The following is a 57,671-nucleotide window of genomic DNA, read 5'->3' as shown; positions in this document are numbered from 1 at the left end:
TGCAACAGCCCTACCTTCCGTTTGAGCAGTATACTTCCATTTACTAAGGATCGCTGGCATAAGAAAAGACTTTTTAACAGCCACTTCAATTTGATGATCTAAAAGATAATTCGTATACGTTGCGCTACCTGTAACTCCCTGCGGGAGTAGGCCAGCGGCTTTTGCCAGCTTTGTCTCCACAAGTCCATTTACCTGATACGCTGGAAGTGTAATGGCTGTCCCACCACTCCCATTTAACAAGCCAAATAAATCGCTCACATTGTCCTGGATTAACCGCCAGTACAAACTATCCCTTTCCTGCGGATTAAAGCTTCCTGTCTTCACATCTTTGTGGCTGTTATTCCATGTAAATGCAAGCTTTTCTGCCGCTGATCGTGCTAGCTGCTGTATGTAAACGTGCTGGTACGCATACATACCAACAAACAACAACGTCACCGTACATATCAGAATTGTAGGAAATACGAGAGAAGCTTCTAAGGTAAAGGTACCCTGCTCATTTCTAGTGAACCGATGGAGCGGATTAAGGCGCACAGCTTGTAGTTGGGCTAGGTGCACAGGGTGCTACCGCACTGTTATCCTTCAGATCAGAATTCGCTTCTCCGATCAACTTTTGAAACCACGACACGATCCATTTTCGGAATATGATCGCTATCGCTACGAGCACCGCAACAATCAATAATATTTCTAACGTTCCCAGTCCTTCTTCCTCTTTCCATACACGTTTAAAGCATTCAAATATGGCTTTCATTTCAACATCCCTCTCCTATTGATTCATCATAAGTAACGCAGGTGCAGCTACAATCACCATCACCACAACAAAAATGAGCACCATGGGGAAAACTAACTTGGAAGATGCTTCCTCTCCTAAAGTTCGAGATACACTCTTCCTCCGCTGCCAGAGCTCCAACGAAAGTGAATGCAATGCGACGACAAAGTCATTGCCTCCCCTTTTATAATTCAGCCCGAGCGTCGACGTAAATAAAGACACTTCATGTAACGCACATCGTTTACTGAAATCCTCTAACACCTTCGTGAACGAAATATTCATCTCCAGCTCATGCACAGCAACAAGTAACTCTTTGAAAAGCGGAGAATCCGACATATTCGGCTTAGCTTGAACACAACGTATCCAGGCACGGTTAACCGTCTCTCCCGCATTCACCAAGAGCACAATGGTGCTCAAAAATTCAGGAAGCTCAAGGATCATCCTTTGCTGCTTTTTGCGAATTTTGATATCTAAATCACGGACCATCATCAGGGGAGTACCAAGCGTAGTTACCAGACCAAATGCAAATAATGAGCTGTCCCCACCAGCAAGAATGGCAAGGAGTGTTACGGCGAATAAGCACAAGGTGCCGGCAGAAATGAGCTCAGCCATAAACCACTTGCTTCCCTGCGAAGACAAGCTCCTACCGTACAAAGTCATACATTTATGATGGATTTTCGACGTGAAATCAGGAAACCTCTCCAACAATCGGAGCTTGTCGATCAAGTAGTTACTGAACGGAAAGAGCATCCGCAGCCTAAACGGATAGTCTTGTGATTGAAGCTGTGCCCCATATGTCCTCCACCCGATCACTTGTAAAGTCATTACTACAACAATTTGTGCCATACCCAATAACCACATCCACATGTTACACCTTGATATTCATTATTTTTTGAGTGAGTACGTAACAAGCTCCAAGCAATAATAGGCAGACTGTCATGATAAGGATTCCGCTACCCTTGTAAAGTGGAACCATATAATCTGGCGATGAGAAGGCAAGCACAGCTACAATCGCAATAGGTGCAACAACAAGCACTCTCGATTCAAAACGTTTCTGAGCGATCATGACCGAAATGTCTTGTGTTATTTCTAGCTTTTCAGCGATAACCGTTGCTGTTCGCTTCATCACGTCAACTAAATTACCTCCCGTTCGCTTACAAGTCAGGAAGACGTCGGTGAAACTCTGAATATCTTCTAAATGACTTCGATCTGCAAAATGTTTAAGCGCTACCTCAATGGGTTCGCCATTTTCAACTTTTCGGCAAATCATGCCGAACTCAACGACGATAAGACAGGCAGGATCAGGATACAACAGCTTCAAATCCTCCCAAGCTTCTCGAAACGCCGATTCAATCGATTTCCCCACAGTCATGGAGGAGGATAGACAGCTGAGTGCTTGCTTAAATTGGACGTACAGCATGTTTTTGCGTTTTTGGATTAATTGCTGCCGACGAACTCGTGGAAACAAAAAACCTGTGGATGCTAAAGCTACAGCGAGGATGATATTTTGATAAAAAATATAACCGATCATGAATGCCGGTGAAGCTAGCATGAGAATAGCCGCTATTCGCTCTTTGGAGGTTAATTGGTACTGGTCGTAATCGATGAAAGGAAAAATGGATGATTTCTGTTTTGGGGAGTTTACTTTGTGTTTGTTAGGAGATTTTCGGCGTTCAAGATATACAAGTAATAACCAACTTCCACCGCTTATCAAGATTAGCAGCAACCACACCATTATACGGCCTCACACCCAACCGAATGACGTATAAACCAACCAGGAAGCTTTTTACCCGCCATGCTAATTTTGTGTTGGTTGGCAAGTGTCTGACCCGTAAATCTGAGCGCTCCAATGATCTTACCATCAGGAGTTTCCCCGCTCTCTTCAAAGAGAAACAACGGCTGCAGTTGGACTTCCCCATCTTTCAAACCAACGACCTGATGAATCTCTGTTACCTTCCGTGATCGATCACGCATACGGGAAATATGTACAATCACGTCTAGAGCTGACGCTATCTGTTTACGAATCACTTCAATGGGAAGCGGCGCTGCACTCAACACCATCGTCTCCAGCCTGCTCAGCATATCCAGTGAAGTGTTTGCATGACCCGTGCTTAAGCTTCCATCATGTCCGGTATTCATCGCAGCTAGCATATCCAACGCTTCTGCTCCTCGCACCTCGCCTACAATAATGCGATTGGGACGCATCCGTAGTGAAGAGCGAATCAGCTCTCGCATCGTGATAGCTCCCTTCCCTTCGGTATTCGCATTTCTCGTTTCCATTCGGACTAGATTCGGTACAGATTGAATCTGAAGCTCCGCTGAATCTTCGATTGTGATGACCCGTTCATGTTCAGGAATCCAAGCACTCAGCGCATTTAGAAATGTCGTCTTCCCTGACCCCGTGCCACCACCTACAAATAGATTAAATCCAGACTCAACCATGATTTTCAGCATCTCAGCAGCTTCTTCCGAAATACTTCCCATGTGTATCAAATCACGCATCTCCATTGGCTTGGCAGGAAATTTACGGATGGTTAAGGTAGGACCGCTTAACGAAGCTGGGGGAAGCACGATATTCACGCGTGATCCATCTTTCAATCTAGCATCAACAATTGGTGTGGCTTGATTCACGATCCGATTCACTTTGGCGACAATCATTTGAATGAGATCCTCTAGCTTTTCTGCACTTTCCAATTCATACGGATAGCGTTCAACCGAGCCAAGACGTTCAAAGAAAATACACGTGTGACCATTCACCATGATCTCTGTCACTGTCGGGTCATCAATCAGTGGTTGGAGAATATCCAATCCTCGAAAACTATCAAAAATCCGTTTAACCCCCGCATGCATTTCGGTCGAAGTCCATCCATATTCGTTCGCAACGCGAAAGATCGTTTCTTCAACATTCCCGAGTAACTGAGCGTCACTAACCTCATGAGAAAGGTCGAGATTTTCTTTAATCTCTCTTTTTAATTCATTAAACAACTCTTGATTCAAAGTGAGAAGCAGCTCCTTCCTTTAGAGTAACAGCGTTCTTATTTAAGACAGCTCTCAGCATGCCATACACTTGTTCGGAAAAGATATCCGATTGCCAGACTTGTTCTGCCGAACTCATCACTTTCCATTCAGGAATATAAGGGAGCTTGTACGTCATAGTTTTATCAAGAAAATCGAATGTATTGGTTTGATTTCCCCTAAAGCTCGTCATGACAAAGTGAATATGAGGAAATGCGTTCAATTGTTTATAAAGCGACTTTGTTTTGAACGCATCATGCCAATCATCTCGGACCAGCCAAATGATCGAGTCGCTCATTTCTAAGCTTTTGACGACTCTCGGATGAACCGACGCTTCAAGGTCAATGATGAGCGTATCGTAGACCGACAAGCCCACAATAGCCGTTATCAGTCGTTTGACATGATCACCGCTCATCTCTTGCATCTCTCTCATTTGCTCATGAGGTGTCAAATAATCGAATCGGCGAGTGGCATCATGTGATTTTAATAGCTCCAGCTTCTGCCCTATTGACTCAGGTGTGCCTTTTAAGTAATACAGGAGCTGAGATAGTCGACCGGATTCTCCTTGCAACCAAAGAGAAGCTGCACTCACCGTCTCCAAGCTCAAATACAAGACACGCTCTCCTCGAAATGCTAGCTGCTTTGCCATATGAACAGCCGTAATAGATTTACCCGTATTGCCACTGCTGCTATAGACGGACATTATGCGTGTTTGATTGGCATTGGAAGGACGAGGATTACATGAAACGCCTTCCGTATATAACGCTTGAATACGAGAGAGCAACTGGTGAAGCGGTTGAAAGCGGAATAAGAATGGAAGTACGTTTTCTGCCCCATTGGAATTCGTGATATTTTCACTCAAAAACATCATGTATAACGAAGTGTGTTGTGACTGCAATAACGGATAGTAGGCTTCAGATAACAATAAGACACCTTTGATGTGTGGATCCTCCAACACCTGCAGCAGGAGATCCACTTGCGAAAAAAGCTTAACTTGCACGCAGTCAGCGTACTCTGTCGCTCGGATGTATAATACTAATCGCTCGGCATAGGCCATGTCGTCATCTAAGACATACAGTTGAAGTTTTCTCATTTCATCTTCTCCTCCTCTTTACCTGGAACTAACCAGCAAACTTCACATAAACACCACTGCCAATGAGCACACAACTCATAACAGCGAGTACAATCGCCACGCGAGTGATCGTTTCAGCTCTCATACTTCCCCTCCTGCCTGTTTCGGAACAACAAAAAAGCACGCGCCGACGATAGAGTATGATCTCTACAATCAGCGGTGCTTCCGCTTGTCCGATTTTCAATTAACCAAATTGTACCACATTTCCCTGATAAATCAATCCCTTTATTCCCACGGGTATTTCATCGTAAAAAAGCTAGCCAGCTTCTTACTTTCCACACGGCGGATTCGTCTCATCTCAGCACGATGCGGAGCGGATTCGTGAAGCTTTTTCTCCTCTTCTGTTTCCGGTATAACATCCGGCACTTCGACCGGCACTTTATTTTCATCCAGGGCAACAAAAGTAAGGAAAGAGGTCGCTGCAATTTTTCTTGCACCTGACTTCAGATCCTCGGTTACGACCTTGACGAAAACCTCCATCGAGCTTTTGCCTGTCCAAGTTACGAAAGACTCTAAACATACGGAATCTGACGTGTGAATCGGTGATAAAAAGTCAACCGAATCCGTAGATGCCGTCACGACCGACCTCCGACAATGTTTATGCGCCGCTATGGAAGCAATGTCATCAATATAAGACATCAACTTACCACCAAATAACGTATTATGATTGTTCACGTCGGTTGGAAAAATACGCGATGTTTTGAAACATCTGGATTCTCTTGAATATCGTTGCTCCATGCCTGTTTCCCCCTCATTCTTCTCTTACAAAATATGACTCATCATACCACACTTTTGGCTAGTTTTGGTTATAACTTATCCCACGTGTGTAATATAGTAATACAAGCTACACTTACTAATAGGAGGTGATTCGATGTGTTTACGTTCATCATCGTGTTCTTAATCACTTATGCCCTTTTCACTATTTCCGGCGTATTATTCCCTACAGATCTCTCCTTTTACGCCACATTGAAAAAACCAAGTTGGTACCCGCCAGCTAAACTATTCGCAGTCGCTTGGGCGATCTTATATGTTTTTATTTCAGCATCAGCCGCCATTGTGTATACGAAAACCGATGGATTTCAAGAAGCATCTTCAAGTTATGTTTTGATTTTATTGGTTAATTATGTTGCCAATCAAGCATTCACCTTTTTCGAATTCAAATTAAAAAACTTACGATTAGCCTTCCTAGACACCGCGATTGTGGCAATAACAACGTTTTTGTTAATTTATGCAACAATTCCATATTCCAAGCTAGCTGCTTGGCTATTGGTTCCGTATTTATTATGGTCTTGTTTCGCTACCCTTCTAGCATGGACGATTTATCAACTAAATAAAAGCACTAACCGTGCTTACTGAACCAGGAAAATAGCGATTTCCTTGATTTCCGACCAAGTTGACTAAGGTTCATGTTGGGGAGAATTTCGCGGAGGATCGGTTTCATGGCTTCGTACAAAACGTTCGAATATTGGGGCTGATCCTGGATGCAATCCCCCTTCCAAACGGCTTGCATCACGTCTGACCTAGGAATTTCTGGTATCGAGCACAGCGGTAAAGATGGAAGTGAATCCTGCCATTCCCTTCTAAAATGTTCGGATAACACTCCATTCGCAATGTAATGCACCTTTTTACCACGCTGCTGATAGGATTCGTATTGCTGGATAAGCTTGCGCGAGCTGGGGCGACTGCACTTTCCAGGCGAGCTATCTACAATCACGATGATCTCATCCGCACTATGACAAAGCTCCTGTACAGAAGGATGCTCCCACTGAGTCGATATGTCCCAAAGGACAATCGGCTTTTTGATCATGTGTAGAAGCTTAAAAGCATGTGAAGCCTGCCATATGCCGTCAAATCCATCAGGATGAATGGGTACCCAAGTGGTAAAACCGTTGTTCCATGGTGTTGAGTTTGTGAAAGATGAGTCACGAATGTGCTCGGAAGGGAAGTTGTACGGGCTGGGGGCATGTCGATCACCGAAAAGTAACATATACAAATCGGGTTCAATCGTCGGTTGCTCAACAAGCGCATTGGGGATTTGCAGGGCGTGTAAGATTCTGGCTAAGGTTACTGCAGTGAATGTCGCACCTACGCCGGCAAACAACCCACCAATCACAATTAATTTGTCGTTCACGGTAGATGCGAGAGGTGTTCGTTGTCGTTTTAAATCTGTTGAGAATGCTGATGCTTCGGGGTAAATGGAACGAAGTCGCAGCTTCACTTCCATTGCAGTTTGACATCGGTTCTGAGGCTGATCTTGTAGAAGAAAATGAACCGTTGTGCGTAAGGATTCCGGTATCCCTTCTTTAAGCAGTTCCAATGGCTTGGGCTTGCTATACGCATAATGACCACCGGATAATATGTAATACAGCATTGCTCCAAGAGTGTAGAGGTCCGTACGGGCATCCGTTTGTAGACCTAGATATTGTTCAGGAGCAGCAAAACCAATCGTCCCCATTTGCATCGTATCAGAGGCTTGACCTTGTTTGAATTGTCTGGCGACACCAAAATCAATTAATCGGACTTGATTGTGTTCGTTGAGCATGACATTGGAGGGCTTCAGATCGCGGTAAATGATCGGTCGAGGCTGAAACGTGTGTAAGTAATGGAAAATATCAAGCAGTTGAAAAGTAATTTGAACAATTTGGGATATCGGCAAATCGTGATGTTTCTTTTCGAATAACTCCTGAAGTGTAGGACCTTCGATATAATCCATAACCAAGTAGCCTTTTCCATCCGCTGTAATAAAATAATCCACTAACTGGGGCAGTTGGGCGTGCCCCAGCTTGGCAAGTATTTCTGCTTCTTCCATGAAGGTCGCCGCATCGAAATCCGTAGACAAACACTCCTTAACTGCCCAGCGCTTCCCCTTTAGCTTCTGATCTTCCGCGAGATACACCCGACTCATACCGCCTTGTCCGAGCAAAGATACGAGTTGGTATCTCCCTCCTACTATTGAACCTTGCCACTGTGGTGTTTGCATCACGATAACATAAAAACCCCCTCTTATTCGCAAGATAACTTGCTCTTGATTATAAGGGAGGGTTATTGGAAAATCTAGCTATTTTTCCACATTTTATATTTTCTGCAAGTAGAGAGTGAGTTCTTCCCGATTGTGAAACAACTGCTTTGCTTTCAAAAGGAACAGTGAATCTTCAAACATGCGCAGGATATCACGAACCGTTTGAAAGGGTTTTTTATGCATGAGTTTCACCGTGATAATGGCTGTCCCCCCACTTTGCAAAGAGAACAGTAAATCCGCCACGAGGCGTCCCATTTGCCGAGGATCCCAGCTCATGTCACAAACCAATAAATCAAACTCATTTTCGCGCAGCTTCACATCACCTGCATTTTTCTTCAGGAATGTCAGCAGAGGATTGCCAAGAAGACGAGGGTTCATCGCAGCGGGGTCAATCGCTGTTACTTTCAGACCGCGTTCTAGCAGCAAAGACGTCCATCCGCCAGGTGCAGCCCCAATATCAATCGCTTTGCGAGCGACACTGAAATCAATGCCGAAACGCTGCTCTGCTTCCAAAAGCTTAAATTTCGCCCGTGAAATTTGATCCTCTTCCTTCATGAAGCGGATCGCACCGCCAGACCAGTCCGACAGGTTCTCTTGTGGCTTCGATATACCGATGTATAGCTTTTTGGCGCTAATGTACACCGAAATAATGTGGTCCGCGTAACGGACAACGGGTTCGCCTCCGCATTCCGATACGAGGATTTCATCGAATGCAGCCTTAATGGCAAAAGGAGCGTAGGGGACATCTGCCCGCTCTTCTTTACGAATTTGCGTTGCAATTTTCTCACCGAAACCAAATAAACCAGCCGCATAGGCTTCTCGAAGCCATGCCGTCAAATGCGCAATATCAGCATCCGTGCGGCTAAGCTCCCATTCTTGATGAACAGGTTGAACATGTCGAAGAAAAATCGGTTCATTCTCTTGCAATGTCGGAATGACATCTGCGGTATCATCAGGAACCTGAAAATAGAACACTTCGGTTGGTACCAATAATGTAAATTTCGTGAGTGGAAATAACTTGCGTAGTTCATCTTGAGCATATTGCGCGAACCCATGATTCGAGGTTCCAATATAGGTCGTTAATTGTGTCATAGCCGCATCCTTTAAGTAATCTACATTCATTTTAGCTGGCTCGCTTATTAAGCTTACTTGTCTTCAATAACCTTGATCCACGGACGATCTTGAAACCATTCCAGTGACACATGAATGCCAAAAGCCTGATGAATATGCTCTGGTGTTAATACATCTTCCTTACGTCCAGAGGCAATCAATTCACCTTGTTCGATAATTGCAACATGCGTAAATAAAGGCATAATTTCTTCGATATGGTGGGTCACATAAACAACCGTTACATCTTGTTTGCTTAGATCATTTACATCAGATAAAAACCGTTCTCTCTCAAATAAATCCAGACCAGCCGCAGGCTCATCCATGATCAAGATGGATGGGTTCATCATCAAGGATCTGGCAAGCATGACTTTTTTACGTTCACCTTGTGATAGGCTCCCTAGTGGTTGATCTGCGAGATGTGGAATGCGAACGCGTTCCAGCATCACGAGTGCACGATCTTTCACTTCCTGCGGAATTTCTTGATAAAATCGAAGATACGCGTATTCGCCCGTTGCCACAACCTCGAGGACAGAGTCATTCAAGTTCAATTTTTCAAAAAGCGATTGGGATATATAGCCGATTTTTTTACGCACTTCCCTAACATCACACTGACCGTACCGATTTCCAAGTACATCAACCGTACCACGGCTCGGAAATTCATAGCCATTCATCATTTCCAGCAGCGTCGTTTTACCTGAGCCATTACGGCCCAGCAATACCCAGTGTTCACCGGATTCGATATGTACATTCACATCGTTTACAATATGGCGTTCTCCCCGTATAAAGTGTATACCGGATAAATGAATCATAAGTTCGTTTCCTTTCGCATTACGTTTTACTTGGATATGTACCTTGTGCAACTCCCAACAGGACTTCGTCAGGCATCCGATGCGCATATAAACCCATACCATCGGGCTTGACAGCATACAGCATCTGATACATCTGCGTGCAAGCAGATGGACTTGATGTATGAATATAAATTGTTCTTGGAAATTTACGCTGCCCAATCAACCAAATGACAACATCCATGCCTGTTTGCTTCGACATCCAACCCAGATCATGATCCAAGGATAAAATGTCTACCTCACATTCTTTGAGCAACGTGATACATTCTTTCGCATCATTAGCTAAGACAAATCCTTGGGGACAAGGACGCGAATCATCTAAGTATACATGAATCATCCTCACATTTCCTTTCCAGCAACGATTTTACGAGCGCAATCTCATCCCGATGCGTGCCGTCAGGTCCAGCACCTGTCTCAAGAACAATCGGAATGTCCTGTAAAAAGGGTGATTCTAATAGACTTTGGAAATTCGCAGTTCCGATATGACCCGCACCAATATTGGCATGTCGATCCCGACGTGATCCCAAGGGATACACCGAATCATTCAGATGAACAGCCTTCAAATGTGGCAAATAATCTAACTGATCTCCCTTCGATTCCAGCTCCAACCAATCTGAACCTTGCCAAAGACGGCTTGCATAGGCATGACAAGTGTCCAAACAGAAGCCAATCTTCTCCGGATTATCACAAAGCTTGCGAACCTGTACCATTTCTTCCATCGTTAGTCCGAGTTGTGATCCTTCCCCTGCTTGATTTTCAAGCAAAATAAGGGAAGCTCCCGTGTAACCCATTGTGGCACTATTCAAACATTGTATTATATTTTTGTAGCCTTGTAACGGGTCTTTTCCTGCATATTTACCAAAATGCACCACAAGTCCAAGAGAACCACAGGCATTTGTTATGTCCAAGCCATTTTTCAGGAGATTAACCATTAGTTCACGCTCTGGCTCATCTACAGCAGGATTCAAGGCATAGGGTGCATGGCCAATCGAAAGAATACCTTCTTCTTTACACAATTGTGCGCAAGCACTCGTATCTTTGTGGTTGAGAGCTTTCGTCGCAAGACTACGCGGATTCATCGGAAAATACTGAAAGGTATTTGCACCAATAGAAAGGGCGGTTTTGGCTGCATTCATATAACCGCCTCGCGTACGTACATGAGCGCCAATAAACATGTTCCATCCGACCTTTCACTTTTGACAATTGGCACAATAAAAGCATTTACGACTTGAGACTTCCGTTTGAATAATAGGGTCACCACAGCGAAAACAAGGCTCGCCATTTCGATCGTAAACACGACATCTCGGATTATATTGACCTGTTAATCGATCACCAACGAATAAGGGATCTTCCATATAGCCACCGACTTGAATCGCTTCGCGAAGCAGCGCTTGCATGGCTGTATAGAGCTGCGATTGCTCATTTTCGGTAAGGGAAGTCACTTTACGTAGAGGGAGGATTCCCGCTTCAAAGCACATTTCATCCGAATAACAATTCCCGATGCCAGAAAGAACGGCTTGATCCACAAGCGTCACCTTGAGAATTCCTCTCTTTGATCTTAGGACGTTCCGAAATTGGACTAAGCTTAATCCTAGTGGCTCGGGCCCTAATTTATGCAAGAGGGCATCGATCTCCATCGGCGTATGGCAATGTAAATAACCTAATCGCAATCCAATAAAAGATAGACTTTTTACACCAAAATGGATTTCTACCTGTACTGTTCGGTCAGGCTTTTCCTCTTGTGTTCCGACGAACATCCAACCGCCTAGCATGAGGTGCAACAGTAGAACTTCTTCTCCAATGGCCAAATGAAACAGTAAGTGTTTTGCCCTGCGTTCTATCCGCACAATCCGGTTACCGATAAGCACTTTAGCGAAATCGTCTGGGTCTATATTCAAGGATTTGGGACGTGTCACAACGACTTCCGTAATCGGTAATCCTATTATCAATCTCGTCAATTGCTGACGATACGTTTCCATTTCCGGAAGCTCAGGCACGATAATCGCTCCTTGCCATTTTTATACCTTGTATAACCAAATGACGGATCGCGTAAACACTTAGCTGAAGGTTAAATGGTTAGAATGAAACAGCGAATTAAATTAAGCCTTCACTCACGTAAGTGGGCTTTGGTGCCTTTTTGTTCCGTTTCACACGGGGCGCTTTGTCCATGCTTACGGAATACGAAACACCTCTGATACTCAAACTCGTCTCTTTTTTTCGCATTTTCTGCTTCAGACGTGCAATCCGTTTCTCCCATGCTTCCTCTATCTCATTAATCTTACGATCACCACGATGAAGTGCACGACGCCGCCAGAGCCTTGCCCACGCTTCTTCTGCATAAAAGACCGCTTGATTCAAGTCCTTCTCACGGTGCTCGTAGTACATCGCAAGTTCCAAATACGGCTCCAGCTGCAAAGAAATACTTGCAGGCTTGAGTACAATGGCCTGTTTCCATAGTTCGATCGCACGAGCATATAGACCACACTTCTTATAATAGCCTGCTAATTGAAGTAGAGCAGTTTCTTGCTCAGCAGGGATTGTGACGGCTGTATAGCTTAATAGCTTCACGTATAAAACATTAAAATATCGTTCCGCTTTGGCAGGTCGCGCCATTTTGTCAAGCCATAAACCCGTGCGGAATAGTTCTTCTGGGTCGAGGTTGGGAATGGGAAACTGAGCAAGATCAGGAGCAAGATCAAGAGCAAGAACTAGATCGTTATCATAGACAATGTCTAGGTCTTGCTCAGTTAAGTGATCTATATCTGGACTTAGCAACTTGCCAAAATGGATCGTCAGAGCAGCCAATGTCACGATATCGTGCTCATTGTGAATGAAAACTCCTTGGAGGACAGAAGGATCCTTCTCCGCCAAGTATTGAAAGTACAGCGCAGGCGCCATAGACCCTGGCACATCATCCACACGTTCAAAGCTAAGGCGACTTTCTTCTACCTTGCTCAACCGACAGGAAGGCAGCGTGTTCCGCCACAGACTTCGCGAAGGGTAAAGAAGATCCAACTGAAGAAGATCGGAGTCGTCCAAGGTTAGGCGATTCAGGACGAAGCGATTTTTGAGAATCGGCCAATCGAACGTTCGGCCGTTATAGGAGACGATATGCGTATATCGTCCTAGCAGTTCTTGTAAGTACACCAGCATTGCATGTTCCTCTGCTGGGTTGCGAATCATGAGCTGTTCAACGGTGAACAGCTCCCCTGTGTAGTAGCCGATGCCGACCATGAACGGCACATTGCCTGCACCGACGCCGAGTCCGGTAGTCTCGGTGTCGAAGAAGAGCAGTTCTTCGAGCCGGACGACGGCGTCCTGCTCGTGAAAGCAGGACAGCTGCGCAGCAACATCGGCAAGCTCACGCAGCCGATACTTGCCGTGCACGCTGTCCGCGCCGTACTCGCGGCGCCGCATCACGAACGAGCCCGCGGGGCTCGTCGCAATATGGGCGCCGAGCTGCGCCCACTCGCCCCCTGCCTCCGGCGGGGGCGGTGGTGTTACTCCAGCCGCCGCGGGTCCCCGCAGGCGGCCGAGCCTTTCGCGGAGCCCGCTCATCGGGCACCGCCTTCGAGCTCTGCGAGCAGCTCGAGCGCGAGCTTCTTGCCGAGTAGGCCGACCTCTTCGATCGGCCCAACACAGGCTGGGCAGCCGCTGATGCAGCCGCAGCTCTTAATCAGGCTGCGCGCCTGATCCATCAGCTGTCCGTGGACCTCGTACAGCCGATCACTAAGTCCGACACCGCCTGGGTAGCGGTCGTAGAAAAATACTGTCGGCAGCTTGTTATGCACGGCCTTCACCTGGGGAACGACCCGAATATCCATCGGGTCGCACATCAAATACAGCGGCGCGAGATGCGCCAGGACGTTGGCAATTGCAAGCAGCGCATGCTGCATGTCATTCGCTGAACGTCCGGCTGCCATCGCCTCGTCGAAAGTGAACCAATACGAGCTCGTATGCAGCTCCTCTTCCGGCAAACGTATAGGCCCTGAGCCGATATTCTCATGCGTGCGCAATCGGATTTTCTTGAAAATCGTTGGCTGCGCATTCACAGTGACCTCACCTAGTTGACGAAGTAGACCGCCCACTCGTCCCTCCCGATTCACATGCAGTACCTTAAGCTGAACAGCCAGGCTGGCATCGGTAAAGTAATCCACATTTACTTGTCTTACGAATGCTTTCTTCTCTTCATAATCCAACTTTTCTACTTGGAATTGAATGCCTTCATGGATATAAATCGCCTCTTCATGAATCAGTGTCGGCGCACTAAAACGATCACATTCCCCAATAACACGATGTCCATTAGTCATATCGATAATGATGAAATTCTCTTGCGCCGCTGAGCGCAACGAGATGTTATGAGCCGGGAACGATTGCTCCATCCAATACCAACGATCATTGACTTGATGCAGCACCTGCTCCTCTGTTAAATACTCAAGTACATCGGTGAGCGACTCCTCACCGAACTTCTCATTCGCTTCAAAAGGCAGCTCATACGCCGCACATTTCACATGATCAACGAGGATGATCAGGTTGTCTGGATGAATACGCGCCTGCTCTGGCGGACGCTCAAAGAAATACCGTGGATTCTGGATCAAATACTGATCCAGTGGATTACTGCTCGCGACGAGTATCGTCAGCGAAGTCTCCTGCCGACGTCCGGCACGCCCGGACTGCTGCCAAGTGCTGGCTATCGTGCCTGGATAGCCATTGAGCACGCAAGCTTGCAGCTGGCCAATATCGATGCCCAGCTCCAGCGCGTTCGTGCTCACGACGCCGCGGATTTCCCCGCTGCGTAATCCTCTTTCGATCTCCCTGCGCAGCTTCGGGAGATACCCTCCGCGGTAGCCGCGAATCGATTTGCTGCCCAGCTCGTGACTCACGAGCTCCTGTAGATACGTAAGCAAAATCTCCACGCGCACGCGGCTCCGAGCAAACACAATCGTCTGGATCCCGCTCCGCAGCAGCGTCCCCGCAAGCTTGCGCGTCTCCAAGACCGAGCTCTTACGAATTCCCAATTGTTGATTAACAACCGGTGGGTTATAGAACACAAAGTGCTTCTCCCCTGCCGGCGCACCATTTTTATCAATCAGCGTCACGGATTCACCGATCAGATGCTCTGCATGCTCCTTCGGATTATCAATTGTGGCCGAAGCACAAATAAACTGCGGATTCGAACCGTAGAACCGGCAAATTCGCTTCAACCTTCGAATCACATTGGCAACATGACTACCAAATACACCCCGATAAGAATGCACTTCATCGATAACGATATAGTTCAAATTCTCAAACAACTTTACCCATTTCGTATGGTGTGGAAGGATAGCCGAATGGAGCATATCTGGGTTGGTAACGACAATGTGTCCCGCATTTCGAATCGCCTGCCGCACTGTAGGAGGCGTATCGCCGTCATACGTATGCGTCTTTATATCCACATCCATAAACTCAACCATTTCCTGCAATTCAGCCACCTGATCCTGTGCCAAGGCTTTGGTTGGGAACAAATACAGCGCTCGCGAAGCATCGTTTTCCAATATCTTCTGTAACACCGGAAGGTTGTAACATAAGGTCTTTCCTGAAGCCGTGGGTGTTACAGTAACAACGTGGTTCCCTGCCGTCACTTGACGAAATGATTCGGCTTGGTGTGTATATAATTGCCCGATGTGTTTATGTTGAAGTGCAGCACAAATACCCTCATGCAATCCTTCTGGAAAATCAGCCAGCTTCGGATCACGCGGGGGTATGGTGTGCCAGTATGTGACTTGCTCCATGATTTCAGGCGATTTACGCAGCCCATCAATCATCTCTATCATTGAAGAAACCTTACCTGTGAAAGGATTCATAAATCGAATCTCCTTACCCATTTCGTTTCTTCCATTTTACAGAATATACGTTCGTATGTCTACATTAAATCGGCTGAATCATCATAATCGTATCGAATGCCATCATGATCTGCGGGAGCAATCTGAGAATTGACAATGAGAACTTGTTTGCACTTTCTTGCATTTTAGCAAAATCTCCTGATAATCTCTTGAACTCTGCTCTTTCCTATCATACTTCATCAGAGTCAAATAAGGATGAATTCATAGTGACAGGTTCTTTACCGACTTAAATCGCATCCAATCGCCAACCAGAATCAACCAGAACAAGAAATCAACCCACAATTCCTAACTCGTTGGTCACCCCGCGCATTTACTGATCAAGAAGTGTTAGAAGATTTACTTCTTAGCCTTTTTTTTAAAAAGCTGGGACTAGACTGAACTTAACGAAGAACTTATTACTCCATTTTTTCTTCATCGCAAGCCCTTTTCTTTGACTCGGATGACCGTAGATCATAGACGCATTAGCTCTCATATCTTTGGCTTCATCGCTTCAACAGCTTAGCCCAAAGTTCACGATCAAAAAGATACCTAAGACAAGTCGAAGCAAAACCTATAGTAGGCAACGGATCGGACCATGACATAATATCATCCATAACCCCTTTTGACTTTCCAGCCCATAAAGGTGGATCCATAGACCAGCGATTCGGATTAGTAGTAAAATGAAGTAATTCCCCTGGAAGCAAGTTACGGCATTTTTCTCCGATTTTATAGTTAAAACAATCTTCTATTTTATTGCCTATTGCAACCTGATATAGCAACCACGGAAAATCAACACCCGATTGGATTGCAAGCTGAAGCGAGTTCCAAAAACGAGGATTGATCTCCATAAATTTCGGAATTCCATCTCGTGGATCCGTCATAAATTCTACTTCAGCCACACCATACCATGGTAGCATACTCATTACAGTTTTCGCTCTTTCCACCAAATCTGGCATCCAAATACTTTCAACTAATGAACTGGGTCCTATTGGAAAGGGAAAATGATGAACCTTCTCTTCAGCATAAGTTACTCTTAATTTACCGTCTCTATCATACAATAAACCTACACCGTACCGCCGTCCGAGTGGTATATATTCCTGCAAAATAGGAAAAGGAAATACCATATGAATTTCTTCATATACCGTAATAAGTTCCTTTTCATTTTGAACAATTCGTATCCCCCTTGAACCAGAACTGACACGAGGTTTTATTACCACTGGATACATTAATTTACGAGCTAGAATTGGAACTTCATCTAAATTGCTAGGAAATTCTGTTTTGGGAGCATCCACTCCTGCCTTTAGCGCTATACTAGCTGAGAGTCCCTTATCTCTGGCGGTAAAATAACTCTCTATAGGAGGAAGTGGTAAATGACAGAATTGACTCAATTCTTCGCGTCTTTCCATTATCATAGTCAAAATGACTTCCTCCATAGGAAATAACACTTTATATTTCTTTAATTGAATATGTTTAACTAATGAATCAAAGAAAAGATCAGGACTGGTTACAGGGTCAGAATAAACCCAAGTGTCGTCGCAAAATTTTGAAAATGCGGAAGGTGTGAACCTCGTTTTCTCCCCTACACCTACGCTTACACCTTTGCTACCAACCGACCTTGTTGCCGCTAAGGACATACGGAGTATTCCGTCAGTTATTAAAAGTGACATTTCTAATACACTCCTTCCTAAAATCCTCACATGTACATTTTAATTTTGCCACTATTGTTTCAATCTCTTTTCATTTTCAATTAATTTCCCAGAGTAATACTCATAAATGTTTTCCTATGATCGTATGTTATTCCACACATTTATTATAAAAGGAGTAATTGTAACAGTTACTATTGCTAAAATGATGCCTCCAATGACATCCACACCATAATGAATTCGTAAATATATCGTAGAAAATATAATACATATCATAAATGGGATATAAACCCATGAAAAAACTTTGTAATAACGCCATACTTGAATTAACATTACGACAGAGGTAGCGGTATGTAGACTTGGAAATACATCTGCTGCAGGTTGAAATACACTTCGATCCATCATCCATGCAGTTAACCCACCTAACTTAGTATTATATGTATAAGTAAAGATAGGCCCAAATCCAGGGACAATCATATAAAAAATATATCCAATATAAAAGGTCATAAGTGTAACAGTCGCATATTCTATCACAGCTTTCTTTCCTTTTGGTATCATAAGAAGTATTGTTCCATAAAGAAAAATAAACCATGATAAATAGGCTCCACTAAATATCCAAGTTAATACGGGAGAACTCCAAGATTCCAACCAAACTGAAGGTTGTTTACCAAAAAAAATGATACTATCCCAATGCTGCAATTCGGTATCATACAATGTAAGTCCTCTAATATTAATAAAATGTGTGATAGATTCAAAAGAAATTGCCATGATTAAGAAGGATGACATGACTCGGAATATTAACTTTGCGAGTTTTTTTAGATTTCCTTTAGGTAAAAAATAGTTGATAACTATCATTATTATTAAGAATAAGGTTATCGCAGTAGTGAAAAATCCTGCATTTATCGAGATATTTATTAATTCGTCAAAGAAGTTTTCTTCTGCAAGTCCTAATTCATATAATAAGAATAACATTATTAAGACAGTTAAACTCATAATCTCGTGTAATTCAAATAGAAAAAATATTTTATTAATTTTAGTTAACGATTTAGACAAATTATTTAATCTCCCTCGAATTTACTTGAGTATAGATCATTTCAGCTTAGTTTCAGTCAGCTTTACCTAGAAATAGGGAGGCACTAAGTAGTTACGATTTAGCAAATAACTAGGCTATTTAAAACAAGAAACACTCCTGCAATAGCTTCTAACTTAACGTATGCGCCAAAAAATGGTCGCAATGACGATAGATATTAGGGCTTAAATACCAAGCACTTCAGGAGTGGTATTGTTGACCGGTTTTAGCCGTACAACCCGAATTCCGCTTCCGTACACCGACCCTTTTACACAAATCGTTCCTGCACAATCGCGATCATCAGCTTCTATGCTCATGCTTCTCTTATCGCTCGATTTAATCTCGCAACCATAATGGATAAGGTCACTTTCATCATATAGTATATGCTTTTATATGAATAAATGGACGAGCTCCCGCCCTCTCTTGCTCTCATCACGACAGGCACCTCTTTTATTTTTAGCCCTAAACGATGAGCAATAACAATCGACTCCGGTTCTGGATAATCGTTGGGATAATGCTTGGCAAAGTATTGAATTGCTCGCTTACCAAAAGCTCTAAAACCCGATGTGGGATCCGTAACTTGCATACCACTTATTGCACGAATCAGATGCTGAATATACAATATGCCTATTCTTCTCATTTTGGTAGATTGAAAACCTTCGTAATCGATGAATCGAGAACCTATCACAAAATCGTAGCCATCGTGAATGATAGGAGTTATGACTTTCCAGATAAAAGTAGGATCATGCTGACCATCCCCATCAATTTGAATAGCGATGTCGTAATTGTGCCGGTACGCATACATATATCCCGTCTGCATAGCCCCGCCAATTCCCAGATTACAGGCAAGGTCAATGACTTTAATGTTCTTTTGCATTTTCGCCATCAGCAAAGTTTGATCGAGCGATCTATCATTAATAACAAGAATATCAAAGTCGCCAGCATTTTTAATGCTATTGATTGTTTTCACAATATTCTCTTCCTCATTAAATGCAGGAACAATAATGAGAATCCTCATCACTCATAAACCTCCTAGTTTGTTATCCTCCGATAGACTGGTCATTTATGCCAGTTGGTCTATAATCAACGCTTTCGTTTAAGCTCCATGTAACGTCAATCTGGTTTTGTGAATTAAATAGATAGGTAGATACTGTCGTAAAACGAAACTCTCTCAAAAGCTTATCGAGTTTTTTTTCACAACTACTAATTTGATAATAATGAATAAAATAATCCCTGATTGACAGCGTCTCTAACTTAGGCTGGTGGGGATCAATTTCTCTCGGATGCAAATAGAAGATGACAGGCTGACCCGATTTGTTCAGACTTCGAAACATGCGTCGGATCAGTGTGTAGGGAAAAAAGCGGAAATAGAAGCCTCCCGAGAAAGGCAAATTCCTAGTACCCAAACGAACGGTTGAGGTTGGAAATTCCAGTATACTCCCTTCATTAAAATTCAGTTGGAAAGGTAATCTGGGCGCGTCAGGGATGCCATAGAGAAAGGTTTTAACTGGAAAAATGCTGGCATCATACTCAATTCCATTGCGTTTTAGAACGGAAAACACCCATGGTGTCTCATGGTTCACGGACCAAGAAGGCGCACGATAGCCCTTTGGTTTCTGACCGATCGCCTTTTCTATGAACGAGATTGATTTTTGTAGATCTTCTTCGAATTGTTGTTCACTTTGCTTATAAATCAATTGATGCCCATATCCATGGGATGCGATCTCATGCCCTTTTTCATGAATGAGGCGAATAAGACTAGGATATTTCTCGGCTATCATACCTAAAGTAAAGAATGTCGCTTTTACTTGATAACGGTCAAACATGTCGAGAATCTTTTTTGTATTTCCGATAACACGTTCCTCGTATTCTCGTCCGGGTTCGAATGAGTTATCCTCATAATTCGCGTGATACCATTCTTCCAGGTCGATTGTTAAAACATTCTCCATGATAAACACCTCCTGCTTAGCGGTGGATTATGAATCTCACGATTGTTTTGGGATCCATACAATAACGAAATGCAGATTGGAAAAAGTGCTACTCCTAATAAGGCTAGATTCTGATTTCAAACAACACATTTCGACAAAATTAATACAAAAAAAAGCTGTGTTAGCAAATTTATAGTAATACTGGCTCATAAACACCTTTCACATATTGAAAAGGTGCTCCATAAAGCAGGAAACCATGACTTTTAGCTTTTTGTTTGGCAGTCTCCCAATTAACATCATCCTGAGACGACTCCTTTTCGAGCAGCAGCATGATTTTGACGCCTTTCTTGTTTGAAATTTGTTCCAGTTGAGCAACAATATGTTCAGTCCATTCTCTTGCCGAAGGTTCAGTGAAATAGGGATTTTCCCAGCAGATACCGTCAATCCAGTCAGCTGTTTGCAGACACAGATCATTAAGACCGTTATTTTGTACAATGACGCACTCAGGATGGAAGGATCGAAGAGCTTTGACCATTTTGACTGCTTCTTCGAGCTGACGCACTCTTTGAAAAGCAGGTAGTGCCGGCGTCTCCACATTCCCGATGGTATCCAAGAATAGCCCTTGGTAGCCGCCTACATTTAATAATCGCCCTATCTGATGAAACAATAGCCCTTGCCATCGTTTAGAGCTTAAATCCAACAAGAAAGTACCAAATACTTCGTTCCTGATCTTCCTTCCTTGCTCATCCTTTAGGAAATCCTCTTCACTTAAATAACGAAAATGAGGATCATAATCGGCAATTTCCATGAAGCTCATGTAAGCAAGAATAACGGTGTTTGAAGCCTGTATAACCGCTATATTCGACGCTGATTGTCCAGCTGATTCCACAACAGCTACATCAAATCTACATAATGCTTCGACTTCACCGCAGCCATAGAATAGAGCATAATTACTAGCTTGCCTGAATTGCTCCCTAGTCTTCATTTTCAACTACTTCACCACCGATCTCGTTACAAATTCGCTATGGACAAAGCAGGTTGCACACGATTTTCCGTGCGAGCCGCAAAGATTTCCTTCAATTTCCCAGCATTTAACGCGGCTTCCTGCTTTACTGGATATAAATACGGGGCAGTGCTCGCAGATGACTGAAGGTGTGCAACACATATCCCAGCAATTTCCAAGGGAATGCTCAGCAAATTTAGGATCCACCCTTTTTCTTTGATACCAACGAACCAACGCATCAACAACCTGTTTGTCCAATTGAGTTCCTGATGCAGAAACTAGCATTTGTAAAGCTTTATCAAAAGAGAGCGGGTCTCTTTGCTTCCGTCCATTAATTTTGGCCAAAAATGTTTGTACGACTGCTAAAATACGCGCACCAACAGGAATCTCCGACCCTCTTAGACCTGCGGGATACCCGGCGCCATCCATTCGCTCATGATGGGACAAAATGTATGAAGCCACTCTTTTATTTCCTGTGGTTACACTTATGATGGAAGCTCCAACTTCGGAATGCAGCTTCATCATTTCATACTCAGCTTCCGTATACTTTCCTTCTTTTTGAAAGAGGTCAGTAGATAAGCCAAGGATACCTATATTACTTAAGTATGCAGCCAATGCAATATCACGGATTTCATCATCCGGGAGACCCAATTCTTTTGCTATGATGATAGCGTAGCGGCTCATTTGATCTGAATAGCCAATCGTGTATGGATTTAAGTTATCCATCATACGAGCCAGTTTTTTTAGAATTCGAATATAAACTTTGGATAAATGCTGGATAGGAGCCTGTGAATCAATGATATCCAACAGGTCTGTAGCGATCATTGCAAAGGGATCTGTTTCTAGTGCGATCCTTTTTTGAAACAGAAAAACAAGAAGCCCTCGATTACCAACTTGAGCAATTGCTATCGCCTGGGTTCCCTGAGCGGCAAGTAATATTGGAAGTTCATAAAATGCGGTTTCGCCTTGTCCAATAACTACGCTCTCTTTACCTTCTACTTGTGAGCAAATAAATCCGAAAAATGTTTCATCTTGTTCCAATTCGATCTGGACGTCCACCTCTAAACCAATCGCAGAAGAAATTTTCCAATAAGATGGTAATCTTTCCAAGTAAAGAGCACCAAAGGCTCCTACAGCTTTTAGACTAGCCTTTATCATTAGATTCAAAGTAATTTTAGGGTCAATGGCTACATCGCTTATATTTTGAAGCGCTTTACCAGAAGCAACAACAACGTCAACTTGATTACGCATGCTTTCCGATAGAATTAATTCAGGTAGCACGTATTGTAACTGCATTGCTAACTCGTCAAGTGATTGTTGAGATTTACGGCTGACTTTACGCACCGGACCAATCCTAAAGGCTCCTATTCCTCCAATCGGCACGAAAAAAAGAGGAACTTCTCCCTCGTTGACCATTTCTGACCTACTTGGAATGGAGGATGTATTTAATGAAATTGGAGGCATATATGCTTCTTTTTTATATGCTGCTAATCCGCTGTAGGAAGGCCTGACTTTACCGAAATCAGATTCGCTATGCCTGACACCTTTTAATATATATTGTTTGTTCTTAGTATCGAATAAATAGAAAGCATAGACTGAAGCATCAAGTAATGTTCCAATTCGCTCCAGCAGATAATCTATGTTTGTCTCAAGTCCTTTCGCGGCTCTGACATTTTCCAATAGAAGGTTAGCTCGATTCAACCTTTCCCTCACCATCCGCGATCGGCGAATCTGCCAAACACAAACTAGCAATGTCATAAGAAACAAGATCCCTAGTCCGACCGCTTCATATATTGCGTATTTTACGATGACAGCGTAAATGTCAGACATTGTTTTCATGATGGTCCTCCTTTTCGTCCTCAATTTTTTGCAGAGCCATGTGCTGAGCTAGTTGCTTTATTTTTTCATTCAATACCGAGATTTGAATCGATTGATGGAGTACAATAACCAATAAAATGAGTGCAGAGAATAAGAAAAGTAGCGCTGGTGGATAGTCAACGCCAATTTTTCTTGCTGTCCAGTTTAGCAGTGACGGGAAAGCTGAGATTATCAAAATTCCAACCGCTCCCGACAACCAAAGCAACGTATTTCTCTCATTTATTTTTTTTTTAGCCAATAAGTACATGACAATGCTGGCAAAACTGCCGCCAACAATCAAGTATACAATTCTTAATAGGTTGATACTGCCCACATTAACGCCCCTTCCAGCCGAAATTCCTTATCAGATTAAATTTCCGCAAAGCGGCATAATAGATCGCTGCGTAAACTCCGAAAACAGATGTCAATAACATGATGCGGATGGCTAAACCATTATTACTTGCTAGATGATTCCATAACTGGGAAAAGAGAAAAAGCACTAAGCAAGGGAGCACATTTGCCATCAGCAATTTTCCTAGCATCTTTATTACCGACAGGAAAGAAAATTGCAGCGCATCGAAAATAAGAATTGTGAACATGAGAGCACTTACCATTGCTCCAATAGCAGCGCCATAGCCAAGTCCTGCAGCTCCGAAAGTATCTTTAAACAAATAATCTGCAGCAATGTTTACACAAGAAGCAAAGATCGTGACCATCAGTGGTAAAAGCATTTTCCCGACAGCTAGAAAATATCGCAAGTATACAGCTGAAAACGATAACCCAATGATTGAAAGAGCATAGCCTTTTAAAATCTCTGAAGTAATATGGACTGAATTATCATCGAAGGCGCCACGTTGGAACAGGATGGATACAATTGGATCCCTTAACAAATAAAACAACAAAGTTGTGGGCAGCGTCACCAATAAGATATCCTTGAACGTCCTTTCCAAAGTCGATTTCAACTTATCATTTTGATTCAAGAACAAATCTTGAGACATGGATGGAAACATAACAGAAGATATAGCAGACACAAAAACCCATAACGGAAGTTGAGAAAGCCGAAAGGCATAGTTTAACCCAGCTACAGTTCCTGTCCCCATTCCAGAAGCCAATTTCCTCTCAACAAAGTAAACAATCTGGCTGCTGGCTAAAATTAATAGATAGGGCACAAAAATATTCCAAAACTGACCTTGAGCTTGCCAGAACCGGGTTATTCGCTCTACGGATACTTTATCAAAAAGTCGTTGCTTTTCCATTGCATTAAATGGCTTCTTCCACCAAACTACACCCCATATAGCAACCGTCATGGCCACTGCACCGAATAATATACTCCACGAAACAACATTTACCGTTTGTTCTCTATTCAGATCAATAGCACCACAACCAACTAATGCGATCATCATCAACACATGAGACAATAAAGGTGCTGCGGCAGGCGCTGAAAATATGCCTGTTGTTTGAAGCAGGGAACTACCTATGGAAAATATAGGAAATAAAAATACTGTCGGAAGCATAATTCGAATTAAAGCAGCGGTTAGCTGCCCCAAATCCGATACGTAAGATCCAACCAGCCATTCGGAAATCGAATCACTGTATTTAAATAATCCAAGCCATACAAGCAAAGTGAAAAGAGAAAATACCAGAATTGAAGTACGCACATCCTTTACGAAGTCGTCCCTTCGACCCGCAGTATAAGCTTTGGTGAAAACCGGGATGCATGATACTCCAAGCGCTGACGCAATCAGGTTGTTACCTATAGTATCAGTGAGGAAATAAGCAAGAGAGAAGCCATCTGCTTGTAAAGAAGTGCCAAAGCAGCTCGCCATCAAGACGTCCTTAAAGAATGCAAATATCGCAACGCTGCCGTTCAATAGTGCAACGACTCCAACAGAACCGAGCAAAACTTTTTTTGCCTCTCCCCACAAACTGACTGACTTTGACTCTATTGTCACCTTATTTTCCTCCCTTCTTGTTAGCTCCAAATTTTGTTTATCTGTTTGTTTCTATCAGCATCACGATGCAAATGATAAACGATAAAGTTATCATCCTCATAAAATATCGAAAACGAGTTGTCTGATTTGTGCGATTCTTTGTAGGTTTGGATCCATACTTGGAGATCTGCATATTCTTTTTCGTAATTTTCGTAATTGTTTTTTTCAATTTCGTACACACTAGTATTATCTTTGCTTACTTGATAAATATTTTTTTCGTAATAAATAAATATATCGTTCACAATATTCTTATCATATTTTTCTTGTCCAATTAATGTAAGCGGTTCTTTTGTCGGATCATATACATTGAGCAAGTGAGGTTGATTATCGGATTTCAGATACATATGATAACCTTTGCCATCAACAATACTAGATTCTTGGACGCGCGGCGAAACAATTAAAAACTGGGATGGCTTGTATTGACTGGAGATTATGAGGTATTGCTCAACTGCCTTATCTGATTCCATTTTATAGGGAATAATTGGTTTAATAGGAACGAAAATAATTGCGAGAAATAGAACTGCTGTACACCCAACTAATTCGAAATAAGACCTTATTTTTTTTGATTGGATGAGATTAAATACAGCATTCCACCCCATACCAAGGATCACTGGAATACAAAGAACCCATATATCTATTGAACGTGTAACAACTACCTCAAATCGAGTCATAGGTCCAACGTACTTATATATGCTAAATGTTATTAATGTAAATAAACTCATAAACAAAAAGGGTAATTTTGACAGTCGATCGCCTCTCACAATAAAGGCTTGCAAAAATACGATCCCAGCTGCTGCAAGGGCAAAATAATCCATGATATGCAGTTGTGGGCTGCTGACTACTGAAAGACGATTAGTCGCAAAACTCTCTGATGATGAATGCTCCTGAACCTTAAATACCTTTGCCATTACATAGGGTATAAGGGTAACAATGACAGTTCCTATCCCCGCCGCTATAGTCCATTTAACTCTTTCAAAATTTTCTTTCCAAGCAAAGATTAAATAAAGTATAAGAAGGACACCCATTCCACAACCTAGCCAAACAAATCCAATTTCATGTACTAACCCTACAGAAGCTGTCCCAGCAGTTGCTGCCCAAAGGTAAAATCTTTTGCCTTTTCTAAGATAACTTGCATAAAAATATAGAGATGGTAGAACGAATACAAAACCAAATTCTTGTGAGTTTGTCGCAGCCTGACGATTGTAAACAGCCCCCACAAATAGCGGACTAAGTAATCCATACACAATAGCAGCAACAAGACCCGCAAGCTTATTTGCTGTAAATCTTGATACAATAAAATAAAATCCTAATTCTAGGAGAATCGTATTTAATGGTCCCGTGTATTTAAGTATATAAAGAGGATCAATATCAGCATATTTGAACAGCATATCTAAATAAATGTGAAATCCCTTGGGATAAAACCCATTTGGGAACAGTATTCGAGCATCAATGGATTTCATCCAGCTTAAAGTCACGTTTCCATCCGACATGCCAGGCACAGGACTAGTAAACGCATCATAAAATCTTATATATCCGGAAAGAACAAATATCACTATAAACACCAGAAAAAACAGCATTTTAGGTATCAAAGAGGTAAAACTATTTAACTCTTGAACCGACCTCTTTTTACGTCCTGTCCACCACACTTTGAATACATGTTTGATCTGAATCAAACCTTCAAAATAATCGTAGATCCACACAATCAATCTATTTTGGAATTGATCTCTTGTTTCCGGAGTCGTATGTGTTGCATATCTATTTACTAACAAAATGCCTAATATTGCCGTTATGGATAAAAATTCAAATAACTTGGAGGCAACGAGCACATACCCCATGACAATGAGAAGAAACACCATTTGCATGTAATTAGCAGCCAATTGTTCTAATGTATCCGTTGTCGTCCTCTTAAATAACAGCCTTGGAAAAAGCACCAACAGCAGCACAAATGCAATTGAATAATGGACTATGTGATATATTTGATTCCAAAATTGCGTGTACATGTCGATGCCTCCCCTGTGTCCGCTTCTCTTACGACGAAACGTATAAATAGAAATCCAGATTACGTAATACACGAATAACGCTTCTCGTAGATATGATTAAAAAGGCAAACGAACCCGTAATTAGGCCAATTACCGCGAATTCATACCCCCACCATCGTGTACAGAGAAACCCCACAACCATATTTAATACCATGGCTGGCCATATCGCTTGAATGGCTAATTTCGGCTGAGACAGCGAAAATAAAATAACGGCATTCATCAAAGCGACTGCAACAAACACATAGGCAATCAATGCCCATAAAAAAACGGACTTCGTAATGGGATCTTGAATGAGAATCCTGCCAACATCGGAAGGGAATCGAGACGTCACATAGCGGGTAATAAAATAAACAAACACTGCGCTAATGATTGAAATAACGCTGATCAAGATCAATCTTTTCCAATACTGCGCCACATACATGCGGTTCATTTTCTCCGCTTCATATCCCCAAAACGCTTTTTGGCTCGTTTGAATATCATTCATTAATTTATTTAAAATGACTTCACTCATCCCCATTGGAATAATGAGGACAAGTAAGGCAAAGTCAAGTCCTAGCTCATAATAACCGCGAAATAAAATGAAAAATGGCATCCCTGCCGGGTCATGTGTAGACCAAGAGATAATTCGATCTACATACAAAAATGTGAAGTACATACCGCCATAGATGAAATAAGGCAAGGTTGAATAGATCGTGACCGACATTTTAGGCAGCTTAGGAGCAATCCCCTTCTCCCCTTTTAACTCGGCTTTTCGAAAGTAATAGATCACCAAACATAGACTAGCTATTGAGATAATGCAAAGAGATATTAGCTGTGCGACGATAATTTTATTGATGCCAAAAATAGACGTAATAAGATAGACAATTCCGATACCTGCTACTAGTAATCCGGTAAAAGCAAGCTCTTTTTTCAATATATACATCACGGTTACGGATAACCAGATTGCATTCAGGAAAAAATAATATAAGAGCGCCACTGAAAGTAAATTGAACGGCAATACTTGAATGTACAAATTAAACACATACAAACAAATACAAACGATTATACAAAGAATAAATCCCAAGAAAATAAAGTAAAACGTAACGCGACGTGCCATATTATAGTAGCCTTGGATCACGTAGAAAAATCCTCGTCTGGCAATCGCCTGTGTAAATCCACCCACTGTAATGAAGCTGAGTATCGTGCCGACTCCAATACTTGTTGCCAACTCGACAGATAAATTTTCATATGACCACAGAGAGAATCGCAAGGTCAACATGGATAAGACGGAGAGTGCCATTGGTAAGGCAAAAATGACCCCGCGCAAAAAATTTCTTGATAACTCAATAATAATTTTAGTTAATGTATATTTCTGTACTTTGGCAAAAGGAGTAAACAATATTTTCCGTTGCATCCTCTGCCAAAGAATTTGCGCCAATTCAAAAACATCTTCCATTCCAAAACGTTCTGCTACACGCTCGTCATTCCATCCCATTGATTCAATAATGGCTGCAATTTCATAGTAATCCTCAGGTTGAAGATGTTTATTAAGTACAGCATCAAGCATCTCGTTCAGCGCATGTTCTTTGTCATCAACGGATTTTAATGATAATGCTGTTTCCACGTCTATTCACCTAATCCTGGTATGGTCATATGGACAATCAGCTCGGCTAATTTCCCTTCTCTTTGCGCGCGACGAATGACTTCCTCTGTAATCATTGCTTCTTTCGCTACGATTAGGCCTCCTTTTTGATCATGAAGATTCTCTCCAGCAATTTTGCCAATGATATAAGTCCGCTTAATTTTCTCGATTTCTGCGTTATCCGATTTACCCATGTAATTGTTGTCAGGAAACGATTGTTTTTCAAACTCGACTTGAAGCCCAGCAGCGATTTCCTCTTCAAAAGCTGATTCTATCGGAGCAGGAATAAATTGTGTGGGTGTCGCTTGCTGCTGCGGTTGTAAAGCTCTAGGTTTCTCACGCTCAGCGCTAATAGCATGTTCAGTAATACCAACGCTTTCCTCATCCAAATACTTGTCCGCATCACCCCAAAATCCACTCGAAGAACCCACTGATTGACGAAAGATCGATTTGGGAGTATGCCTATTATTGGGAGGCGTAAATATACTATCAGAAGGCACCTCTTGCGATACTAATACTTCTTCAACTTCGGATATTACTTCAACCTCTGGTACTACTTCAACTTCGGGTGTTACTTCAACCTCAGGTACTACTTCAACTTCGGATGTTACTTCAACCTCAGGTACTTCTTCAATAACAAGGTCTTTCCGTACTTCAATAACCCTATCGGATGATTCTGTATCAAGAATTTCTGATAGACTACCCTCTTCCGAATCTTGGACAATCTTTTCTCTATTTGATGATGAGACAATCTTTAGCATCGGTTTTATGAAAGGTGCATCATCCGATGGCTTCATGTCCGGTTCTTCTGCTTTATGCAGCACTTGCTCGAGGAGATCCTTCGTTCTCTCTTGCCGCTGGCGGCTGCGAAGGTCAGTGAGCTTTTCACCAAGCTGCCCATTTTGCTGACTTGCAGTCTTCACTTGCGACCTTAACTCGTGCAGTTCTTTCTCTTGGAGATCGTGAAGCCTCTTAAGAAAGTGATCGACGGATTTTTTATGAAGACCGAATAGCACTGTTTTTCGATATTCTTTTCCCATCCGCTTCCCCCCTCGTTATTTTGCTCTTATTCGTTCCATTTTTAATGAATGTTGGGGCTGTTCACTCTTTATTTGCTGCGAGTGCTTCTGTTGTGTTTTTTGAAGCAGCCCATCTAACTCCTTTTCCATAACAGCTTGTTCGCCTAGTTCTTGTTGTCTAAAAGCGATTTCCTCCAGCATGGATTGATTCATTTGCTTTAATTCAACAAGCTCTGATTCCAACTCATTTTTCATCTTCTCATAGTGCAATTTCATCGCAGCTACTTGCTTTTCTACTTCCTTCGAATTGTATCCGAACAAAGATCGTCGTTGACTGGCTCTCATAGCTACCTCCCGTCTTTCGTTATTTGTTTAGGCAGGCTTAACCTGCTGAACAAATTGAAGAAGAAGTTCATACTTTTCCAACTCGTTTAGCGCTTTATCGTGCTCTCCAAGCTGCTTGTAAGCAAATGCTATCTCAAGCAATAATACAGGAGCGGTTGGTGATAATTCATGCTCAGCAATCGCGGCACGGAATTGAATAATAGCTTCTCTGTAAAATCCATTCAGCAGCAGAGCATAACCTCTCTCGATAAATAGCTTTTGTTGCGCGCTTTCATCGAATCTTTTTGCAGCTGCAGGACGCAGTGTTGTTGTTCCAAAGCTTTGTTTGACTGGTGCAGCTTCTGCGACCGATCTTGAATATGCCGTATCCTTTGCACCAACAGCAAGCTTAATATAGCTTTTTAAATGTAATTCAAGCACTCTATCCAATGTAAAGAAATTCAGTGCCCGTTCCCTGCCTTCCTTACCCATCGTTTCACGAAGTTCGGGATTTAGCAGCAGCTTCATGGTTCCCTCGGCAAGGCCTTCCGCATCAAAAGGTTTAACCAGAATGCCCGTATGACCCAAAGCTTCCTTGATACCTCCAACATCCGTTGCCACAACCGGTTTGGACGTCATCATAGCTTCTACAACAGAGTAAGGAAAAGCCTCGGATATACTGGATAAAACGATGACATCACCACTTTGATAGGCAGCTGCCATGTTGCTCGTATGCCCAGCAAACGTAAAGGTTTGTTGTAAGCCGAGTTGGTCTCTTAGCTTCTCACATTCCTCATAATACTCGGGAACCGAAACAGAACCATGTACTACATATTGCACATCTGGAATATGTCGCCTCACAATAGCAGCTGAACGAATCAGTGACAAAATATCCTTGATAGGATCGATGCGCGCAACGGTGACTACCGTTAACGGCCCACTTTTCACGCCAGCTGCTTCTGTAAACACACGTTGATCAACACCGTTGTATATCACTTCGATGTTCTCTGGATTTACATCAAATTTACGTTCCCAACGCGTGTTGTAATGACATACTGGAGACACCTGATCCGCATATGCATAGTTCATGCTAGTTACAGTATGAATCATACGTATTAGGAAAGTATTCAGAAATGAAGAATAATCTCGTTTAGCGAGCGATAAATATTGCTCTCTCAAATAAACGCCATGTTCGGTTAGTAAAAAAGGCGTATTATGTTCCAATTTAGCGATCACACAGGGAATCCCACAAAATGCCGCGGCAGACGCATGGCTTACATGAGCTTTGGGCACTGGCGTGTTCACGATATTAAAAAATCGATAAATCCAACCCATGCTTTGGATTAAACAATAAATATCCGGCTGGCCGAAACGATTATTCGGATCATCCACAGTCTCCCGGATAATACGTTTAAAGGTGTCCCATGTCAGTTCATTTTTAAAACTTTGCTTGAAATCATATTCTTGAAAATAACGATACAAGGCGAATATGGTATGTCCGAACTGTATCGGTTTCTTTTCAAGACTCACTATTTCTCGGATAAGTTCTGTAAAAAGCGGTAAGAACTTTTCCTTCACTACCGTTGAATTCGTCCTTCTCTTGGCCAAAAACGACTCAGAAAATGGCGTGCTCAGATGTTCACTTGGCTCTTCTGTTCCCCATAAGGGCATTTTCACAAGACCTGTATCGCGAGGCAACTTAAATTTTTGCGTAACAAATGGATCCATTAGAACACTATAGATGACGTAATCAACCGATTGTAATTTATTGATAAGAATATCGCACCAAGTGCTGACGCCCCCTTGATGAAAGGGATATGTACCTTCCGTGGAGAGCATGACGATTAGTTTATCATCCATAGCCATCACCCTACTGTTTCATTTAGTTAAGTCTCGTTGATTATCTATAATAATTGCAAGTCTCAGTTAAACCATCGATTAGTGTATATTGGGGCTGCCAACCAAGCGAAGTTGCTGCAAGACGATTATCTAACCGACTATGTTCAATATCGCCTTGTCTGCTCGCTTGAAAATCAGGTTTCATCGGTGTCTCAAGCAACGTGGACAGGATATCGTATAGTCTATTAATACTCGTTTGCTGATTAGTGCCGATATTCATAACCATCTTGCTGCCCTTGGATAATGCGCAAATGTTGGCGCGGACGACATCTTTGACAAAGATGAAATCTCTTGTTTGTTCGCCGCTCCCATAGATGACAGGTGATACCTGTGACAATAGCTTATCGATAAATATGGAAATGACGCCGCCCTCCCCTTTCGGGTCCTGCCGCATGCCATATACGTTGGCATATCTTAACACGGTGTAGTCCATTCCGTATAACTGTGCGTATACGTCCAAATAGTGCTCAAACGTATGTTTGGAGATGCCATAACAAGACTGAGGCTTGATCGGATGCGATTCCGTAATCCCTAGATATTCCGGAGAGCCGTATACCGCAGCTGAAGATGCGTAAATAATTTTACGTACGCTGTATTTCCGACACAATTCCAACACCTGGAGAGAGCCGATAATGTTAATGTTCGAATCTTGAATAGGTGCTTGCAGCGATGATTTAATATCAATCTGAGCGGCATGATGAATGACAACCTCTGGTTGGAATCGTTCAAATGCTTGAGATAATCGCTCATCATTGATGTCAACATGAAAAAACAGGGCGCGTTCATTTAAATGCTCTCTTTTACCAGTACTTAAGTTATCTACAACAGCAACTTGGTGTCCATCTTCAATGAGTGCATCTGTAATTTGGGATGCGATAAATCCGGCGCCGCCGGTAACTAATATTTTCATTCGTCGTGATTAGTCCCCCAGACCTAGTTCTTTATACCTATACAATATCACTCAAACGATATTCCCACAAGATGCTAGTTTATATTACATTTTTCGTCATGACATGAACCTAAAAGTTAATTATACTCCAAGAATACTAAATTTTCATGTGGTAAGAATTAATAATACTTACATTAAATCTCTTTCATCACACCTATTGAAGCATCCTTTCAAAAACGATCTAAACAATGAGATCGGTGACTAGACTTGGAGAAATAAGTTGCTGAAATGCAGCACAAATACCCTCATGAAACCCTACTGGTAAATAAGCCAGTTTAGGATCCCGTGGGGGTATTGTGCACCAAAAGGTGCCATTTCGTTTCTTCCATTTTACAGAATATACGTTCGTATGTCTACATTAAATCGGCTGAATCATCATAATCATATCGAATGCCATCATGTTCATCACTTGTTATTTGAGCTGTGACCGACAGCGCTTGGTTCGCACTTTCTTGCATTTTAAACAGAACTTCTTGATAGTCTCTAGTTCGGTGCTCTTCTCTATCATATTTCATGGCAGTTCTTAAAGCTCTTTCAATGATAATGACATCATGACTCGTGAAATTCACGGCTTCTCGCACCTCTTCTTGGTCCATCATTTCATAACAACTAGCTTTGCCAAATTGCGCCAAACCCATACAAGTCAACAAAATTATGTCAAAAACTTCTATTGAAGTTATTCTAGGATGAGCGACCGCGTAGAGATTGTTTTTATCACCAATAAGAATTTGTTCTTCCGAGTACAGGAAACTTATAAATTCATATGTGGTAAGAAATTCGTAAACTAGCTTGGAATCAGGTAAAATTAAGATGAGATACAAATGAAGAATATAAATTAGGAGGAATATCCAATGTCCGAATCTTTATCTGCTGAAATTGAAGCGCATCGCCAACCTGAACACGAAATCAACCCACAATTCCTAGAGCGTTGGTCACCGCGTTCCTTCTCCGACCAAGAAGTGTCTGAAGACGTACTACTAAGCCTGTTCGAAGCAGCAAGATGGGCACCATCCGGTAGCAATAATCAGCCTTGGCGCTTTATTGTCGCTCGTACACCAGAGCAACTGAGTAAATTCCATTCTTTCATTATGCCGCTTAATCGTGTATGGTGCGAAAAAGCCCCCGTACTTACACTTGTCATTTCAAACACCAAAACACCAAGAGGAACTGATAACCCTAGTCATGCTTTCGATTCTGGTACGGCATGGGGTTATCTAGCACTAGAAGCTAATAATCAAGGACTTATCACACATGCGATGGGCGGATTTGAACGTGAACAAGCGCGTGAAACGCTTCAGATCCCTGCTGAGTATGAGCTTCACGCGGTTATTGCAATCGGATACCGCGGTCCTGCGGAAGCTCTTCCTGAAAATCTGCAAGAACGAGAAGTACCATCAGGAAGACGTGAAATTAGCGAATTGATCTACGAAGGTGAATTCAAGTAATAAGGCCCATTTGAACAAAAAGAACACTTCAGCACTTGAAAACAAGCGATCTGAGGTGTTGTTTTTGTTATTTGTAAAGAAAAAGTGATCATCTACACATACGGCGGTTCCCATGCTTTTTTATCCATACCGATCCGATCACTCACTACTTTCATGTCATGATCGAGATGAACATCCACACCGAAAGTAAGCTTACGCTTATGCCAAAATCGCATATCGCGCCACTGTACCTCATAGCCGCCGTTCTTCTCCCTCCAACTCACATAAATGTGCTGCGCAAAATGCATAAATGCACGAACGCCATCTGTCCCCATCGTTGCTTTCACAACGGGGTGACTATCCTGTCGATTGTAATCTTTTTTACTGTATTGTTCTAGCACATGCACGCGTCCGTTTCGAAGCTCCCCCAAATAGAAGCTAGTGTCACTTTCATAAACGAACTGCCAATAAAACCAGTTCAAACTTGGCACAAGATGACATACACCTGAAGAAATCTTTAACTCGTTTCGTACAAGTTTAATGAGGTTTTTACGCTGAGAAGATTGAATGCCAATGTATACAAGTGTTGCGGCAAAAATAAGTGCAAACATCTCCCCGATGTGATTTCCTACCTCCCCTCCCCATACCACAAACCAGAGGAGCGCGCCTCCAGCATGAAGCACAAACAAGAAAGGATCATAGAGACAAAGGGTGTCAAAATGCAGCCATTTCTTCGTAAAAGGACGTAAACATTGTACGCCGTATACATTTAGAACATCTAGGCTTACATGGCAGACTACCGCTAATAATGTCCACACATATACACTAAAAAAATGTCCCCAAACGCCAAACAATGCCGCGATTGGCAAGCTTATTAATAGTGGCCAAATGAGTAGTGCAGGTAAAGAATGCGTCACACCTCGATGAATGCGAACATAACTCGCATAGCCACGCAAACGAGCAAGAGTATCTAGATCTGGCGCATACGAACCAACCAGCGTTCCAACGAGAATGGCATGTGCAAGCGCCGGCTCTTGACTGACGACTGTTTCCAAACACGCTAAACCGGCGAGGCTAACCCCAAATAATAAGTGGCTCCCTGTATCCATGTATTGATTCCCCCGTCCTAATGTCCTTTATGGTTGCTGCACGTTTTCCCAACGTTCATGAACGTTAAACCAATAAAACCACGAAGCAGGCTGTTCCCGGATTACCCGCTCTACAAAGTCATTCAGCAATAGATTGGCATCTGCTCTAGCAACCCGCGCTGAACATGTTTTTGGAGTGGGCAGGATGAGAGGTTCTCCAACGACTAGTCGATGCTTGAAGCCTCGTGAACGGAACCCATAGAAAGGTACGATTGGAACTTGTTGCTCAATTGCCAGCATTGCGGTTCCTTCAGGCGTACGTGTAATCCTGCCAAATAGCTTCGACAAAGGAAATGAAGGACGCCAGAAATCACCAAGCAGGAAGACGATGCCTCCGGATTCAACATGTTTCTTTAACGTGCGAAACAATTCCAGTGGTGGAACACTATCGTAATCTAACCCTTTACATCCCAAAGCGGCAAATTTCATATACAGGGGCTTGAGTTCAGGACTCCCCGCGGAAGCCACCGTAAGACAATCGAACATTTTGGAGAAATACCAATAATAATTGAAAAAGTTGCCCACATGAGGCGTATAGATAATAAACCCTTTCCCCTTTGCCAGCTTCTGTGCGGCCCATAAATGTTCCTCACCCTGTAACTCGAGTTCAAGCTCACTCAACTTATTAGATTGGAAACAAATTTCGTACAGTGAGAATACAACATTTCGCAAATATTGCCTTGTCAGTGACCTTACTTTCCGCTCAGGCATCGGACCTAAGACATCTGCCAGATTAGTTTTCACACGCTTCAGAAACCCATTCCGAGAAGCCACGTACCATACTGCAGCTATCCCCCAGCATAGGATCGACATCATCCATAATGGAAAAAGGGGCAGCAATCGCTCCAGTGGACTTTGTTTTTCACTACCTGAGGTTAACCTAGCAATCCATTCGTACAAGACAAGCCCACCTCATCTTAGTCTTCATGTAGAAAATGACGTTTGTACTTACGTGCGACCTTATCTTTTTGCAAAACAATGAAGTAGTCTACCGTTCCAAACAACGCATCATAAGCAGGGTCACCACCGATTTCCGCCCCTAGCCACTGATAGCCTTTCATCAAAGGAGGCAGTTTACGAAACATATCCTTCTCATTACCAGTAAGCTCAATTTGAGCTAAGCCGGAAATTCGATGCGTTTCAAGCGGCTTAATTCCAAATCGGTCAGTAAGCACTTGTTTCTGTCGCAGCATCGTATACATCTCGTTTAATTCCTCTATATTCGAAATGTGAACACTTGCACACCCGATTAAATGCGTAAAATTACGCTCGCTGATATAGCTGGCAATCCCTTCCCACAGCATCTGAATCGCTCTACCGCCACGATAGTCAGGTGCGATGCAGCTGCGTCCCAGTTCCAAGCATTGTGTCTTCAAATCCGACATAGAGCCTAAATCAAATTCAGTTTCCGAGTAAAATCCGATCCCCTCACACGCGCGGTCTCCAGGAAGTAATCGATATGTGCCGATAACCTGATCCGTTTCGAGATCTTTGACAATTAAGTGATCACAATAGGCATCATAGTCATCGGTTTCAAGCCTTTGTTCATTCATCAAACGTAAATTCTTTTCTTCCTCGACGAAAATCTGATATCGCAGTCGCATCGCTTGCTCAATTTCTTGTGCATGGTTTGCCAGCTTCACCATCAGCTTAGCAGGTTGTGGCGCCGTTAATAGAGGTACTCCATTCATTCTTCCTCACGCCCTTCCAACTAGAGTTTACAATTCCAGATTAGCAGAGCTTTATTTTCTGCTGATTTGCGTGTTATGAAGAATTTGTAATTATCGTGACATTAGCCTTGCAAATGGAAAAAAGAACGCAATCGCCCCTAGGCGATCTGCGTTCTTTCAAAGTATCCAGTCCACTGGTTTTGACTTCCCTTATTCTGAATCTTTATACGATTTCCTGATTTCCTTAATCATAATGAAAAAGATCGAGGAGATAAAGATAGAAAGCAGCACTTCAGCGAGTGTAATTTCCATACCTTCACCTCGAATTTCGTTGGTTTTGTTTAGTGTATGAGGTGAACGCAGGAAATTGACGCTGAAATTGAAATAAATAAGCTTCTCCCGTTAAGTATTTAGCGGAAGAAGCTTATTTATTTACACTTTACGCGGTATTTCAAAGCTCCAGAAGTCCCTCGCCAAGTGGCTATTTGGGTGAATTTGCTGCGCCTCATGGAGCAGTTCAGTTACACTATCACCTTGGTAGCGAGAGCTAAGATGCGTCATGATGAGCGCATTCGCACCAGCCTCTTGGGCAGTCCGCCCAGCATCGGTTGAGGTTGCATGATCAAAGGCATACGCAAGCTCCTGCTTATCCATCGCGAACGTCGCTTCGTGTACGAGAACATCTGCGCCGCGAGCTAACTTTTTAGCTCCCTCGCAGTAACGTGTGTCCCCTAGAATGACGACCACGCGGCCAGGAACTGGTGCTCCCAAGAAGTCTTGTCCATGAATGGTCCGACCGTCTTCAAGCTGCACCGAGTGTCCTAACTTTAATTGACCATAGATAGGTCCCGCAGGTACTCCGAGCTCATTGAGTTTTTCATTCAAAAGCTTGCCAGGTTGATCCTTCTCCACGATCCGAAATCCGAAGCATTCAATGCGATGCTCCAGGCGAGCAGTTTCCACAAGAAAGCTGTCATCCTCGAAAATAACGCCCTCTTCATCAAGCTCTACAAGCTGCAGTGTATAGGTCAGATGAGCCCCGCTTACCTCTAGTGCGGTATCAACGAATTGCTTGAGTCCCTTTGGACCATATAGTGTCAAGGGTGTATCGCCACCTAAGTAGGAACGACTCGTCAACAATCCTGGAAGCCCATACAGATGATCTCCATGCAAATGGGTTATGAACACTTTCTCCGTCCGACCTAACTTTACAGGAGAATTTAAAATCTGCTGCTGCGTACCTTCCCCGCAGTCAACAAGCCAGTACGTTCCCCGTTCGTCCAATAAATTCAAAGCAATTGAGGTTACATTCCGTTGTTTGGAGGGCATACCCGCCCCCGTTCCTAGAAAATACAAGTCCACAAGCCAAACCCCATTCTATTCAATATCACATTGGTAAAACGGAAAGCGAGGATGCCGCGGAACCCAAATGTTCACGCTAGCTGCCTCGCTCTCTAAATCTTATCCTACGTTAAAGTAACGTGCTTCTTTATGTGCAAATACGATCGCGGATACGGAAGCTTCCGGTTCCATCATGAACGACTCTGTCAGTTCAACGCCGATATCCTCTGGCTTCAGCAGATTAAACAGTTTCGCTTGATCTTCGAGATTTGGACAAGCTGGGTAGCCGAATGAGAATCGTTGGCCGATATACTTGGCTCCAAATCTTTCCTGCATCGTCATATCAACACGATCCGCAATGCCAATGACATCGCGCATAATGTGATGAACACGCTCAGCGAAACCTTCCGCAACTTCCAGGGCTGTCGCTTGCAACGCATGGGATTTCAAATAATCCCCTTTGTCGCGCCATTCCTTCGCCAATTCATTAATATCATGACCTGCTGTCACGAGCAGGAAACCTACATAATCCATTTCGCCACTCTCGACGGATTTCAGGTAATCGGCCAAACAAAGGTACGGCTCCTTATCTTGACGTGGGAACGTAAACGTTTCGAGCACTTTGCTCGTTTCCTGCGGATCGTAAACAATTACATCATTCCCGTTCGATTGCGCTGGGAAGAAACGATACATCCCGTGAGCTTTAATGATACCGTTATGCTGCGCGGCATGGAGAATCGAGTCGACTGTGTCCTTCAACTGAAGTGCCTTAGTATCCTTATCGCTCAGCAGCTGCTCAACTTTGCCCTTTAAGCCAAGGTGATGCCCTAGTAACATTTGCATGTTCACATACGGCATTAAATGACTAATCGGGTAATCCCGTAAGATATGACGATCGGTATCCTGTGGTACCTGAACAGGCAAATCCTTGGATACAGCTGAAGAACTCACACGCGTAAGCTGTGGCAGCTTCTCTTCTTTTCTTCCTGTATCCATCACATCGGATTCCAGGCTTTCTCTCAGCTCTTGAATCAACCGTTTGCGCTGCTCAGGATCGCTCAGTTTGTTTGCAATATCAAGACCATCCATGGCATCCTTCGCATAAAGAACAACGCCCTCATACTCAGGCTGAATCCGCGTTTTGGTGAATTTACGCGTAAGCGCAGCACCACCAACTAGAATCGGTACATCCACGCCTGCTGTGCGTAAATCCTGCGCCGTAATCACCATCTGTTGCGCTGATTTCACGAGTAGGCCTGATAACCCGATAGCATCCGCTTGCTCCCTGCGGTAAGCCTCAATAATTTGCTCCGGTGGTACCTTAATCCCTAGATTGACAATCTTGTATCCATTATTGGAAAGGATGATTTCTACGAGATTTTTACCAATATCGTGAACGTCCCCTTTTACCGTTGCCAAAATAATTTTACCCTTCACGGCTGTTTCGGATTTCTCCATGAACGGCTCTAGGAAATTAACGGAAGCCTTCATCACCTCAGCGCTTTGAAGCACCTCAGCAACGATTAATTCGTTGTTATTGAATAAACGGCCTACTGTCTCCATCCCCTTCATGAGCGGCCCATTGATGACCTCTAACGGGGAATAAGTTTGAAGAGCAGTCTCCAAGTCCGGAATTAACCCTTCCTTCGTGCCTTCAACAACATAAGAGCCCAGTCTCTCTTCCAGAGAAAGATTTGAAATCTTCTCCTTCTTTTCGACCTTTTTCTCACGGAAATGAGCAACGAACTTAGCCAAGGTCTCATCATTTGTATTATAAATGAGTTCCTCTGCCAGCTGACGCTCTGTATCGGGAATCGATGCATACCGTTCTAGTTTCTCCGTATTTACAATCGCGTAATCAAGCCCAGCCTTCGTACAGTGGTACAAGTAGACAGAGTTCAGAACTTCGCGTCCAGCATCAGGTAGTCCAAAGGAGATATTACTTAATCCGAGAATCGTTTTGGCTAGAGGATACTTTTCTTTGATCAGCTTAATCCCTTCGATCGTTTCGACAGCAGAACCGATATACTGAGGATCTCCTGAACCAACAGGGAACATGTTCGGATCAAAAATGATATCTTCTGGATTCATGCCATACTTCCCAGTCAGAAGTTCATACGAACGTGTTGCCACTTCGATTTTCGCTTGACGCGATACCGCTTGGCCCCGTTCATCAATCAGAATACAGACAACCGATGCCCCATAGCGATGGATCAAAGGTAAAATCCCTTCGAATTTCGTCTCTCCATCCTCTAAGTTAATCGAGTTAATAATCGCTTTACCTTGTGAATATTTGAGTCCAAGCTCGATAATGTGATCGTAGGTCGAGTCAATCATCAACGGAACCTTAACCTTTTTCACAACCTCTTGCATGAATTCCTCTACCGCATAGGCTTCATCAATATCCGTATCCTGTAGATTAATATCGATAACATGAGCGCCGTTTTTCACCTGATTACGCGCAATTTCAGAGCCCTCTTCAAATTTACCCTCTTTGATCAAACGCTTAAACTTTCTGGATCCGGAAATATTCGTCCGCTCACCAACCATGATTGGACGGTTTTCAGGCTCGATATAAACGGTCTCAATACCTGAAATCGCAGGTGGATGGGAGCCGTATTCCGTTCTTGGCTTATAATTCGCAAGCGTTTCTGCCATTGCCCGAATGTGATCAGGTGTCGTTCCGCAGCAGCCACCGGCAATATTTAACCAGCCTTGCTCAGCAAATCCAGCCATTTTTTTGGCCAAAGACTCCGGCGATTCATGGTAATGACCGTTCTCATCCGGTAAGCCTGCATTGGGATAGCAGCTGATCGCTGTTTCCGCAATACCAGACAGCGTACGAATGTGATCCCTCATAAATTCCGGGCCCGTCGCACAGTTCAAACCCATCGAGATCGGCTTCAAATGCTCAAGAGAAATATAAAAAGATTCAATATTTTGTCCGGCAAGCGTTGTTCCCATCGGTTCGATGGTACCAGAAATCATAATAGGAAGCTCAACGCCTAAAGTTTCAAAAGCACGGCGAATACCGATTGAACCCGCTTTTACATTCAGCGTATCTTGGGAAGTCTCCAGCAGCATCGCGTCTACGCCCGCTTCAATAAGAGCCAAAGCCTGTTCGTAGTAGCTTTCTTCCAGTTGCTCAAACGTCACGCCACCTGTCACGGACAAGGTTTTGGTCGTCGGCCCCATAGCGCCCACAACATAGCGAGGCCATTCTGGTGTCGAAAATTTATTCGCTGCATCAATCGCCAGTTTAGCCGCAGCTAAATTTAGCTCCCGATGACGGTCTTGTAAGTCATACTCCGCCAAAACGACACTCGTCGTTCCGAACGTATTCGTTTCTATCATATCAGCGCCAGCGGCGAAATAAGCTTCATGAATTTTTTGAATAACATCTGGGCGGGTAACACAGAGAATTTCATTACATCCGTCCAGGTCATCACTTCCGAAATCCTCAGCCGTCAAGTTCTCTTGCTGAATCATCGTTCCCATGGCACCATCTAGGATCATAATTTTCTTCTTAAGCTGTTCTTGAATCGGTGGTTTCTTCATGGCTAGACTCCCTTTCAACTTTTCCTAAGCGAAATAGAAAAAAAACGACAAATTATGTTAAGATTTAGTGTAACAGAATACGGCTTCTATGAAAAGATTTTGAATTATCATTAATTCCTATGGGTTTTATCGGAAAAACTTATTTCCTTCCATCGACAGTGAGCTTGATATCCTCTATAATATGTATATATTTATTTATGAAAGAGGGATGTTACGTGGCACAAATAAGAATTCGCAATACCAATGAACGTATCGAAGGTGAAGCGGAAGTTAAAGCCTTCTTGGATAGTCAACAAGTTGTTTACGAGCACTGGGATGCCAACAAGCTTCCTGAGGCGCTTCGCGAGAAATTTATTCTTAGTGATGATGAGAAAGCAGAAATCATTTCTACTTATGAAGCTGAAATTAAAGATCTTGCTGCAAGACGCGGTTATGAAATTTGGGACGTTATCTCACTTTCAGATGTAACTCCAAATATCGAAGAACTTCTGAAAAAGTTCGAACAAGTGCACACGCACACGGAAGATGAAATCCGCGCTATCGTTTCTGGTAAAGGGATTTTCATTATCAAATCCGAAGAACTTGGTTATTTCGATGTTGAACTTGAGCCAGGTGATGTGATCTCCGTTCCTGAGAACACGAATCACTTCTTCACTTTGATGGATAACCGTGAAATCGTTGCTGTCCGTCTTTTTATCGAAAAAGATGGCTGGGTTGCCTACAACATTGATGATCCTGACTTTATCAAAGCTTAATCCTATAAACAAGCAAAGCCCAACAGCGCAAGACGTCATGTCTTGAATCGCTGCTGGGCTTTCTTCATGCGTTATCCGTTGTTAATAATCGTTAGAATGTCTTGTAGTCGTGTGACTTCATAAGCAGGAACAATCTCATCGCCGCTTTGAAGCCCATGATGATTAATCCAAATGTTACGCATACCAATGCTTCCCGATCCCAAAATATCCGTCGTTAGCTTGTCTCCAATCATGATGCCTTCCGATGCTTCAATATCAAGTAGTCCCAACGCATAGTTGAAAATAGCCTTAGCCGGCTTCCCTTGTCCAAATTCGCCCGAAATAACAATATGATCAAAGTATGGAGCAATAGCAGGCACGCCTGCTATTTTCTCTTTTTGCAAATCCGGCGAACCGTTTGTTAATAGAAGAAGTTTGTAGTTGCCTTTCAAAGCATCCAACACACGGAAGGTTTCTTCATACAAATAAGGACGACTGCGGCGTTCAGATGCAAACAATTCACCAAGCTTGTACCCAAGTTCACGATCTTCAATTCCTAGTGCAGCAAGCCCTCTAGTCCATGACTCCGTGCGATAGCCAGGTGCTAGCTTTTCTAATTTGCGGAAATTTTCGTCCTCGCCTTGTGTGAAATTTGCCCAAAGCCCCTCAAATGGGTTGATCCCAATCATTTTGGTAAATGGGAACGTCTCAAAGGATTCATATAAGCTTCTCGCTTCTTTACGAACGGATGCTTCCAATTCCTCCGGGTTCACATTAACATGCTTAGCCGCTTCAGCACAGGTTGCAGCAAAGGCTTCCTCCACGCTACGATCATCCCATAACAGTGTATCATCCAAATCAAAAAGCACAGCTTTCAACGTCATCATTCATTTCCCCTTTGAATGTAGTATCTATGTGTAAGCTTAATTCTCTTCGTCAGTGAACTTAATGGAATCAAGTTGGACTTTCAGGTTACCCCTGAATGCATTTATATAGATCTTTCTTAGCTCATTGCGCTCATCGATCTCAGCATCGGTTAAGCCAACCGTCTTCGCCTTTCGAGCTAATTCATTGATACGTTCAATCGTCTTATCCATGCTGTCACTCATTGTAATCCTCCCAGTCAAAATTTCAATATGAGTACTACTTTGCCATCCCCGATTAGGAATGTCAAGGATATAACGCAAAGAGACATAGGAACAGTACCTATGTCTCAACCATTCATCTATGTAGTTAACTTAAAATTTGTTTCTTAAGGAAGTAATATAACCTGGCCCTCTTGCAATGAACTGTCCGATAAATGATTCAGAGTTTTCAATTTCTCGATGTAAGAACGTGTGTTCTCACCCTTCTTTTTGTGAGAGTCTGCGATCTCCCATAGCGTGTCGCCACTTTGGATGACAAGCTTCTCGTGTAGGGTAACTCTCGCAGTTGATTGAACGGAAACGATTGGCGTAGAGGCAGTAACGGACCCATCACCTGCATAGGCTTGTACGATCGCACCAAATGAAAACACTGTTCCAAGAATCGCTGCTATCAGTAAGAAACGAAGTATTACTTTCGCATATCCCCGTTTAATCGTCATCCCTTTGGATGCATGAGCAGTACCTTGAAGTGTTGTTGTTGCGTTCGATTGTGAATAAGCCATATACATAAAATCATCCCCCAAACATTTGTTCTGATATTAGAATAACACGAACACTTGTTTGAGTCAACCATTTGTTCGAACTTATGTTTGTACGAACTCGGGTTCTATGTTATACTTTGGGTAATGATTCCCAGTATTGGAGTGATATCTTATGAGTAAAATTTCGCAGCGTCAACAAGCAATAATGGAATTCATTAAGAACGAAGTGAAAGATAAGGGCTACCCGCCTTCCGTTAGAGAAATCGGCGAAGCAGTTGGACTAGCCTCCAGTTCTACGGTACATGGTCATTTGGAGCGTCTTGAGAAAAAAGGCATGATTCGTCGAGATCCTACCAAGCCACGTGCGATTGAAATCCTTGGGCTTGATGGTGCCGAATCCCAATTCGCAGTCTCCGTTGCACGTGTTCCCCTCGTTGGTAAAGTAACGGCTGGTGTTCCTATTACAGCTACCGAGAATATCGAAGACTATTTCCCTCTTCCATCAAGCATGGTAGGCGACAACAACGTGTTCATGCTCAGCATTATGGGTGACAGTATGATTGAAGCTGGCATTCATAACGGCGACTATGTCATCGTGAAACAGCAGCAAACGGCTAATAACGGCGATATCGTTGTCGCTATGACCGAAGATGATGAAGCTACGGTTAAGCGTTTCTACAAGGAGAAGGATCATATTCGCCTTCAGCCAGAGAACTCCGCTTTGCAGCCGATTCTATTGAAGAATGTGACTATTCTTGGACGCGTCATCGGTTTATTCCGAGATATGTAAGTTTACAGATATGAAAAAAGCAAGACCCTCAAAGTGATGTGATCACTAGAGGGTCTTGCTTTTTTCAATTAAAACGACAATACCCAGTTACCCGCGCGGAAGATTGGTTCGATCGTCCCATCCGCGAGTTCCCCATCAATCTCAAGCTCAGCTGATCCAATCATGAAATCCACGTGAATCAAGGAGCTATTCCCTCCGCGAGCTTTCAATTCTTCATTGGATAGCGTTGTACCATCCTTCAAATTGATTGGATAGCAACTGCCCAATGCCAAGTGGCAGGAGGCATTTTCGTCAATGCCTGTATTGTAGAAAATGCGCTTTAGGTTGGAAATCGGAGAATCAAACGGCACGAGAGCTACCTCACCTAAATAACGCGCCCCTTCATCCATATCCAGTAAACGAGCTAGATGATCATGCCCTACCTCAGCCTGAAAGTCCACAACCTTTCCCGCTTCGAACGTGAAAGAAAATCGATCTACCAACGCCCCATTAATATTCAATGGCATTGTACTCGCCACCGTACCACAAACACCCGTTCGGTTTGGAATGGTAAACACTTCTTCCGTCGGCATATTGGCCACATATCGGATGCCTCGGGCATTCTCATTATCCCCGCCAAGCCAAATGTGGCCTTCGGGTAGCTCAACACGCAGATCCGTACCAGTCGCTCGATAGCGCAGTGCTTTGTAGCTTCTGGCATTAAGTACGCTATGTGTAGCTTTCAGCGTGTCCAAATGGGTCTGCCAAGCCGCAACGGGATCCTCTTCATATACACGGTTAATTTGAAAAACAGCATCCCACATCGTAGGAACACGCTGCTCTTCTGGCAGATCCGCATACACAATAGAAGCCCAAGCTTCCGTAGGCGCTTTAATTAAACACCAGCTAAACTCGCCTGTTCGCACATAGTGCTGATACTTAGCTCTCGCTTTTGAAGCAGCCTTGGAAGATCTAGAAATAAGACTAGCGCCAATCCCATCATATAGATTCGGATTTGGCACCTTGATATTGAGCAAAGCTCCGCCATTTTCAACAAAACGCTCCAACATAGTTGTATACCACTCAGGATAGTAGTCCATTGCCTGATCTAGCGCATAATCAAATTTACTACGAGTAACGACATCATCCTGCCAATGTACATGTACAAAATTCGCACCTGCTTCATAGGCTTTCTGCACGATTAACCTTGTTAATACCAGTGTTTCAATTGGTGCTTCCACCAACAGATCTTGGCCTTTGCTCAAGTTGACCCCGATTCGAATGACTAGCTCTGCATACTTTTCTAAATTACGATTGAAATTGTCCATATCCTAGGTCTCCTTCTTCGCGTGAAAAAGCCCATCAGCTCTCTCTTTCGAGACTGACGGGCTTTTCTTATCTAGTTGTTTAATCAAAAACCTAGTACAAGGACAGATATTGATCTCTTTCCCACTGGTGAACTTGTGTACGATACATATCCCACTCGATTTCTTTCAACTCATAGAAATGAGCAAGGGCATGTTCGCCAAGTGTATCGCAAACAACATCATCGCGAAGCAACTCGTCCAACGCTTGTTTCAAATTCAGTGGCAAGCTAGGAATACCTTCGCTCTCGCGCTCTTCTTCGCTCATCACATAGATGTTGCGATCTGTTGGCGGAGGAAGCTGCATTTTGTTCTTAATGCCATCCAAACCAGCTGCAAGCATGACAGCTAATGCAAGGTAAGGGTTCGCTGCTGGATCCGGGTTACGAACTTCAACACGCGTGCTTAGACCGCGGGAAGCTGGAATCCGAATCATTGGGCTGCGGTTACTAGCGGACCAAGCTACATAACAAGGCGCTTCGTAACCAGGCACTAGACGTTTATATGAATTAACGGTTGGGTTCGTAATCGCAGCAAAAGAACGTGCATGACGAAGTACGCCCGCCATATATTGTCTTGCCACTGTGCTCAAGCCTAATTTATCGCTCTCGTCATAGAATGCGTTAGTTTCACCTTTGAACAAGGATTGGTGACAGTGCATACCGGACCCGTTCATTCCGAACAAAGGCTTCGGCATAAACGTTGCATGCAAACCATGCTGTCTAGCTACGGTTTTGACAACAAGTTTGAAAGTTTGAATTTGGTCAGCTGCTTTAATCGCATCAGCGTATTTAAAGTCGATTTCGTGCTGTCCTGGCGCTACTTCATGGTGAGAAGCTTCAATTTCAAAACCCATCTCTTCCAGTGTTAGCACGATATCACGACGGCAATTTTCACCAAGATCCATCGGAGCCAAATCGAAGTAACCACCTTGGTCATTCAGTTCGGTTGTTGGATTGCCTTTGTCATCTGTTTTAAACAAGAAGAATTCTGGTTCAGGACCAACATTCATGGCCGTATATCCCATTTCTTCAGCTTGCTTCAACGCATTTTTCAAAATGGCGCGCGGATCCCCAGGGAACGGAGTGCCATCTGGCATATAAATGTCGCAGATCAAACGAGCGACTTTACTTTCTGTTACCCATGGGAAAATAACCCATGTATCTAAATCCGGATATAGATACATATCCGATTCTTCAATACGCACATAGCCTTCGATGGAAGATCCATCAAACATCATTTTGTTATCAAGCGCTTTCTCAAGTTGGCTCAAAGGAATTTCTACGTTTTTAATACTTCCCATCAAATCTGTGAACTGCAAACGGATGAAGCGAACGTTTTCTGATTTGGCGATGCGAAGAATATCTTCTTTGGAATAGTTATTGTTATAGCTCACGTGTGCATTCTCCTTTCAACTGTTAAGCGATTCGAAATGAAATTTATTTGTAAAATCTGGATAACTGTCCTTGAATCATTGAAGCCTGATCCGGGCGTTTCCCCCCGCCAATCAATTGCTGCTTAAGCATTTTGTGCAATTGAGAGTCGGTTAATTCTTTACGTTTCACTTCCGTATGCTCGTTAAGAATTGTAGCATCTTCAGAATCCTTATCCACAGGAATCAGAACCTGCTTAATGCCCGCGATGTTTACACCTTTTTCAATCAAATCTTTAATTTCAAGAAGACGTTCTACGTCATTAAAAGAATAAAGCCGTTGGTTACCAGCTGTTCTAGCCGGAATGATTAGTTCGTGTTGCTCATAATATCGAATTTGTCTTGCTGTTAAATCGGTCAGCTTCATGACGATTCCAATTGGGAATAACGCCATATTCCTACGTATTTCATCACTCATGCTAATCACTCCTGGTCAGTAAGTACCTCACTCTTATTGTACCTTTCTAACAAATACGTGTCAAGGAGTGTCAGGTTTGTTCACAGTTTAAATTTTCACAGTAATCCCTTGTTTTCCATATGTTGGATTGCCGTTAGTACACCTAACTTGCAATGTGAGTAGGTCAAACCGCCTTGCATGTACGCGATATACGGTTCGCGAATCGGGGCATCGGCAGACAGTTCCAAGCTGCCTCCTTGAATGAACGTGCCTGCTGCCATAATCACGGGATGTTCGTAGCCGGGCATGTCCCAAGGCTCTGGCACGACATGCGAATCCACCGCGGAAGCCTTCTGGATGCCCTGCACGAACGTAATCAAATGCTCCGCCGAAGTGAAGCGGATCGCTTGAATCAAGTCCGTCCGCTGCGCATCCCATCGCGGATGGCTCACAAAGCCGAGGTCTTCGAACATCGCTGCGGCGAAGACCGAGCCCTTGACCGCTTGCCCCACCAAGTGAGGGGCAAGAAACAGCCCTTGAAACATCGCGCGCGTCGCGCCGAGCATGGCTCCAACCTCGCCCCCAATACCGGGGGCGGTCAGTCTATACGCGGCGAGCTCCACGAGGTCGCGTCGTCCGGCGATATAGCCGCCCGAAGGGGCGATGCCGCCGCCGGGATTTTTGATCAGCGAACCAGCCATGAGATCGACGCCAACCTGCGTCGGCTCCTGCTCCTCGGTGAATTCCCCATAGCAATTGTCGACGAAGACAATAAGCTTGGGGTTTATCTCTTTCACAAATCGGACCATTTCGCCGATTTGGTCCACAGTGAACGACGGCCGCCACGAGTAGCCGCGTGAACGCTGGATGCCGATTACCTTCGTATTCGGCTGAATGGCTGCCGAGATTGCCGTCCAGTCCGGCGATCCATCTTCTAATAGCGCAACTTCGCTGTAGCCAATGCCGAAGTCCTGCAGCGAGCCTGTTCCGTCGCTAGGCTTACCAATGACCTTGTGCAACGTATCATAGGGCTTACCCGTGATGTAAAGTAGATGTTCGCCTGGGCGCAGCACGCCAAATAAAGCCGTTCCGATGGTATGCGTTCCCGATACAAAATGCGGACGTACAAGCGCTGCTTCTGCTCCCATCGCATCCGCATACACAAGGTCAAGCACTTCTCTACCGCGATCATTGTAGCCATAGCCCGTTGAGGAAGCAAAGTGATAATCACTTACCTTATGCGCCTGAAAGGCACGAATGACCTTCCATTGATTAAGATCTATGGTTTTCTCAATTTGTCGAAAAGCGCTCTCGACACGTCGCTCCGCGCTTTCCATTCTCGCAATAACCTTTTCCCCGAAATGCATCTTAGTTGTTCTCTCCCTCGTTCTCATCCTGCTCTGACTTCGCTACCGATTGATCGTAATCAACGAGTAAATAAGCCAGCTTTACATAATCGTCCTTGTTCACGCGAACCTTGAACACCATATCTTCCCCGTCCACATCCGTCTCAAGTACTTCACCGATGCGATACATGAGGGCTATGACATCCCCTTTATCAGCTGGAATGCGGAAGTCCTTGCTATCTCCCATCAGCTTATCCTCAATGATGATACGTAGCCGTTCTAGATCCTCAGGCGTGTAAGCACTCATTTTCATGAATTCGCCTTCGGCTGAAAGCATCTCTCGATCCGCTTGCGAACAGAGATCAATTTTATTAAATACGGTGATTTGCTCTTTTTGATGAGCGCCAAGCTCCTCTAATACCTCTGCCACAACGCGCATTTGCTCGTTGCGCATATCCGTCCCGCTATCCACGACATGCAGAATTAAATCTGCCTCATTCGCCTCTTCCAGCGTTGCGCGAAACGAAGCGACAAGATCATGGGGAAGATTTTGAATAAAACCTACGGTATCTGTCAGCACGATTTCTTTGCCACTTGGCAGCACCATCGTCCGTGAAGTCGGATCCAACGTTGCGAACAGTTGATTCTCAATATAGACGTCCGCTTGTGTCAATTGTTTCAATAACGTCGACTTCCCAGCATTGGTATACCCAACTAAGGCAACTTGAAATACACCGCTTTTCTTACGACGTTCGCGATGTAATGTGCGGTGACGAACAACTTCCTCCAGCTGCGCCTTCAGTTCATCAATACGCCCGCGAATATGCCGGCGATCGGTTTCCAGCTTCGACTCCCCTGGTCCTCTTGTCCCGATACCGCCGCCTAGTCGAGACAAGTTTTTGCCTTGTCCTGACAGCCTTGGCAGCAAGTAGCTCAGTTGCGCCAATTCAACTTGAATAATCCCTTCGCGCGTTTTGGCACGCTGCGCGAAAATATCCAAAATAAGCTGTGTACGATCAATAATTTTCACATCGAGCGCTGCTTCTAAATTACGAACTTGCGCACCCGACAACTCTTGATCGAAGATCGCCGTGTTCCCGCCGAGCTCCTCCAAGCGCAGTTTTAATTCTTCTACTTTCCCTTTACCAATAAACCATTTGGTATCCTTGGATTCTTTGTTCTGCGTCATCGTCTCCAGCACCTGTACGCCAGCGGTTTCGGCCAGCTTCACGAGCTCTTCCAAGGAATATTCAGCCAGAAGCTCATTTTTCTTCTGCTTCTGTGTAATCAAACTGACGAGTACCGCTCTGTCATCGATTTCTTTTTCTACCATATGTGAAGTTGTTTTCATAGAGGTCTCCTTTACTTCCAACGATCTGTTTAAAATGGACGAAATAAGGCCAAATCGGCCTATTCCTTCATCATTGTGGAGGAAATGATTAGGAAAGTCAATTTGACGGAAAGGAAAATTCGATTATAACGGACTTGCAACAAAAAAGGGCCGTCCCTAAGTAGATAAAGCTACTCGTGGGACAACCCTAAGTTTTAACTAACTACGATTACTCAAACAATGCCTGCCCCAAATAGGCGCCTTTCGAAGGAACACCTGGTAGTACGGCAAAGTAGCCTCCACCTTTGGTATCGGTATAAGACAGCATTTTATCCGGCAAATTAGGATTCGTTAGTCGTTTCTGAATCGATTCAAACTGTGTTTGAAGGTTCCGATTGAAGCAAACGAACAGCAGACCCGCATTGATACGACCAACACTATCTAGGTTTTCCATGAAATTGTAGCCACGACGCAAGATACGCTCACGCTCTGAATTTTCTCCAGTACGCGGGTTAGACAATCGGATGTGGGAATCTAATGGTGTAACCTTTCCTTCCGCGTCTGCAGCAAACTGCGGCTTGTCAAATTCAGCTTTTCCATCCATCGGCGCCCCTGATACCTTCTGACGGCCAATAATCCCTTCTTGATCGGAGTAGGATTGTTGATCCCACGTTTCGATACGCATTTGAATACGGCGAACGACCATATAAGTCCCGCCAGCGAGCCAAGGTGCACCATCCACCGAATCAACCCACACATTATTTTTCATAAAAGCCTCATCCTGAAGGTCAGGATTTGCCGTTCCATCTTTAAAACCGAATAAATTCCGTTTCGTCCCCTGTGACTTCACACCTAGCTGACCTGTTTGCTGCCAACGCAAATGAGCAACGCCACGAGCGGCTTTGGAAAGGTTACGTATGGCATGGAAACAGACCATCGGGTCATTCGAACATGCTTGGACAACAATATCACCGTGTGTTAGCTGCTCTTCGAGTGAATCTTTGTGAAAGATCGGCATTTCGGTCAGCCCAACCGGCTTGCGAGAGCGAAGGCCAAAGCGGTCAACTCCTTCCTTTTCAAAGAGAGAAGCCCCAACAGCGAAGGTGATTGTCAGCTTTCCGGTATCAAGTCCTAATTGCTCTCCAGTATCGGTCGGTGGGAATGCTCCATCCTGCGGCTCAACCGCTAGCGGTTTGCCTGCCATGAGTGATGCCGCCATCTCTGTCCACTGCTTCAAGAGGCCTTGCAGCTCCTTACGGTCACTTGTCGTCACATCGAAAGCCGCAACATTGGCAAAGTTCTGTGCTGGGGTAACGACCCCGGTTTGATGAATACCATAGAAATCCAGAGTCTCATTGGTCGTGCTCGCGGTAGCTTTATTCGTTGGGATAACAGCCTGCGCCTTACCCATCAAATCTCCTAAAACAACGCCCGCAGCACCCGCAGCGGTCATCCCTAGGAAAGCTCGACGATTCATTTTGTCAGACATACCGCTCATCCTCTTCTCATTATTTACTTAACGTTCCTGGCATTTTCACAAGCGGTTCAGCTAGAGCTTCTAATTTATTTTTCAAATCGACTTGTTTGGCTTGCTCTATTTTACCGAAGTCTGTCCATGTTGGACCCACTGGTGAGAGTGTGTTCATCGCATCCATCACTGCAGCTAAGCTTTTGCTGATTTTCTCATCAAGAGCCGCGTCTTTATTCTTCAATTCCACTTTTACAAGATCATAAATCGCTTGCGCGCCTTCTACGTTTGCTCGGATAACAGGCACAGTCGCACCGCTCCAACGCTCTTCCTCGCCCGTTATTTTGCTGGATTGTGCTTCTTCCATCAATTCACCAACACCAGCGATGAAATCAGTAGGAGCAATCGTTGTCGCTGCAATCGCCTGCTGCATTTTCTTACCATCTTCCAGCAAACGCGCGGCAAATGGCTCAGCATCCTTTACATTTTTCTTAACAAACAATAAGTATTCGATACGATGATAGCCTGTAAAAGCAGGATCATTCTCGTTTTTAAAATCGTCTACACGCGCATCCATCACACCGTCTAGTTCACTAAACGTCTCAATGATGGGCTCAATTCTTTCATATGGCATACGAGCAAGACCATATGCTTCGGATGCTTTCTTCAAATCACCGCTCTTCACGGCCGCGTTTAGTTGATCCAGTAACGTCACCAATTGATTACCTTGATCCTGGACATATTTATTGTAAGCTTTTGTCGCATCCTGAAGCGGTTTGGAAGCTTCGATAACGTCTTTATTCACTGCGCCTTTGTTATCTGTGGATGAAGTTGTCAATTCGGTCATTGCTGCTTTCAAATTCGTGCTCAAAGCCGTCAAGGTTGGGTAATCCAGCTTATCTTCTTTCAATGCCGCTTGTAACGGTGTCAAAAACTTCTCTATTTTAAAGTACAAATCAGGGAATTTCGGTTTCACTTCATCTTCAAAGCTGGCCCATTGCTCTTCGAGCTGGTCTGCCCATTTCTTAGCATCCTTCACTTTTGAAACGTCTAATTGACCTTTCAAACCATCAAGACTTGTAACTAATTTCGCGGACCCGTCTTTGACTGGGACTTTCGCAACTTCCGTTGTCTCTGCTTTACCACAACCTGCAAGTACAAGTGTTGTTGCTGCTGCGATCATAATAATTTGTAGACTTTTTTTCATGGTATAGACCCTCCACTTTTCTGTATTTAGGATTTATTGGATAATGCCATATTTCTGAATTGTATGGTTTTACGACGATCCCAGATCACCGCAAAGAGAGCAAGAAACAGTAAGACAAATTGTGGGATTGCACTCTCTAATGTTGGATATAGGGCAACAGCATCCCAAGAAGGAAGCCAACTAGCCGTTGTTGCAGGCAAATAACCCGCCAATTGAAGTCCATGAACGCCCATCCCTGCAAATTTGAAGCATAAGTAGAAGACAAAAACACTTGAAACCAAGAAAAAGGGACGCATCGGGATTCGAAGTCCAATCTTCAGAATCAGGAAGGCGATAATCAACAGCAAACCGACACCGATTCCTATTCCCCCTAGCAAGGAAGCTAAGGAAATCGAAGATGCCATGCCTATCATAAATAGGACCGTTTCCGTCCCTTCACGAAACACTGCTAGAAATGCAAGAACGCTGAGTGATGCTAAGCTACCGGTTGCTAGTGCTTTGACACTTTGATTGCGTATGTAACTCTGCCAATTCGAAATGCTTGACTTACTATGCAGCCAATAACTCATATACAGGAGCATCAGCGCGGCAAAAACGCCAGTACAGCCAGCAATTAGAAAATTGTTATTACCAAAGGCACTCGCCGAAAACAACTGTTGAACCACAATGCCAAGCGCCAGGCTTACAACTAGACCGCCATATACGCCAAACCAAATCCATCGTTTCTTGTCTTCATGGCCTGACTTTTTGAGAAACCCCAGCAATGCAATTACGACTAATAAAGCTTCGAGTCCTTCACGAAGAATAATTGTCGTTGCATCAAGCATCGTGTAGCTCGTCTTCGCCGCGAGTGGTTGTAAATCCGCATGCATGCGAGCTATCGTCACAGCTGCATCCTGGGCTTGAGGAGGCGTAGCTGAAAGCTGTGCGTACGCTGTCACCATATCTCGTTCCATAGAGGTATAAACCGCGGATGATTGTGTCAGCACGATGCCCTCAATGAGTAACCAGGAATTACGAAGCGATTGGATACTACCTGCAGCTCCCTCTAAATCCTTCTGCTTGACTTGATCCGATGCTTTCTCCAACAAAGAAACTAGAGATGCTACGGTTACCGCGCTGTCGCTTTTCGCCGTTGAACCAAAAGCAGCGAGATTACCTTCCACGAATGAAGTGTTCAATGTGTGGAGATCCTTCAACTTTGCCGCAAGCTTCTGCGCATCCACTGGTTGCTTCATCGTTTGAAGTGACGCTTCTCCCATAGCTCCTTCAATCTTCTGATAAGCCGCTAAGGATTGCTCCTTAATCCCTTCTTCAATGCTCAACCAATTGATTTGAAAAGTTTCAAACAATTTTGTTGCTCCCTCGACATTACCGCTTTCCGCAGCTTGAATCGCACTTACGATGCCCGAATCTTCTTTGGCCAGATCATCCTGTGCCTTCGCACCAACCATCATTGGAACGGACAGAAACATAAGCAGCCCAATCAAACTCGATAAAATAACTTTCCGCATACATGACAACTCCCTTGAAGTCTTACAATCTGACTTAACACATTTATTTAGAATTAATATTGATAATCATTATCAGTGAAATAATCACTCTGTTTATTTTACTCTGATCTGCTCATCTGTCAATCGTTTTATTAAAGAAAAAAAGCCAATTAACTTAGAAAAGTTAATTGGCTTTTTCAACTGTCATTTAAATTTCACATCTTCGGGACGAATTGACATCAATTCAATTTTGGATGGCGCGTTCACATATTGGCTTAACAATCGCACAGCTTGATGACGCATTGCTTTCTCTAAAATGTTTCGAACATATCTCGCATTACTGAAGGCGCGCCATGTCATCGCCTTTTCCTCGGTGAGATGCTGCTTCAACTTCGCTAGGGTTTGCGGCAGCAGGACATACTCCCGATCCTTCGCCATCAGCTCTGTAATTTGGATCAGTTGATCAATAGGATAGTCCTCGAACTCAATTTGAATCGGAAAACGGGAAGGAAGTCCAGGATTTGTAGCTAGGAATTGCTCCATCTCCTCGCTATATCCAGCTAAGATAAGAATAAATTCATTTTTCTTATCTTCCATTCCCTTCACCAGCGCGTCGATGGATTCCTTTCCAAAATCCTTCTCGCCCCCTCGGGCCAAGCTATACGCCTCATCAATAAATAGGACGCCGCCCATCGCTTTTTTCATTAATTCACGTGTTTTCAGTGCGGTATGCCCGATGTATTCACCAACAAGATCAGCACGCTCCACTTCAATGAAATGCCCTTTACTCAGCACGCCCATCGCATGAAACATGCGGCCTAGCAGCCGGGCTACGGTCGTTTTCCCTGTTCCAGGGCTACCCTTGAAAATCATATGGTACACATGAGCATTGCTCATAAGTCCGGCTTCAACACGAAATTGGGAAATCTGGAGGAGCGCATAAATTTCATGCACCAACTCTTTGACATTTTCTAAGCCAATCAGTTGATTCAGCTCTTTGAAAATATCCGATAGCGGACCCTCCATTGGCGTCCTTTTACCAGAGATCAGGGGCTCGGCGTCGGCAAGGGGTGAAGCGCCTGACTGCCCGCCTGATCCCTCAACAGTTCGCCGCTGACCGCCAGGTTCCGGCTGCCGTAAAACGATGTTGATTTGTCTGGATGGCAAGCTTCTACCACTCATGAGGATCACCTCGTTTACATGATGGTTTATTAGTTCGTATCCACCATCCTACGCTTGTGAAGCCCATTTTAGACCGCAACCTTCGTTGTTATACGATTGAAATCACGTCAACATCATTAGTGAGACGAAGGATTCCTCTTCTAAAGCACCAAAGTAACGTTTTAACTCAACACCTGTCAACCGTTCACGAAGAGCTGTTTCCTCATACCGCATGCCTACAAGTGTCTCTTCCAGCTCTGCCACATCGAATGCACCGAAGAAATCACCGTAAATTTTGACATACTGAAGATGTCCTTCTTCAATAGATAAGCGAACATCAATTCTTCCAACGCCTTCGATTCTTTTTGCATGCTGGATCGTGCTTTTAGGCGACTTGCCATAATTCCAGTCCCAGTTCTGATAACGCTCTTCGGAAATCTGATGAATACGTTCCCAATCTTCCTCTGTTAGCTTATAGGTAGGAACATGTGCTTCCTCTACACCAAAAATGGAAAGGAGCAGCTTCAGACGGAATTCCTCCATCGAAAGAGGCTCTTTCAGAAACTCAACGATATTAGCAACCCGACTGCGGATCGATTTAATCCCTTTGGATTGAATCTTATCCGGATCAACTCGAAGGGCAGAAACGACATTATCAATCTCGGAATCGAAAAGAAGCGTCCCATGACTGAACATTCTTCCCTTCGTTGAAAATTGGGCGTTTCCTGAAATTTTGCGTTCACCAACTTGAATGTCATTGCGACCTGTTAATTCTGCTTGAATGCCAAGCGAATGAAGAGCTTCAACAACGGGTGCTGTGAACTTTTGGAAATTGTGAAAAGAGTTGCCGTCATCTTGGGTAATGAAGCTGAAATTCAAGTTCCCCAGATCATGGTAAACCGCGCCTCCACCAGATAAACGACGGACGACATGCAAGTTGTTTGTTTTCACATATTCGGGATTAATTTCTTCTAGTGTGTTTTGATTTTTACCGATGATGATCGAAGGTTCGTTGATATAAAAAAGCAAATAACTCTCCCCTGCTGGGAGATGTCGTAAGGCATATTCTTCAATGGCTAGATTGAAATGTGGATCCGTGATTCCTTCGTTAT

The 57,671-nt window shown here is 43.7% G+C and carries 53 protein-coding genes (2 of these 53 running past the window's edge); 4 read left to right on the top strand and 49 right to left on the bottom strand.

Annotated features, from left to right (window positions below; translation table 11 throughout):
- The 7 genes from AC58P7_RS05405 to AC58P7_RS05375 all read right to left on the bottom strand — a co-directional run.
- Positions 1-435, bottom strand: partial view of a TadE/TadG family type IV pilus assembly protein gene (locus AC58P7_RS05405; RefSeq protein ID WP_497340578.1) — the beginning only. It extends 474 nt beyond the left edge of the window; only the first 435 of its 909 coding nucleotides appear in the window; its start codon is at positions 433-435; its stop codon lies off the left edge, out of view.
- A gap of 85 nt (positions 436-520) precedes the next feature.
- Entirely contained in the window at positions 521-748 is a 228-nt protein-coding gene (locus AC58P7_RS05400; protein ID WP_497340576.1) for a Flp1 family type IVb pilin, read from the bottom strand.
- Between the two features lie 15 nt (positions 749-763).
- Positions 764-1,612 (bottom strand): type II secretion system F family protein, encoded by an 849-nt coding sequence (locus tag AC58P7_RS05395; protein WP_497340574.1) that lies wholly within the window; start codon positions 1,610-1,612, stop codon positions 764-766.
- Positions 1,613-1,634: 22 nt separating this feature from the next.
- Positions 1,635-2,501, bottom strand: a complete 867-nt coding sequence (locus tag AC58P7_RS05390) for a type II secretion system F family protein (protein WP_497340572.1) — start codon at positions 2,499-2,501, stop codon at positions 1,635-1,637.
- Complete coding sequence (locus AC58P7_RS05385) at positions 2,501-3,763, bottom strand: TadA family conjugal transfer-associated ATPase (protein ID WP_497340570.1); 1,263 nt, start codon at positions 3,761-3,763, stop codon at positions 2,501-2,503. The genes AC58P7_RS05390 and AC58P7_RS05385 overlap by 1 nt, the downstream gene beginning before the upstream one ends.
- Positions 3,744-4,874 (bottom strand): P-loop NTPase family protein, encoded by a 1,131-nt coding sequence (locus tag AC58P7_RS05380; protein ID WP_497340568.1) that lies wholly within the window; start codon positions 4,872-4,874, stop codon positions 3,744-3,746. The genes AC58P7_RS05385 and AC58P7_RS05380 overlap by 20 nt, the downstream gene beginning before the upstream one ends.
- Before the next feature lie 264 nt (positions 4,875-5,138).
- Complete coding sequence (locus AC58P7_RS05375) at positions 5,139-5,651, bottom strand: acyl-CoA thioesterase (RefSeq protein WP_497254694.1); 513 nt, start codon at positions 5,649-5,651, stop codon at positions 5,139-5,141.
- Positions 5,652-5,786: 135 nt separating this feature from the next.
- Here AC58P7_RS05375 and AC58P7_RS05370 point away from each other — a divergent pair, with 135 nt between their 5' ends.
- On the top strand, positions 5,787-6,269 hold the full coding sequence (locus AC58P7_RS05370) for a TspO/MBR family protein (protein WP_497340566.1): 483 nt from the start codon (positions 5,787-5,789) through the stop codon (positions 6,267-6,269).
- Here the strand turns inward: AC58P7_RS05370 and AC58P7_RS05365 are convergent.
- The 24 genes from AC58P7_RS05365 to AC58P7_RS05250 form a co-directional block, all read right to left on the bottom strand.
- Positions 6,253-7,893: a serine/threonine protein kinase gene (locus AC58P7_RS05365; RefSeq protein WP_497340915.1), complete on the bottom strand. Its 1,641-nt coding sequence runs from the start codon at positions 7,891-7,893 to the stop codon at positions 6,253-6,255. The genes AC58P7_RS05370 and AC58P7_RS05365 overlap by 17 nt on opposite strands.
- Before the next feature lie 93 nt (positions 7,894-7,986).
- On the bottom strand, positions 7,987-9,024 hold the full coding sequence (locus AC58P7_RS05360; protein WP_497340564.1) for an SAM-dependent methyltransferase: 1,038 nt from the start codon (positions 9,022-9,024) through the stop codon (positions 7,987-7,989).
- 53 nt (positions 9,025-9,077) lie between these two features.
- The gene (locus tag AC58P7_RS05355; protein ID WP_497340562.1) at positions 9,078-9,851 is read right to left on the bottom strand and encodes an ABC transporter ATP-binding protein; all 774 of its coding nucleotides are present in this window, start codon (positions 9,849-9,851) and stop codon (positions 9,078-9,080) included.
- Between the two features lie 19 nt (positions 9,852-9,870).
- On the bottom strand, positions 9,871-10,224 hold the full coding sequence (locus AC58P7_RS05350) for a cyclic-phosphate processing receiver domain-containing protein (RefSeq protein ID WP_497340560.1): 354 nt from the start codon (positions 10,222-10,224) through the stop codon (positions 9,871-9,873).
- Positions 10,202-11,062, bottom strand: coding sequence for a deoxyribonuclease IV (locus AC58P7_RS05345; RefSeq protein WP_497340558.1), 861 nt, complete (start codon positions 11,060-11,062; stop codon positions 10,202-10,204). Before AC58P7_RS05345 ends, AC58P7_RS05350 begins: the two co-directional genes overlap by 23 nt.
- A 15-nt stretch (positions 11,063-11,077) precedes the next feature.
- Entirely contained in the window at positions 11,078-11,884 is an 807-nt protein-coding gene (locus AC58P7_RS05340; protein WP_497340557.1) for an Fpg/Nei family DNA glycosylase, read from the bottom strand.
- A 97-nt stretch (positions 11,885-11,981) separates the two neighbouring features.
- Positions 11,982-13,445 carry a ribonuclease H-like domain-containing protein gene (locus AC58P7_RS05335; RefSeq protein WP_497340555.1) on the bottom strand — a complete coding sequence of 488 codons (1,464 nt, stop codon included), beginning with the start codon at positions 13,443-13,445 and terminating at the stop codon, positions 11,982-11,984.
- Positions 13,442-15,730, bottom strand: a complete 2,289-nt coding sequence (locus AC58P7_RS05330; RefSeq protein WP_497340553.1) for a DEAD/DEAH box helicase — start codon at positions 15,728-15,730, stop codon at positions 13,442-13,444. Before AC58P7_RS05330 ends, AC58P7_RS05335 begins: the two co-directional genes overlap by 4 nt.
- Before the next feature lie 521 nt (positions 15,731-16,251).
- A complete protein-coding gene (locus tag AC58P7_RS05325) occupies positions 16,252-17,415 on the bottom strand; it encodes a carboxylate--amine ligase (protein ID WP_497340551.1) in 1,164 nt (387 codons plus the stop codon).
- A gap of 114 nt (positions 17,416-17,529) precedes the next feature.
- Positions 17,530-18,444, bottom strand: coding sequence for a phosphatase PAP2 family protein (locus AC58P7_RS05320; RefSeq protein ID WP_497340549.1), 915 nt, complete (start codon positions 18,442-18,444; stop codon positions 17,530-17,532).
- A gap of 201 nt (positions 18,445-18,645) precedes the next feature.
- Complete coding sequence (locus AC58P7_RS05315; protein WP_497340547.1) at positions 18,646-18,777, bottom strand: hypothetical protein; 132 nt, start codon at positions 18,775-18,777, stop codon at positions 18,646-18,648.
- On the bottom strand, positions 18,774-19,478 hold the full coding sequence (locus tag AC58P7_RS05310) for a glycosyltransferase family 2 protein (protein WP_497340545.1): 705 nt from the start codon (positions 19,476-19,478) through the stop codon (positions 18,774-18,776). Before AC58P7_RS05310 ends, AC58P7_RS05315 begins: the two co-directional genes overlap by 4 nt.
- Positions 19,479-19,500: 22 nt before the next feature.
- Complete coding sequence (locus AC58P7_RS05305) at positions 19,501-20,409, bottom strand: XrtA system polysaccharide deacetylase (protein ID WP_497340543.1); 909 nt, start codon at positions 20,407-20,409, stop codon at positions 19,501-19,503.
- 169 nt (positions 20,410-20,578) lie between these two features.
- Entirely contained in the window at positions 20,579-21,373 is a 795-nt protein-coding gene (locus tag AC58P7_RS05300) for an endo alpha-1,4 polygalactosaminidase (RefSeq protein ID WP_497340913.1), read from the bottom strand.
- 6 nt (positions 21,374-21,379) lie between these two features.
- Positions 21,380-23,230 (bottom strand): HD-GYP domain-containing protein, encoded by a 1,851-nt coding sequence (locus AC58P7_RS05295; protein ID WP_497340541.1) that lies wholly within the window; start codon positions 23,228-23,230, stop codon positions 21,380-21,382.
- Positions 23,214-23,582 carry a DUF2304 domain-containing protein gene (locus tag AC58P7_RS05290; RefSeq protein WP_497340539.1) on the bottom strand — a complete coding sequence of 123 codons (369 nt, stop codon included), beginning with the start codon at positions 23,580-23,582 and terminating at the stop codon, positions 23,214-23,216. Before AC58P7_RS05290 ends, AC58P7_RS05295 begins: the two co-directional genes overlap by 17 nt.
- Position 23,583: 1 nt before the next feature.
- Positions 23,584-25,200 (bottom strand): murein biosynthesis integral membrane protein MurJ, encoded by a 1,617-nt coding sequence (gene murJ / locus AC58P7_RS05285; protein WP_497340537.1) that lies wholly within the window; start codon positions 25,198-25,200, stop codon positions 23,584-23,586.
- Positions 25,201-25,220: 20 nt separating this feature from the next.
- Positions 25,221-27,239 (bottom strand): putative glycosyltransferase family protein, encoded by a 2,019-nt coding sequence (locus AC58P7_RS05280; protein WP_497340535.1) that lies wholly within the window; start codon positions 27,237-27,239, stop codon positions 25,221-25,223.
- Positions 27,240-27,267: 28 nt separating this feature from the next.
- Positions 27,268-28,881 carry a hypothetical protein gene (locus AC58P7_RS05275; RefSeq protein WP_497340533.1) on the bottom strand — a complete coding sequence of 538 codons (1,614 nt, stop codon included), beginning with the start codon at positions 28,879-28,881 and terminating at the stop codon, positions 27,268-27,270.
- A gap of 2 nt (positions 28,882-28,883) precedes the next feature.
- The gene (locus AC58P7_RS05270) at positions 28,884-29,939 is read right to left on the bottom strand and encodes a hypothetical protein (protein WP_497340531.1); all 1,056 of its coding nucleotides are present in this window, start codon (positions 29,937-29,939) and stop codon (positions 28,884-28,886) included.
- Between the two features lie 15 nt (positions 29,940-29,954).
- Positions 29,955-30,263 carry a hypothetical protein gene (locus AC58P7_RS05265; RefSeq protein WP_497340529.1) on the bottom strand — a complete coding sequence of 103 codons (309 nt, stop codon included), beginning with the start codon at positions 30,261-30,263 and terminating at the stop codon, positions 29,955-29,957.
- Positions 30,264-30,290: 27 nt separating this feature from the next.
- Positions 30,291-32,102: a GT4 family glycosyltransferase PelF gene (gene pelF / locus AC58P7_RS05260; protein WP_497340527.1), complete on the bottom strand. Its 1,812-nt coding sequence runs from the start codon at positions 32,100-32,102 to the stop codon at positions 30,291-30,293.
- A 40-nt stretch (positions 32,103-32,142) separates the two neighbouring features.
- Entirely contained in the window at positions 32,143-33,051 is a 909-nt protein-coding gene (locus AC58P7_RS05255; RefSeq protein ID WP_497340525.1) for an NAD-dependent epimerase/dehydratase family protein, read from the bottom strand.
- Positions 33,052-33,443: 392 nt separating this feature from the next.
- The gene (locus AC58P7_RS05250; RefSeq protein WP_497340523.1) at positions 33,444-33,728 is read right to left on the bottom strand and encodes a hypothetical protein; all 285 of its coding nucleotides are present in this window, start codon (positions 33,726-33,728) and stop codon (positions 33,444-33,446) included.
- A gap of 213 nt (positions 33,729-33,941) precedes the next feature.
- On the opposite strand from AC58P7_RS05250, the gene AC58P7_RS05245 reads away from it, so the two are divergent.
- On the top strand, positions 33,942-34,535 hold the full coding sequence (locus tag AC58P7_RS05245) for a nitroreductase family protein (protein ID WP_497340521.1): 594 nt from the start codon (positions 33,942-33,944) through the stop codon (positions 34,533-34,535).
- 92 nt (positions 34,536-34,627) lie between these two features.
- Here the strand turns inward: AC58P7_RS05245 and AC58P7_RS05240 are convergent, their stop codons facing one another.
- The 5 genes from AC58P7_RS05240 to metH form a co-directional block, all read right to left on the bottom strand.
- On the bottom strand, positions 34,628-35,623 hold the full coding sequence (locus tag AC58P7_RS05240; protein ID WP_497340519.1) for a metal-dependent hydrolase: 996 nt from the start codon (positions 35,621-35,623) through the stop codon (positions 34,628-34,630).
- 27 nt (positions 35,624-35,650) lie between these two features.
- A complete protein-coding gene (locus AC58P7_RS05235; RefSeq protein ID WP_497340517.1) occupies positions 35,651-36,562 on the bottom strand; it encodes a lysophospholipid acyltransferase family protein in 912 nt (303 codons plus the stop codon).
- A 17-nt stretch (positions 36,563-36,579) separates the two neighbouring features.
- Positions 36,580-37,353 (bottom strand): GNAT family N-acetyltransferase, encoded by a 774-nt coding sequence (locus AC58P7_RS05230; RefSeq protein ID WP_497340515.1) that lies wholly within the window; start codon positions 37,351-37,353, stop codon positions 36,580-36,582.
- Positions 37,354-37,764: 411 nt separating this feature from the next.
- On the bottom strand, positions 37,765-38,694 hold the full coding sequence (gene rnz, locus AC58P7_RS05225; RefSeq protein ID WP_497340513.1) for a ribonuclease Z: 930 nt from the start codon (positions 38,692-38,694) through the stop codon (positions 37,765-37,767).
- A 99-nt stretch (positions 38,695-38,793) separates the two neighbouring features.
- Complete coding sequence (gene metH / locus AC58P7_RS05220; RefSeq protein WP_497340511.1) at positions 38,794-42,231, bottom strand: methionine synthase; 3,438 nt, start codon at positions 42,229-42,231, stop codon at positions 38,794-38,796.
- A gap of 215 nt (positions 42,232-42,446) precedes the next feature.
- On the opposite strand from metH, the gene AC58P7_RS05215 reads away from it, so the two are divergent.
- On the top strand, positions 42,447-42,986 hold the full coding sequence (locus AC58P7_RS05215) for a 1,2-dihydroxy-3-keto-5-methylthiopentene dioxygenase (protein ID WP_497340509.1): 540 nt from the start codon (positions 42,447-42,449) through the stop codon (positions 42,984-42,986).
- A gap of 71 nt (positions 42,987-43,057) precedes the next feature.
- Here AC58P7_RS05215 and AC58P7_RS05210 read toward each other — a convergent pair whose 3' ends face one another.
- The 3 genes from AC58P7_RS05210 to AC58P7_RS05200 all read right to left on the bottom strand — a co-directional run bounded on the left by AC58P7_RS05210 (position 43,058) and on the right by AC58P7_RS05200 (position 44,619).
- Complete coding sequence (locus AC58P7_RS05210) at positions 43,058-43,849, bottom strand: HAD family hydrolase (RefSeq protein WP_497340507.1); 792 nt, start codon at positions 43,847-43,849, stop codon at positions 43,058-43,060.
- Positions 43,850-43,888: 39 nt separating this feature from the next.
- Positions 43,889-44,074: a DUF896 domain-containing protein gene (locus AC58P7_RS05205; RefSeq protein WP_497340505.1), complete on the bottom strand. Its 186-nt coding sequence runs from the start codon at positions 44,072-44,074 to the stop codon at positions 43,889-43,891.
- A gap of 143 nt (positions 44,075-44,217) precedes the next feature.
- Positions 44,218-44,619, bottom strand: coding sequence for a LysM peptidoglycan-binding domain-containing protein (locus AC58P7_RS05200; RefSeq protein WP_497340503.1), 402 nt, complete (start codon positions 44,617-44,619; stop codon positions 44,218-44,220).
- A 145-nt stretch (positions 44,620-44,764) separates the two neighbouring features.
- Between AC58P7_RS05200 and lexA the strand changes: the two genes are divergently transcribed.
- Positions 44,765-45,382 (top strand): transcriptional repressor LexA, encoded by a 618-nt coding sequence (lexA, locus tag AC58P7_RS05195; RefSeq protein WP_056620907.1) that lies wholly within the window; start codon positions 44,765-44,767, stop codon positions 45,380-45,382.
- Positions 45,383-45,450: 68 nt separating this feature from the next.
- On the opposite strand, the gene AC58P7_RS05190 is transcribed toward lexA, so the two are convergent.
- The 10 genes from AC58P7_RS05190 to lplA all read right to left on the bottom strand — a co-directional run.
- Complete coding sequence (locus AC58P7_RS05190; RefSeq protein WP_497340501.1) at positions 45,451-46,689, bottom strand: aminopeptidase; 1,239 nt, start codon at positions 46,687-46,689, stop codon at positions 45,451-45,453.
- 91 nt (positions 46,690-46,780) lie between these two features.
- A complete protein-coding gene (gene glnA, locus AC58P7_RS05185) occupies positions 46,781-48,121 on the bottom strand; it encodes a type I glutamate--ammonia ligase (protein ID WP_497340499.1) in 1,341 nt (446 codons plus the stop codon).
- A gap of 43 nt (positions 48,122-48,164) precedes the next feature.
- Entirely contained in the window at positions 48,165-48,575 is a 411-nt protein-coding gene (locus tag AC58P7_RS05180; RefSeq protein ID WP_497340497.1) for a MerR family transcriptional regulator, read from the bottom strand.
- Positions 48,576-48,670: 95 nt separating this feature from the next.
- Positions 48,671-49,948, bottom strand: coding sequence for a methionine gamma-lyase family protein (locus tag AC58P7_RS05175; protein WP_497340495.1), 1,278 nt, complete (start codon positions 49,946-49,948; stop codon positions 48,671-48,673).
- Positions 49,923-51,251, bottom strand: a complete 1,329-nt coding sequence (gene hflX, locus AC58P7_RS05170; protein ID WP_497340493.1) for a GTPase HflX — start codon at positions 51,249-51,251, stop codon at positions 49,923-49,925. Before hflX ends, AC58P7_RS05175 begins: the two co-directional genes overlap by 26 nt.
- Positions 51,252-51,459: 208 nt before the next feature.
- Positions 51,460-52,719, bottom strand: a complete 1,260-nt coding sequence (gene efeB / locus AC58P7_RS05165; RefSeq protein ID WP_497340491.1) for an iron uptake transporter deferrochelatase/peroxidase subunit — start codon at positions 52,717-52,719, stop codon at positions 51,460-51,462.
- A gap of 19 nt (positions 52,720-52,738) precedes the next feature.
- On the bottom strand, positions 52,739-53,905 hold the full coding sequence (locus tag AC58P7_RS05160) for an imelysin family protein (protein ID WP_497340489.1): 1,167 nt from the start codon (positions 53,903-53,905) through the stop codon (positions 52,739-52,741).
- A gap of 26 nt (positions 53,906-53,931) precedes the next feature.
- A complete protein-coding gene (locus AC58P7_RS05155; protein WP_497340487.1) occupies positions 53,932-55,419 on the bottom strand; it encodes an FTR1 family iron permease in 1,488 nt (495 codons plus the stop codon).
- A gap of 183 nt (positions 55,420-55,602) precedes the next feature.
- Positions 55,603-56,580: an AAA family ATPase gene (locus AC58P7_RS05150; protein ID WP_497340485.1), complete on the bottom strand. Its 978-nt coding sequence runs from the start codon at positions 56,578-56,580 to the stop codon at positions 55,603-55,605.
- Positions 56,581-56,682: 102 nt separating this feature from the next.
- A protein-coding gene (gene lplA, locus AC58P7_RS05145; protein WP_497340483.1) for a lipoate--protein ligase crosses the window boundary here: on the bottom strand, positions 56,683-57,671 show its 3' portion. It continues 13 nt past the right edge of the window; only the last 989 of its 1,002 coding nucleotides appear in the window; its start codon lies beyond the right edge, outside the window — the gene reads right to left on this strand; its stop codon occupies positions 56,683-56,685.

This window comes from Paenibacillus sp. J22FR5 (genome assembly GCF_059691975.1).
The sequence above is the reverse complement of the archived record's forward strand: the minus strand, read 5'-3'. Positions and strand labels throughout refer to the sequence as shown.

Coding starts and splice junctions, on each gene's coding strand:
- AC58P7_RS05265 (WP_497340529.1), bottom strand. CDS start 30,263: ATGAGAGCCAGTCAACGACGATCTTTGTTCGGATACAATTCGAAGGAA.
- efeB (WP_497340491.1), bottom strand. CDS start 52,719: ATGTCTGACAAAATGAATCGTCGAGCTTTCCTAGGGATGACCGCTGCG.
- AC58P7_RS05345 (WP_497340558.1), bottom strand. CDS start 11,062: ATGTTTATTGGCGCTCATGTACGTACGCGAGGCGGTTATATGAATGCA.
- AC58P7_RS05190 (WP_497340501.1), bottom strand. CDS start 46,689: ATGGACAATTTCAATCGTAATTTAGAAAAGTATGCAGAGCTAGTCATT.
- AC58P7_RS05230 (WP_497340515.1), bottom strand. CDS start 37,353: ATGAATGGAGTACCTCTATTAACGGCGCCACAACCTGCTAAGCTGATG.
- AC58P7_RS05325 (WP_497340551.1), bottom strand. CDS start 17,415: ATGTCACTTTTAATAACTGACGGAATACTCCGTATGTCCTTAGCGGCA.
- AC58P7_RS05355 (WP_497340562.1), bottom strand. CDS start 9,851: ATGATTCATTTATCCGGTATACACTTTATACGGGGAGAACGCCATATT.
- AC58P7_RS05160 (WP_497340489.1), bottom strand. CDS start 53,905: ATGAAAAAAAGTCTACAAATTATTATGATCGCAGCAGCAACAACACTT.
- AC58P7_RS05210 (WP_497340507.1), bottom strand. CDS start 43,849: ATGACGTTGAAAGCTGTGCTTTTTGATTTGGATGATACACTGTTATGG.
- AC58P7_RS05305 (WP_497340543.1), bottom strand. CDS start 20,409: ATGGAGAATGTTTTAACAATCGACCTGGAAGAATGGTATCACGCGAAT.
- AC58P7_RS05240 (WP_497340519.1), bottom strand. CDS start 35,623: ATGGATACAGGGAGCCACTTATTATTTGGGGTTAGCCTCGCCGGTTTA.
- hflX (WP_497340493.1), bottom strand. CDS start 51,251: ATGAAAACAACTTCACATATGGTAGAAAAAGAAATCGATGACAGAGCG.
- AC58P7_RS05155 (WP_497340487.1), bottom strand. CDS start 55,419: ATGCGGAAAGTTATTTTATCGAGTTTGATTGGGCTGCTTATGTTTCTG.
- AC58P7_RS05375 (WP_497254694.1), bottom strand. CDS start 5,651: ATGGAGCAACGATATTCAAGAGAATCCAGATGTTTCAAAACATCGCGT.
- AC58P7_RS05395 (WP_497340574.1), bottom strand. CDS start 1,612: ATGGCACAAATTGTTGTAGTAATGACTTTACAAGTGATCGGGTGGAGG.
- AC58P7_RS05255 (WP_497340525.1), bottom strand. CDS start 33,051: ATGAAAATATTAGTTACCGGCGGCGCCGGATTTATCGCATCCCAAATT.
- AC58P7_RS05330 (WP_497340553.1), bottom strand. CDS start 15,730: ATGAATCCTTTCACAGGTAAGGTTTCTTCAATGATAGAGATGATTGAT.
- AC58P7_RS05380 (WP_497340568.1), bottom strand. CDS start 4,874: ATGAGAAAACTTCAACTGTATGTCTTAGATGACGACATGGCCTATGCC.
- AC58P7_RS05205 (WP_497340505.1), bottom strand. CDS start 44,074: ATGAGTGACAGCATGGATAAGACGATTGAACGTATCAATGAATTAGCT.
- AC58P7_RS05360 (WP_497340564.1), bottom strand. CDS start 9,024: ATGACACAATTAACGACCTATATTGGAACCTCGAATCATGGGTTCGCG.
- AC58P7_RS05280 (WP_497340535.1), bottom strand. CDS start 27,239: ATGTACACGCAATTTTGGAATCAAATATATCACATAGTCCATTATTCA.
- AC58P7_RS05245 (WP_497340521.1), top strand. CDS start 33,942: ATGTCCGAATCTTTATCTGCTGAAATTGAAGCGCATCGCCAACCTGAA.
- AC58P7_RS05300 (WP_497340913.1), bottom strand. CDS start 21,373: ATGAAGACTAGGGAGCAATTCAGGCAAGCTAGTAATTATGCTCTATTC.
- AC58P7_RS05180 (WP_497340497.1), bottom strand. CDS start 48,575: ATGAGTGATGAAATACGTAGGAATATGGCGTTATTCCCAATTGGAATC.
- AC58P7_RS05310 (WP_497340545.1), bottom strand. CDS start 19,478: ATGAGGATTCTCATTATTGTTCCTGCATTTAATGAGGAAGAGAATATT.
- AC58P7_RS05400 (WP_497340576.1), bottom strand. CDS start 748: ATGAAAGCCATATTTGAATGCTTTAAACGTGTATGGAAAGAGGAAGAA.
- metH (WP_497340511.1), bottom strand. CDS start 42,231: ATGAAGAAACCACCGATTCAAGAACAGCTTAAGAAGAAAATTATGATC.
- AC58P7_RS05175 (WP_497340495.1), bottom strand. CDS start 49,948: ATGAGAACGAGGGAGAGAACAACTAAGATGCATTTCGGGGAAAAGGTT.
- AC58P7_RS05295 (WP_497340541.1), bottom strand. CDS start 23,230: ATGAAAACAATGTCTGACATTTACGCTGTCATCGTAAAATACGCAATA.
- AC58P7_RS05390 (WP_497340572.1), bottom strand. CDS start 2,501: ATGGTGTGGTTGCTGCTAATCTTGATAAGCGGTGGAAGTTGGTTATTA.
- AC58P7_RS05270 (WP_497340531.1), bottom strand. CDS start 29,939: ATGGGAAAAGAATATCGAAAAACAGTGCTATTCGGTCTTCATAAAAAA.
- AC58P7_RS05200 (WP_497340503.1), bottom strand. CDS start 44,619: ATGTATATGGCTTATTCACAATCGAACGCAACAACAACACTTCAAGGT.
- AC58P7_RS05150 (WP_497340485.1), bottom strand. CDS start 56,580: ATGAGTGGTAGAAGCTTGCCATCCAGACAAATCAACATCGTTTTACGG.
- lexA (WP_056620907.1), top strand. CDS start 44,765: ATGAGTAAAATTTCGCAGCGTCAACAAGCAATAATGGAATTCATTAAG.
- pelF (WP_497340527.1), bottom strand. CDS start 32,102: ATGGATGATAAACTAATCGTCATGCTCTCCACGGAAGGTACATATCCC.
- AC58P7_RS05315 (WP_497340547.1), bottom strand. CDS start 18,777: ATGAGCATAGAAGCTGATGATCGCGATTGTGCAGGAACGATTTGTGTA.
- AC58P7_RS05350 (WP_497340560.1), bottom strand. CDS start 10,224: ATGATTCATGTATACTTAGATGATTCGCGTCCTTGTCCCCAAGGATTT.
- AC58P7_RS05335 (WP_497340555.1), bottom strand. CDS start 13,445: ATGAGCGGGCTCCGCGAAAGGCTCGGCCGCCTGCGGGGACCCGCGGCG.
- AC58P7_RS05250 (WP_497340523.1), bottom strand. CDS start 33,728: ATGGGTTTGGCGCAATTTGGCAAAGCTAGTTGTTATGAAATGATGGAC.
- AC58P7_RS05365 (WP_497340915.1), bottom strand. CDS start 7,893: ATGCAAACACCACAGTGGCAAGGTTCAATAGTAGGAGGGAGATACCAA.